The following is a 55,858-nucleotide window of genomic DNA, read 5'->3' on the forward strand; positions in this document are numbered from 1 at the left end:
CCCCGATCACCTCACCGGTCTCCGCGCCGTCACCGGTCGCCTCGGTTCACGCTGCGCGCCCGGTGACCCGGTGCGCTCGGTGATTCCGTCGGCGACCCGCTAGCGTGGACAGTCGATCGGTGCACATAGGAGGCGCGGTGGCCCACGTCGAACTTTCGCTCTCGGAAGCGTTCGTGCCGGCGGCGCGGGCCTCGACAGAGCCGGAGTCCGACAACGTCGGCCAATGGTCGTCGACAGTCTCCCGGGCCGATGAGCCGTGTCTGCTGATCGACGCCGACACCCGGGTGGTGGCGATCTCCGCGGCCGGCTGTGAGCTGCTCTGCCTCGGCGAGCCGGCCGGGCTGATCGGACGACCGTTGCTCGATGGCGGGCTTCGCCTGCTCGACTTCACCGCCAACCGGGGCGAGCTGACCGAAGCCGAGATCGACAAGATCCCGCCCCTGCTGGCGCTCTCCTCCGGCCGACTCGCGCGTGGGCTACTCCGGGTGCAGGCCGCCTCGGCGAACAGCTCCGACGCGACTGTTGACGCGATCTCCACCCCGGTGCTCACCGACGGCACCGTCGCCGGCTCACTCACCTTCTTCTCCGAGGTCTGACCTGCGGCGCAGTGTGTCCTTCGCCGCACGCGGCGTTGCCGGGGCAGGCCCGCACGAAGGCCGTAGGGTGCCCTCATGCTCGATATCGCTCTGCTGCCGGGGGAATACGCTGTGTGCCGGCTGGCCGCCGGCACCACAGTGCCGTACGCGCTGTCGAGTGGGTTGCGCGGCGCGGACGTGGTGACGGTGAGCTGGACCTCTGACGGGATCTCCGTGATCTGCCCGACCGACCGGGCGCCGGCACAGGCCGTGGTGGAGACGACCTGGCGCTGCCTACGGGTCAGCGCCCCGGTGGCGCCGGCCGGCACCGGCAGCCTGGCCGCGCTGGTCGACCCGCTCGCCGAGGCACGGGTCAGCGCCGTCACGTTCTCCACGTTCGACACCGACTACCTGCTGGTGCCGACCGTCCGGCTGGCCGAGGGCACTGCCGCGCTCCAGCGCGCCGGGCACCGCGTCACCGGCTGACCTTCACCCGACCGGCCGCTCACCCTACGATGGGCTCGGCCACCCCGGCCGCGACGAATTCTCCGATGTCCCGAGGATCGGCCCGTGCCGTTCACCCCACCCCCGCCCGCGCCCCCCTCGCCGCGGTCGACGATGCACAGCTCGCCGGCGACTCCTGGCCGGGCAGCCGAGCGCGTTCCTGCGCGGAGCCTCGCCCGTGTCCTGCCGATGGCGCTCGCCGTCGCGGCGCTGGCCGGCTGTGGGGCCCCACCCGGGCTGGGGGAGCCGACAAGCGTGCCCACCCACACCGCGGCGCCGGCACCGTCCGGCCCGAGCACCGCACCGGCCACGCCGCCGACCACCGCGCCGTCTCTCGGTACTGTCACGCCCACCCCGGACGCCGGGTTGGTCGCGACGGCCTGCCGCAACGGGCCGACCGGGCAGCGGGTGCTGCAACTGTTGCGCGGCCGGGCCGGAGTGCTGCCGGCGAACGTCCGGGTCCAGGTCCGCACCGGGCCCCTCTGCGCCGGCGACTGGCAGTTCACAGTGTTGACGGTGACCGGGCACGAGGAACTACAGGTGATCACCCGGGGCGAGCCCGGTTCCCCGGTGCTGGTCACCGCGGGCACTGACGTCTGCACCATCGAGGTACGCGCCACCAGCCCGGCCGGGATCCGCGCCCTCGCCTGCGACGCCGGCCCGGCCAACGGGCCGGGTGCGTAGGCTGATCGCCATGCCGGGAACACCGCCGACACGTTTCGTCTTCCTCGGGCCGGAGGGCACCTTCGCCGAGCAGGCCCTGCGCTCCATACCCGCCGCCGAGCGCGGCACCCGTACGCCCGCCCGCAGCGTCGGAGAGGCACTGGACAGCGTCCGCGCCGGCGACGCCGACGCCGCGCTGGTGCCCTTGGAGAACTCGATCGGCGGCGCGGTGGGCGTCACGCTGGACGAGATGGCCGAGGGCGAGCCGCTGGTGATCACCCGCGAGGTGATCCTGTCGGTGGAGTTCGTGCTCGCCGCGCGGCCCGACACCCCGCTGACCTCGATCCACACCGTAGCGGCCCACCCACAGGCGTCCACCCAGTGCCGGGGCTGGTTGCGCGACCACCTGCCCGACGCCGTGGTGGTCGACGTGCTCTCCAACGGCGCGGCCGCCGCCGGCGCCGGCACTGGTGAGTACGACGCGGCGATCTGCGCACCGATCGGAGCCTCCCGGCACCGACTCACCACACTCGCCGACAAGATCGCCGACCACCCCGACGCGGTGACCCGGTTCGCACTGGTGTCCCGCCCCGGCCCGCCACCGCCGCCGACCGGTGACGACCTCACCTCGCTCGCGGTCTACATCGCCCACGACCGGGTCGGCGCGCTGCTGTCCGTGCTGATGGAGCTGGCCGTCCGCGGGGTCAACCTGACCCGGATCGAATCCCGTCCGACCGGCGAGGCGCTGGGCCGCTACGTCTTCTTCCTGGACTGCACCGGGCACGTGGCCGACGTACGCCTGGGCGAGGCGTTGCAAGGGCTCCGAAGGGTCTGTGCCGACGTCCGCTTCCTGGGCTCCTATCCCCGGCACCGGTGGGCCGAGGCGGGCGAACGCCCGGTGCCCGCGCCAGCGGGCCTCTCCGACGTCGACTACGCCGACGCGGCGGCCTGGCTGACCCGCCTGCGTACCGGTGAGTTGACCTGACCGGCGCGGAGCGCCCCCAGGAGAACGGGGGCGTCCGCGCCGCTGCGGTCAGCTCGACAGATCAGGTGCGCCCAGCGCCACTCCCGATCAGCTCAGCAGACCGCCGAGCAGACCGCCCTCCTGCTGTTGCTGACCACTGCCCAGGACCGGCGGCTCCTCGGACGGTTGCACGACCACGAAGCCCTGACCGGCGAAGCTCATGGTGAACGACTCACCGGTGCGGCGCCCGAGCAGTGTGCCGAGGCCGAGCTGCTCGGCCCGGTGGTAGCCGGTCTGGAGGTTCGCCGACCAGCAGACCGCGGCCTGCGGGTCGACGTACGTCGGGGCGTCCACGTTGAGCACGACAGGGGTGCCCTTGGTGGTGATGGCGATCCGCCCGTAGCCGCTGAACACACAGTTGAAGAGGCCGGACGAGGACGCCATCCCGGCGCCGCCGACCATCCTGATGTCGTACTGGAGGGTGGACTCGAAGGCGAGCACGCTGGAGCCGTTGATGGAGAGGGCGTCGCCCGGCTCCAGGTCGATGATGTGCACGTCCTTGGCCAGCTCGGCGAGGAAGACGTCACCCTGGCCGGAGACCTTCATCAGCGGGACGCCCTCGCCGGTGAGCTTCTGCTTGAGGAACTTGCCGAGCCCGCCTGAACCCAACGCCTGGAACTGCACATTGCCCTGGTAGGCGACCATCGACCCGACCCGGGCCATCGCCTCACCGTTGAGCTCGATCTTCAACATCTTGGAGTTCTGCAACCGCATGCCGGGCTGCGCGGACTCCTTCTCCAGATTTTCCGCGGAGAACAGCTCGCTGCGCATTAAAGGGCCTCCTGAATAGGGTCGAGTTCGCTGCACCGACGGTAGGCGACCTCGGCAAGCACCAGCCATCGGCCGGGCGGCGCGGCGCGGCGCGGCCGTGTGGCGCGGGTGGGCGTCGAGCGGCGGGGCTCAGCCCCAGCCGAGCGCGTGCAACCGTGCGTCGTCGATGCCGAAGTGGTGGGCGATCTCGTGCACCACTGTCACCGCCACCTCGTCGATGACGTCCTCGTCGTTGTCGCAGATCCGCAGGATCGGACGGCGATAGATGAAGATCCGGTCGGGCAGCACGCCGGAGTAGTCCCAACCGCGCTCGGTGAGCGCATGCCCCTCGTAGAGGCCGAGCAGGTCGACCTCTCCCGGTGGCGGGTCGTCCTCGACCAGGATCACCACGTTGTTCATCAGGCCGAGTAGTTCTTCGGGCACCTCGTCGAGGGCTTCGCCGACCAACTCCTCGAAGCGCTCACGGCTCATCTCCACCGGCACCTCGCCCATTGTGCCCGACGCGCGGGCACACGGCCCGGTCCTGCTGGACGACCGTGGCCGTCATCGGCACATGCACGGAAGAAGCGACCACCCGGGACCGGGCGGAGGCTCCTTCCGTGGACGTGCGGTGTGGGCCGGCTGGCTCAGGCAGCCAGGCGGGCGTTGAGGGTGATCTCGGCACCCGGCGAGAGCAGGCGGGAGATCGGGCAGTTGGCCTTGGCGGCCTCGGCGAGCTTCTGGAACTCCGCCTCGTCGATCCCCGGGACCTGACCGACCGTCTCCAGGTCGATCCGGGTCACGGTCATGCCGGCGTCGGTCTTGTCCAGGTGCACCTTGGCGGTGGTCTCGACCGAGGTGGCCGTCGAGCCCGCGTCGGCAAGCGCCTTGGAGAACGCCATCGAGAAGCAGCCGGCGTGCGCGGCGGCGATCAGCTCCTCGGGGTTGGTGCCCTCACCCTCCTCGAAGCGGGACTTGAAGGAGTAGTTGCCGGACAGGCCGCCCTTACCGGTGCGGATGGTGCCCGCGCCCTCGGGGAGATTGCCCTGCCATTGTGCTGAAGCGGTACGGATAGGCATGGGGCAAACGCTAGCGGAAAGGCGACCGCCGAGCGACAGACCGGCGCGCTCGCCAGCCCTGCGATCCCTGTCACCACCAGCTTGCTGTGCCATGATGCGAGCCAGGTCCGTGACCGGCGGAAGGGTGGCCGATGTCCGAGGAGCTTCCAATCCCGCGGCAGGGCGACCGATCCGAGGCCCCGGCGGTGATCGAGTGGGGTGCCGACGAGCCGGCCCAGCGACGCCGCTTCGCCTGGTCCCTGGCCGATCTCGCGCAGGATCCTCGTCTGCCCCTCCTGCTCGCCGGTCTGGGCGCGGTGGCCGCGATCGCCTCGCTCGTCGGTGAGTGGCTCGTGATGAGCGTGCCGAACGGCGGGCCCGAAGGAAACACGACCATCAAGGTGCCCGCCGGGGTGTCCGATGTCGGTGGCTTCGGGGTCGGCTACCTGTTCGGGCTCCTCGTTCTCGTCTGCATCGTGGCGCTGTCGTTGCGCGGCACGGCGGCCGTGCGGCCGAACGCCCGGCTGGCCGGCCTCACCCTGGCCGGTGCCCTGCTGGCGCTGCTGGTGGCCGCCACGGCCAGCCTCGACAACCCCGGTCAGCGAAACCTCTTCTACTCGCCCGAGGACGGCTTCCAGGTCGAGTACGGCCGTGGTCTGGTGATGGCATTCGCCGCCTGTGTGCTGTTCGCGGCCGCCCTGCGGCAGGCGCCCGCCGCACCCCCCAGCGCGTTCGGGCCGCCGGACGAGGACCGGCCCGCCGACCCGCCAGCACCACGCTCCTGGCGCCGCCGCCGAGACCCCGACCCGATCGAGGACGGCCTCCCCGCCCCAGCCGACCTCACGGTCACCCCCGCCGCCCCCTTCGCCCGCTCCGACCCCCAGCCCTAACCACCCCACGCAGCGCCGCGCTACCCCACCCCGCGCCGATCTTGCAGTTGCTGTCCCGGCATAGGGCGCATAAACACGCAGAACGGCAACCGAATGTGCAAGATCGCGCCGGGAGGGGAGGGCGGCGCGCGGGGGACACCTTGGGTTGGCGTCCGATTCGCCTGGAAGCCATGGTTGGGGCCCGTTTCGCGAGGTACGGTTGCTGCCCGCCGTCACGCCGGGAGTCGATTTCCGTGACCCTGGCGGTGCGACGGCGGCGGGCGAAGGAGGAACGATGACCCGCCCGGGACTGCCCAAGTTGATCGCGACCGACCTCGACGGGACGCTGGTCCGCAGCGATGACACCGTCTCCGCGTACACCCATGGGGTGCTCGACCGGGTGCGCGCCGCCGGAATTCCGGTGGTCGGCGCGACCGGACGCGGCCCTCGGTTGACCGAGTTGACCCGCAACGACATCCGGGCCGCCGACTTCCTGGTGATGGCCGGTGGCGGACGGGTGGTCGACCAGAGCGACCCGACCGGCCCGGTGGTGCTCCGCGACGAGCGGCTGCCCGCCGAGGTGTTGGCCCGGCTCCTCGCCGACCTGGAGGCGGAGGTCGGCCCACTGACCGTGATGGTCGAGGCGTCCGACGAGCACGACGCGCCGCTGTGGGGCGACTACTACGAGAGCTGGCCCTACCAGGACCGCTTCGAGGCGCGTACTCGCGACGAGTGCCTCGCCTGCGACGTGATCAAGGCGTTCGCCCGGACCGCCGACCACCACGTGGACGAGCTGCTGGCGGTGGCCCGTCGGATCGTTCCGCCGCAGGTCGCCACGCTCACCCAGGCCGGGCTCGGCTTCATCGAGATCTGCCCGCCCGGCGTCGACAAGGCGACCGGGCTGACAGTGGTGGCGCAGACCCTCGGGGTCGACCCGGCCGATGTGCTGGTCTTCGGTGACATGCCCAACGACCTGCCGATGTTCGAGTGGGCCGGCTGGTCGCGGGTGGCCGTGGCCAACGCGCACCCCGCGCTGCGCGCCGTCGCCGACGAGGTGACCTTGCGCAACGACGACGACGGGGTGGCGGTGTATCTGGACCGGCTACTGTCCCGGTAATGGGAGACACGCCCCGCCTCATCGCCACCGACATCGACGGCACGCTGATCCGCGACGACCACACCGTCAGCCCACGCACCGCCGACCTGCTCGCGCGGATCTCCGCGCGAGGCACGCCGGTCGTCCTGGTCACCGGCCGTCCGGTCCGCTGGCTCAAGATGGTGTACGACCAGCTCGCCCGACCGCTGCCGGCGGTGTGCGCCAACGGCGCCGTGGTCTACGACCCGTTCGAGGACGAGGTGGTGCGGGCTGACCCGCTCGCCCCGCATCACCTGGCCGAGGTGGCCCGGAGACTACGGGCCGAGGTGCCCGGGATCAGCTTCGCCGTGGAGATCCTGGACAGCCGGGAGATGCGGCACGAGGCGCACTACCCGCTGCGTTGGGACGCCGACGCCAACGGCATCCGGCCGATCGAGACGCCGGAGGAGCTGCTGTCGGTCCCGGCGGTGAAGCTCCTCGCCCGAGCCGGCGAGCAGGACCCGGATGCCTTCGCCGAGCTGATCGCCACGGCGGTGGCAGGGTTGGCCGAGGCCACGCACTCGTCGTCCTCGGGGCTGGTGGAGATCTCCGCGGCCGGGGTGACCAAGGCGGCGGGCCTCGCCTGGTACTGCGACCAGCTCGGGGTGGCCGCTGCGGACGTGCTGGCCTTCGGTGACATGCCCAACGACGTGCCGATGCTGACCTGGGCCGGGCGTGGCGTAGCGGTGGCCAACGCGCACCGTGCCGTCCTGGCGGTCGCCGATGATGTGACGACGGCGAACACCGAGGACGGCGTGGCGGCGTACCTGGAGAAGATCTTCGGGGTGGACTGAGGTCAGAGGTACTGACCGGTGTTGTGACCCTCGCCGGCGCCCGGCTGGCCGATGCCCGGCATCCCGGGGACGACCCCACCGGGACCGCTGGGCAGCGCCTGCCGGCCGCCGCGCATCTGCTCCAGCTGCACCCGGGCGGCCATCTGCTGGGCCACCAGGGCCGCCTGGATGCCGTGGAACAGGCCCTCCAGCCAGCCGACGAGCTGGGCGTGCGCGATCCGCAGCTCGCCCTCGCTGGGGGCCTTGTCCTCGGCGAAGGGCAGCGAGATGCGCTCCAGCTCGTCGCGCAGCTCGGGGGCGAGGCCCTCCTTGAGCTCGACGATCGACCGCTCGTGGATCTCCCGCATCCGGTTGCGGCTGGCGTCGTCGAGAGGTGCGGCCTTCACCTCCTCCAGCAACTGCTTGATCATGCTGCCGATCCGCATCACCTTGGCCGGCTGTTCGACCAGGCGGGTCGGGTCCTCGCCCTGGCCCTCGTCGGTCTGCATCGTGCCGATCGGCCGGCCGTCCGGGCCAACCACCACCACGGTGCCGGAGTGGCCGGAGTCGTCGGGGCCGGGCTCGTCGTTCTGTCCAGCGGAGCGCGCTTCGGTCATGGGGTCCATCTTTACCCAGCGGGCGCGGGTCATGCCGGCCGGGACCGACTACCGGGGCCGAACCACCCGGGCGGGGCGCGCTACCGTCGCGCCATGCCTGTCGACCCGCGCGCCGTGTTGACCCGGCCCGCACCGGAGCCCGACCGGACGGTGGCGTACGGGGACCACCCCGATCAGGTGGCCGATCTGCGCCTCCCGGCCGGAACCGGGCAGGCCCGGCCGCTGGTCGTCGTCCTGCACGGCGGCTTCTGGCGGGCCGAGTACGACCGACGGCACACCGGCCCGCTGGCCGCAGCCCTCGCCGCTGACGGCTACCCGGTGGCGCAGCTGGAGTACCGCCGCACCGGGCAGCCCGGAGGTGGGTGGCCGGGCACCCTGACCGACGTACTGACCGGGGTGGCCGAGCTGCCGGCGCTGGCGGCCGAGGCGCTGCCCGGCCGGGTGAGCCTGGCGGCGCCGATCCTGGTCGGGCACTCCGCTGGCGGCCACCTGGCGCTGTACGTGGCGGCCACCGCCCCGGCGACGGTGGGCGGGGTGCTCGCCCTGGCCCCGGTGGCCGATCTGGGCGAGGCGTACCGGCGAGATCTGGACTCGGGCGCGGTCGCCGCGCTCCTCGGCGGCGGCCCGGCGCAGTTCCCGGACCGGTACGCGAGCACGGATCCACGCATGTTGGTACCGATACGGACACGGACAGTAGTTATCCATGGCTCCGACGATCATCAGGTTCCGGTGGAGATGAGCCGGGATTTCGTCGCGGAAGCGCGTGCCACAGGTTCCGATATTTCCCTTGTTGAACTGCCCGGATGCGAGCATTTCGGGCTGATCGACCCGGAGGCCATCGCCTGGCCTCAGGTCCTTGCCGTGTTGCGGTCCTTGCACGATGATCACTAGCCATTGACGCAGCGTCGCGGACCAGGTAGAACGCCGGTGGGGCGGTGTTCGGCCCTGTAACGCTTCCTTGGAAGGAACTCGGTGTCGCAGATGAATCGCAGGCGGGCGCTCCAACTCTTGGCCGCGCTCGGTACCACCGGGTTCGTCGCCGCGTGTGGCTCAGACGGTGACGCCGAGCCGACCGCCGACCGGGGCCCGATCAAGATCGGTTTGATCACGCCGCAGGCTGGTGGTTTCAAGAGCATCGGCGACGACATCACCAATGGCTTCCAGCTCTTCCTCGACCTGCACGACCAGCGGCTGGGCGGCCACCCGGTGGAGCTTTTGACCGCCGACGAGGGCGACACCGCGAAGACCGGCAAGGCTGCCGTCGAGGGCCTGCTCAAGCAGGGCGTGCTGGCGCTCACGGGCGTCGTCAACTCGGCGGTGATGGTCGGCATCCGCGACACCGTGGAGCAGGCCCGGGTCCCGCTGATCGGCTCCAACGCCTCACCGAGCAGCCTGCAGAGCGTCTTCTACATCTGGCGGACCTCGTACGTGCTCGACGAGGCCGGCAAGGCGCTGGGCCGCTACCTGCGCGACCAACTGCCGGCGAACGGCCGCGTCGCGATCATAATGCCGGAGAACGTCGGCAGCCCGGACGTGGTCCGCGGCTTCCGGCAGTATTTCGGCACCACCGATCCGCGGATCGCCGACCCGGTGACCTACACCAGCGCCACCTCCAACCCCGGCAAGACGACGTACGCCTCGGACATCACCAAGGCGCTGGCCAAGAAGCCCACGGCGGTCTTCTGCTTCTTCGCCGGAGCGGCCGCTGTGGAGTTCATCAAGCAGCTGCGCGAGAAGTTCGCCGGGCCGATCTACGCACCCGGCTTCCTCACCGAGGGCACCGTGCTGGAGAACCTGAAGGACAACGCGCTGGGCATCCAGACCGCGCTGAACTACTCGGCCGACCTGAACAACACGTCCAACCGGGTCTTCGCCTCGGCGTACCGCAAGAAGTACCAGGTCACCCCCACCACCTACGCGATGGCGTCGTACGACGCGGCGCAGGTGCTCGACCAGGCCATCCAGCTGACCGGCGGGAAGCCCACGCCGCAGCAGGTCAACCTGGCGCTGGGCAAGATCGGCCAGATCGACAGCCCGCGCGGCATCTGGCAGTTCAACCAGCCGCGTACCCCGCAGCAGAAGTGGTACCTGCGCGAGGTGCAGCGCGACGGTCAGGTCATGTCGAACGTGCTGATCAACGAGCTGGCCACGCTGGGCTGAACGCCCACCCGGAGCACGATTCGGGGCCGGTCTCCCAGTGGGAGGCCGGCCCCGAGGCGTTAGGCCGACTGAATTCCGTAGTCCGCCAGGAAGTTTGCCGCGGTGGCCGGCCGGGCTCCGGTCCGTCGGCGGCGTTCGCGGGTCAGTGCCGCAGCTCGGCGATGCAGCACTTCACGCTGCCGCCGCCCTTTTTCAGCTCGGCCAACTCGACCGGGACCGGGCTGTACCCGGCCGCCTTGAGCTTGCCGGCCAGGCGGGTGGCCTCGCTGTTGAGCACCACGTTCGCGCCGTCGCTGACCAGGTTGAGCCCGAAGGCCAACGCGTCCTCGTCGTCGGCGACCACCGCGTCCGGGAAGAGTTGGGTGAGGACCCGCTGACTGGCCGCGGAGAACGCGCCCGGGAAGTAGACGATGTTCGCGTCGTCGATGGCCGCGAGCGCCACGTCCAGGTGGTAGAAGCGGGGGTCGATCAGGCGCAGCGACACCACCGGACGACCCAGCGCCTCCTGCGCCTCCGCGTGCGCGGGGATCTCGGTGCGGAAGCCGTGACCGGCCAGGATGAGCCCGCCGTGCGCCTCCGGCACGTACGCGAAGTCACCCTCGCCCTCGTTGGTCTCGCTGGGTGCGATGAACCGCCAGCCCTGCGCCTCGTAGAAGGCGTGGTGGGCGGCGGCCTCGGCGGCCCGCTGCTCGTGCTTGAACCGGGCGCCGTAGACGCTGCCGTCCACCACGAAGCCGCCGTTGGCGGCGTAGACCATGTCGGGCAGGCCCTGCTCGGGGGTGAGCAGATGCACCTCGTGGCCGAGGCCGACAAGCGTCTCGCGCAGCCGGTCCCACTGTTTGACGGCCAGGTCCCGGTCGACCGGGGTGGTCACGTCCATCCACGGGTTGATCGCGTACTCGACCGCGAAGTGCTCCGGCGAGCACATGAGATATGTCCGCTTTCGCGGGAAACGCTGCTGGTTCACGGTCACCAAGAGTAGGTACCGTAGAACTTTGAAAACAGCCACAAGCGTTGCTTCCCAGAGGCGGAACGTTGCAGATAGACGCGGTAGACCAGCGGATCATTGCGTTACTCGTCGCGGACGCCCGCGCGTCCTACGCTGACATCGGCGCCCGGGTGTCACTCTCCGCCCCAGCGGTCAAGCGTCGCGTCGACCGACTGCGCGCCACCGGTGTGATCAGGGGATTCACGGCTGTCGTTGATCCGGCCGCAGTCGGCTGGACGACGGAGGCCTTCGTCGAGCTGTTCTGCGCCGGCCGGACCACCCCGGCGCAGATCGGAGTGGCCGCCCGCCGACACCCCGAGGTGGTCGGCGCGTACACCGTGTCCGGGGAGGCGGACGCGCTCGTGCACCTGCGCGCCGCCGACATCGCCCACCTGGAGGCAGCGCTGGAGCGGCTGCGTGCCGAGTCCTTCGTGACCTCCACCCGCAGCACCATCGTGCTCTCCCGGCTGGTCGAGTCCCCCGGCGTCGGCCCGTCCGCCGGCGCCTCTTGACCTCAACCCAGGTTGAGGAGATGGACTGGCCCCGAGTGGGCGAGGCAGCCCATCGGGGCCGAGGGGACTGTCATGCGGGCGATCTGGTTACATGAGTTCGGCGGGCCCGAGGTGCTGGTGCCCGGCCCCGCGCCCGACCCGGTCCCCGGCCCCGGCCAGGTGCTGATCGACGTCGCGCACGCGAACATCACCTTCATCGAGACGCAACTGCGCGCCGGTCACCCCGGCCCGTTCCGCCTCACCCCACCGCTGATCCCCGGCAACGGCGTCGGCGGGGTGATCACTGGTGTCGGGTCGGACGTCGACCCGGCGCTGACCGGGCAGCGGGTGGTCAGCGCCACCGGAGGTTCCGGCGGTTACGCCGAACGCGCGGCCGTGGACGCGTCGTCGACGATCGCGGTGCCGGCCGGGTTGGCGCTGGACGAGGCGGTGGCGCTGCTGGCCGACGGGCGGACCGCCACCATGCTGATCGAGGCGGTCGGCGTCCGCCCAGGTGACCGGGTGCTGGTGGAGGCCGCGGCGGGCGGCGTCGGCAGCCTGTTGGTGCAGCTCGCGGTCCGGGCGGGAGCCCGGGTGATCGGCGCGGCCGGTGGGCGACGCAAGGTGGACCTGCTACCCGGCCTGGGCGCTGAGCTGGCCGTCGACTACCTGCTGCCCGAGTGGGCCGAGCGGGTCCGCGCCGAGGTGGGCGGGGTCGACGTGGTGCTCGACGGGGTCGGTGGTCCGGTGGCCCGGGCCGCCTTCGACCTGCTCCCCCCGGGCGGCCGGATGGTCAGCTTCGGGTTGGCGAGCGGGCAGTGGTCCCCGGTGTCGGCGGAGGCCGCCACGGCACGGCAGGTCACAGTGGTCCGCCCGGACGTGCCGCCGGCCCGACTGCGGGCGTACACCGAACAGGCCCTGGCGGACGCGGCGGCCGGCCGCCTGCGACCGCTCATCGGCCAGCGTTTCCCACTGGAACGTGCCGCCGATGCGCACGCCGCCATCGAGGCGCGCGCGACGGTCGGCAAGACGCTGCTGGACGTGACCTGATCGGGCTCAGAGATACATGCCGGTGCGGTGCTCCGACTCGTCGCGCCGGACCGGCTTGTCACCCTCACCGAAGAACCGCTTGCCGCCGAACTCGCCGTGCAGACGGTCGTCCAACTCGTCGGCGAGGCCGGTCATCACCTGCACCGCCAGCATCAGGTGGGTCGCCTGGAAGTTGCGGCCGAACACCGGGATGGACGCCCAGACCGTGTCGTCGGCGCAGTAGAGACGGCCGATCGGCATTCGGTTCGTCAGCTCGGAGAGCTTGACGTAGAGCCGCTCGGTCGGCTCCACCTCGGTGAGCACCGGCGAGAAGACGTCCACCAGGGGCGGATTGTCCCGTACCCGCACGAAGACCATCGCCGAGCCGGCACGGATGGTGATGTCGCCGTCCGAATCGATCTGCAACCGGTCGGTGTCCGACTTCAACATTGTGGAGACCACGGTGCGGACCCGATCGGCCAGGTCGAGCACGTCGTCCCGCTCGACCTGCGCGGCGGCCGCCTCGGCCAACGCCTCCTCCAGGTCCCCCTCGACGTCGGCGTCCGGACCGAACTCGCTGCGGGCCGTGCCCAGCGGGTCCACGGCCAACGGCTCGCCCTCGGCGTCGTGCACCAGATAGACGAGGAACGCCGGGTGCGGAGCACCGTATACGTCCCGCAGCGTGCGGGAGAGCAGCGTGGCGACCTGCGTCGACTCGGCCGTCGTGGCGTTCAGCCCGAAGGAACCGCCGGAGCCGGCGACCACCCCGGGCGGGGACCAACCGAGAGCGACCATGTCCGCCACCGCGCCCCGGTCCAGTCGGTAGCCCGCCGGCAGGGCGGCGTTGCCGACCGCGCGGGCGGACAACACCCGGTCCGCGTCCATGTCGACGCTTATCGAATAGACGGCGTCCCCCGTGCCGGAGGCGGTGGGGTCCAGGGTCAGGTCGAGGTGCGCGCCGACGGGAAGTTCCCGCAGCCGCACGGCGAGCGCGCGGGCGAACTCCCGCCACGCCTCGGTCACCTTCGCCCGCAGGTCGGTGGTGCTGGGCTCGTCGAGCAGGATCGATTCCGCCGGCTCAGTCGAAGCGCCGGGCAGATCACCGTGCGGCGCCGAGGGGTGGTCAGCCGTCATGATCGCCTCCGTCCGTCACGATCACCCTACCCACGCCGCCTGTTGGTCGAATCAGCCCGGACCGGGATCGGACAGCGGCGGTCAGGGGGCCGTCGGGTCAGCGGGGTCGGCGCCCAGCTCCACCGGCCAGGCGCCCGCCAGCGCGCTGAGCCGGGCCGCAGCGTCCGCCGGGTCCGCGCCCCGGCCAACCGCCAATCCGAAGAGGTACGCGGTGACCGGCGCACCCGGACGCAGCACCTGGTGAGCGACGTCCCGGGCCAGATCCAGCACCGCCGGCACCGGCACCGCGGCCGGGTCCAGATCCAACTCGGCGCACACCGCCGTGACCCAGTCGTCCATCACCGTCATCGCGTCCACTCCTCCGCCCGGCGTACGTCCTCGTCAGTGTCGCAGTCGAACCACGGCGGCGGGCCCTCGCCGGACCAGGCCACCTCCCGTACGACGAGTCCCGCCAGCAAAGCCCGGACCGGGGCTCCGGACAGACTGCCGCCCCGCTCGAATGTCAGCCGGTCCACTGCCGCCCGCAGCGCGGCGACCCGCCAGACACCGCAGAGCGACTGCCGCCGCCCGTCCCCGTCCACGAAGCACGCCCCGTCCGGTGCCCGCTCGCCGTCGGGACCGCTGCGCCCCGGCGACGCCGGAGCTGAGCCGCCGCCCGGTGGTTCGGTGTCGGTGGTCTCCCGGTCGAGGTGCTCCAGCAGGTCACCGATCGCGGCCCCGGTGAGCAGCGGCAGGTCGGCGGCGAGCAACGCGACCAGGGTGATGTCGGCATCCAGCAGCGCCAGGCCGGCAGCCGCCGCGGCGGCCGGACCTCCGCCGGGCGGGTCCTCCCGGACGACCCGCACACCCGGCGGCACGGCGTCGGCAGCACCAACCAGCACCCGCGGCGTCGCGTCACTGACGGCGGCCAGCACCCGGTCACGCATCGGCCGGCCGCCGACCGGAAGCGCCGGCTTGTCGACCCCGCCCATCCGTCGGGCGGCCCCACCCGCGAGCACCACTGCGGCGTACGTCCCCACCCGGCCACCGTAGCCGTGCCAGCGCCCGATCGTGCCGGCGCTCGGTCAGGCCCAATCACGAGGCCCCCACCCGACCCCTCCGACCCTGCCGGCCCGACCCTGCCGGCCCGACCCCTCGCCCCGGTGATCATGAGGTTGTCGCTCGACACGCCGACGACACGCGCGGACAACTTCATGATCAACGCGCGGGTGTGGGGTGGGGTCGGGGTTGGGTGGAGGATGGCGGCATGGGACGGGCAACTGATCGACGCGGCGTACTCCGGATCGACCTGGACGCGGCCACCGACGGGCGCGGATCGGTCCGCCGACCGGACACGCTCGCCGTGGAGGAGCCGCTGGAGATCCGGGTCGGCGCGGCCGGTCCCGGCAAACGTCGGCCGCTCGCCGTCACCATGCGTACCCCGGGCGACGACCTGGACCTGGCCATCGGGTTCCTGCTGACGGAGGGGCTGATCCGGTCGACCGACGACGTGTTGACAGCGCAACTCTGCGCCGGCGCGGAAACGCCGAACACGTACAACGTGGTGGACGTGGTGCTCGCCCCCGGCGTACCGGAACCGACAACCGACCCGTCCCGGAACTTCTACACGACCAGCTCCTGCGGAGTCTGCGGCAAGGCCAGCATCGACGCGGTACGCACCCGGTCGCTTTTCCCGGTCGCGGCGGATCCGCTCAGCGTGCCGGCCACTCTGCTCGCCGAGCTGCCCGACAGGTTGCGCGCCGCCCAGCGCGGCTTCGATCGGACCGGTGGGCTGCATGCGGCAGGTTTGTTCACCCCCGACGGTGAGCTGGTGGTGCTCCGGGAGGACGTGGGCCGGCACAACGCCGTGGACAAGGTGATCGGCTGGGCCGTGCGGGAACGCCGGCTGCCGCTCGCCGGGCACCTGCTGCTGGTCTCCGGACGGGCCAGCTTCGAGCTGACCCAGAAGGCGTGGATGGCGGGGTTGCCGCTGCTGGCCGCGGTGTCCGCCCCGAGCACCCTCGCCGCCGAACTGGCTGACGAGGCGGGGATGACACTTGTCGGCTTCCTGCGCGGGCGGACCATGAACGTCTACACCGGGCCCCACCGGATCACAGTGGAGCAGCCAGCCTGACGTGAGCGGCCCGTCATTTACCGATCCGGTCGATCAGATCGAACAGGGCCAGCCGTGCGGCGGCATCACGGGCGATCAGGAAACCGGCGATGCCGAGGATCCAGCCCAACGCGCTGCCCGCCTTCGTGACGATCCAGGTGTTCAGGCGGGCCAGCACCGGCTCGACCAGTCGCGGGCGGGCCACCCTGGCACCCAGCAACAACACCGCCGGCAGCACCATGACCAGGCAGTACCCGGTGAGCAGCGCCACCACGCTCGTCGCCCCCACCCCCGAGGTGGCCAACAGACCCACCGCACCGAGGTACGGGAGCATGGTCGCCACCTCGGCAAGCGCCGCGAGCAGCGCGAGCCCGACCAACCAGCGGGCCGAGGAATCTCCGGCGGTGGCCCGGTCCCGCCAGCGCAACACGCCACCGGTACGGGGACGCCGCTTGCCGTCGTAGCGAAAGCTGAGCGCCAGCATTCCCACGCCCAGGACGAGTTGCGCCCAGAGGACGCCCCGGTTGTCCAGGGCGCCGCCCAGCGCATCGCCCAGCGCGCTGCCGCCCCAGACCAGCAGCAGCCCTACCGCGAGGTAGAACGCCGCGATGGTGGCGAGGTAGCCCAGGATCCGCCGGACGTTGACCGGCCCGGGGGCGAGCAGCAACCAGACCGGAATGAAGAGGGTGCCGATGCTGGTGCTGTCGATCAACGCCAGCCCGGCCAGCGACAGCAGCAACTCGGGGGTCATGTCGTACCAACGCGGAGAAGGGCCACGAGATCATTCTCCGGCGGCGGTGACCCCGCCGCGTCGGCCGTGGACAGGAGCAACGCGTACATCCTTCGACGGAGGGCGTCCCGTCACGCCAGGTCGAGGATGCTCCAGTTGGTGGGGAGCACCTTCGCTGCCACAGTGGGTTGCACCGTCGCGTAGTGCGCCTCGTGGGTGAGTGCCGCACGGGCGGCCTGGCCGGACGAGATGTCTCCGGCCGCGGCGCGGGCCAACTTGCCGGTGTCGCGCACGTCCTCGGCGTCGAGTGGCAGCAGTCGGATCATCGGGGCAGTCATCATCAGGGCCAGTAGCGCAGCATCGATCTCGTCGGCCACGTTCGCGAAGGCGACAGCCAGGCAGGTCGCGGGGATGGCCACCTGCCGACCCTCTTCGGCGACCTCCAGCATCAACTCCCCCACCGAGACGTTGCCCTCGATGTAAGCCGTCAACGCCGACGCGTCGAACACGACAGCGATCTGATCGCTCATCCGGCGCGTCCCAACATCCGACGCCCCTCGGCCAGAGCGTCCGCCGGAATGGGCGTGGCGAGGCGCTCCCGCCATCGCGCCCTACCCGCCTCGGTCACCTCGATGCCGGCTCGCCGCAGCACCTCGTCGAGGTGCACGCGGGCCATCTGCACCCGTACCGCCGCGGTGATGGCGGCCGAGACGTTGGGCTGCTGGTCGAGCCAGTCCGCGACGTCGTCGGGGAGGCTCACGGAGCGCTTCACTGTCACGTCCGCCAGCCTATCAACGTCGGTAGCACCGGCGGTATTACCGCGCTGATGGCGGGGCCGATCAGCGGCGGCCACGTCGGCTCCGTTTGCGGGGCGGGATGACGCCGGGCATCCCGACCGACGGCCAGCCGTCCAGCTCGGCCGGGGGCACGCCGCGCCGGAGCAGGTCGTCCAGCAGCAGGGCGAGCGAGTAGTCGGGGTGCAGGCTCAGCGTCCGTTCCAGCGCGACCGCCGCCAACGCGCCCTGTCCGGCGCGCCAGGCGGCGAATGCCAGCAGCGCACCCGGCGCGGCGGCCACCTCCGGCTCGGCGCGGCGCAGTACGTCGGTCCAGAGGGCGATGTCCCGGTCCCGGCCGTCGGTGCGTTCCCACGCGTGATCGCGAACCGGCAGGTGGGTCATCAGCAGGCTCAACCAGGCCACCTCGTCGTCGTCGAGCCGCTCACCACGCCGCTGCCGGCGCTGGGCCTCGCGGACCGCCGCCACCCCGGCGGCGCGCAGCGCCCGCGCCCCGAGCAGGTCGCTCTCGGGCGCCTGCTCGACCAGCTCGGCCAGTCTCAGCTCGGCGCGGGCGGTGGCCGCGCGGGCAGCGTCCCGGGCCGGGCCGTCCACCGGTGCCACCTGCGCCACCAGGGCGGCCCGGTCGGGGAGTGCGACCTGGCCGGCGAAGACCGCCGAGGCTGTCACCCGATTGGCGGTCGGGTCGTAGCGGCGACCCTCGGGCGGGCAGCAGTCGGGCTCGGTGCAGAGATAGGACCACCAGCGACCGTCGGTCACCCGCAGCGCGTCGAGCACGTGCAGCCCGAAGTCGTTCAGCGCGTCGCGCACCGCGTCCACGGCCGGGGTGACCCGCTCCGGTTGCCCGTAACCCACAACGGTGGCGGCCTCCGCGCCCTGCCGGCGGATCACACTAGCCAGGTGCCCGGCCAGCCCACCCAGCTCGGTCGGGTCGGGCAGGTCCGCGCGGGCGGCGAAGACGATCTGCCGGCCGACCAGCGCCACGGCGACCACGCTGTCGGTGGGATGAAAGCCGAGCAGGTACGGCACAGCGGCGATCAGGTCGGCGGGTGAGCGGACGGCGAGCTGAGGACGTTCGGTCGAGGTCATGTCGGAAGCCTGCGGCGGGCGTACCGGGCCCTGCCACCCCTGTGGACGACACGCGGCTTATCCACAGTTACTGAACGTGTTGTCCCTGCTCACGCCACATCCACGGGTGCGGAAAGAGCGCCGATGTCGTCGGGCGACACCTGGCTGTCGTAAGGAGCGGTTACCGTGCGCTGATGGACCTGGCGTACCTGCGCGCGCATCCGGCACACCTCCCGACCTTCCGGACCCATCAGCGGCTCCGGGAGACGCCGGTCGCCGGTGGAAACATCTGCGCCGCCGCCCGGCTCACCCTCGACGACGGCCACTCCGTCTTCGCCAAGTCCTGGCCTGAAGACGCCGACCGGCCGGCGCCGGAGGGCTTCTTCGCCGCCGAGGCTGCCGGCTTGCGCTGGCTGCGGGAGGCGGGCGCTGTCGGCGTACCCGAGGTGATCGTGGTGTTGCCGGAGCTGCTGGCGCTCGACTGGGTGGAGCCCGGCGAACCGACGCCGGAGGCCGCGGAGCGCTTCGGCCGGGAGCTGGCCGGGCTGCACCGGGCGGGCGCGACCACCTTCGGTGCCAGCTGGCCCGGGTTCGTCGGCTCGCTCCCACAGGACAACACCCCCACGGGCGGGCGTTGGTCGACCTGGTTCGCCGAGCGGCGCCTCGCCCCCTACCTGCGACGGTCGGTCGACGGTGGCGCACTGACCAGCGCCGACGCCGCTCTGGTCGAGCAGGTGATCGGCCGCCTCGACGGGCTCGGCGGCGACGAGCCGCCCGCGCGCATCCATGGCGACCTGTGGCCGGGCAATGTGCTGTGGGGGGCCGATGACCGGGCCTGGCTCGTCGACCCGGCAGCGCACGGTGGGCACCGGGAAACGGATCTCGCCCAGCTCGCCCTCTTCGGCGGCATCCCCCACCTGGATCGGGTGCTGGCCGCCTACCAGGAGAGTTGGCCACTACCGGGCGGCTGGCGTGACCGCGTACCCCTGCATCAGCTGCACCTGCTGCTCGTGCACACCGCGCTCTTCGGCGCCAGCTTCCGAGATGTGGTCGTCCAGACCGCCCGTGCCGTCCTGAGCACGGCCGAGCGCGCTACGGTCGACAGGTGAGCGTCGCCCCGGGGACCGCCGGCGTCCTCGTCGACCGGTTCGGCCGTGTCGCCCGGGACCTGCGCGTGTCCCTCACCGACAAGTGCAACCTGCGCTGCACCTACTGCATGCCGGCGGAAGGGCTCCCCTGGCTGGCCGGCCCCGAGTTGCTGACCGACGAGGAGATCGTCCGGCTGGTCCGGGTCGCTGTCGAACTGCTCGGCGTGACCGAGGTGCGGTTCACCGGCGGTGAGCCGCTGATCCGACCCGGTCTGGTCGACATCGTGACGGCGGTCGCCGCCCTCGAACCCCGCCCCCGGGTCTCACTGACCACCAACGGCATCGGCCTGGACCGGCTGGCCCCGGCGTTGCGGGCGGCCGGCCTGGACCGGGTGAACGTCTCACTGGACACCCTGGACCCGGACCGGTTCACCAAGCTCACCCGCCGCCCCCGCCTCGACGCAGTGCTGGCCGGGCTCGCCGGAGCCGCGGCCGCCGGGCTCAGCCCCGTGAAGATCAATTCAGTGCTGATGCGTGGTGTCAACGAGGACGAGGCGCCGGCGCTGCTCCGCTTCGCCCTCGATCACGACTACCAGTTGCGGATCATCGAGCAGATGCCGTTGGACGCCCAGCACGGTTGGGCCCGCGACACCATGGTCACCGCCGAGGAGATCCTGGCGTCGCTGCGTACCGTGTTCGATCTGAGCCCCGACCCGGCCGAGCGCGGCGCGGCACCGGCGGAGACCTGGCTGGTCGACGGGGGCCCCGCCCGGGTCGGCGTGATCGCCAGCGTCACCCGCCCCTTCTGCGGGGACTGCGACCGCACCCGGTTGACCGCCGACGGCCAGGTGCGCGCCTGCCTCTTCGCCACCGAAGAGTCGGACCTGCGCGCCGCACTGCGCACCGGCGCGGACGACGACGAGGTGGCCCGACGCTGGCGTACCGCGATGTGGGGCAAGCGCGCCGGGCACGGCATCGACGATCCCACCTTCCTTCAGCCGACCCGCCCGATGTCCGCGATCGGAGGCTGAGCATGGACGGGACTCCGCTGACCATTCGCTACTTCGCGGGCGCCCGCGCCGCTGCCGGCCGCGCCGAGGAGGCCATCCCCGCCGGGCGGTCACTCGACGACCTCAAGGCCGAGCTGACCCAGCGCCACGGCGACCGGCTCGCCGGGGTGCTGCGGGTGGCGAGTTTCCTCGTGGACGGCGTCACCTGTCATGATCGTCAGGCACCCCTGCCGGCCGGGGCCACGATCGATGTCCTGCCCCCGTTCGCGGGCGGCTGAGGGAGGCGCACACATGATGGCGGTTCTGGGGTTCGTGGCTGTCCTGGCGCTGGTCACCGGTCTCATCCACCTCTACCTGTGGAAGCGGCTCGTTCGGGACACCACCACGCCGGGCCGCTGGCGACGGATCGGCGGGATCGCCGCCCTGGTGCTGGCCCTGCTCGTGCCGGTCACCCTCGCCGGGACGCAGGCCGGGCTCTACTGGCTCGCGTGGCCGGGCTACCTGTGGCTCGCGCTGATGTTCTACCTGCTTGTCGTACTGGTAGTGCTGGAAGTTCCGATGCTCGTCGCCCGGCTGGTGCTGCGTCGCCGAGTGGTCGCCGCGGAGCCCACCACCGCCGCGCCCGAGCCGGTGCTGGTCGGCGCCGCCGGGCCGACCGAGCCGCCGGCCGCCGGCGCCGTGGCGGCACCGGACCACGACCCGTCCCGTCGGCTGCTGCTGGCCCGTTCGGCGGCCATCTTCGCCGGCCTCACCGCCACCGGCGTCACCGGGTACGGCATCCGCACGGCGCTCGGCCCGCCCCACCTCGACCGGGTGCGGATCCCGCTGGCCAAGCTCCCCCGCAGCATGGACGGTCTGCGCATCGCCACCGTCTCCGACATTCACCTCGGCCCACTGCGCGGGCGGGCACACACCGAGCGGATCGTCGCCGCGATCAACCGGCTCGACGCGGACATCGTCGCGGTCGTCGGTGACCTGGTCGACGGCTCCGTGGCCGAACTCGGCTCGGCCGCCGCGCCGCTGCGCGACCTGCGCTCCCGCTACGGCAGCTTCTTCGTCACCGGCAACCACGAGTACTACTCCGGCGTGGAGGAGTGGGTCCAGGAGGTCGACCGGCTCGGTCTGCGGGTGCTCCAGAACCGGCGGCAGGAGATCCAGGCCCGGGGCGGTGTGCTCGACCTGGCCGGCGTGAACGACCTCACCGCGGTGGGCACCGGCCTCGCCGCCGGGCCGGACTTCGCCGCTGCCCTCGGTGACCGCGACCCGAGCCGACCCGTTGTCCTGCTCGCGCACCAGCCGCTGGCCGCCAAGGAGGCGGCCCGGTACGGCGTCGACCTGCAACTGTCCGGGCACACCCACGGTGGTCAGATGGTGCCGTTCAACCTGGCCGTCAGGCTGGAACAGCCGGTGGTCAGCGGGCTCGGCGAGGTCGACGGCACCAAGGTCTACGTGACGAACGGCGCCGGTTTCTGGGGGCCGCCGGTCCGGGTCGGCGCGGAGCCGCAGATCAGTCTGGTCGAGCTGCGCTCGGCATAGCGGAGGTCACGTCCGCGCGTGGCGGCGGGAGGCCGGCGCGGCGGGCGTGACAGGATGCGGCGTGCCTCCGTTCAGCGCCGTACCCCCCGGTGGCCTACCGCCATTCGTCGCGGACCTGCACATCCACTCGAAGTACTCGCGCGCGTGCAGCCGTGACCTCACCCTCCCGAACCTCGCGTGGTGGGCCCGGCGCAAGGGCATCGGCCTGCTCGGCACCGGCGACTTCACCCACCCCGCCTGGTACGACCACCTGCGGGAGACGCTGCGCCCAGCCGAGCCGGGGCTCTACCGGCTCGACCCGGAGGCGGAACGGGACATCGCCCGTCGGCTGCCACCCCGTCTCGCGCAGACGGCGGAGGCGGACCCCGTCCGTTTCATGCTGAGCGTGGAGATCTCCACCATCTACAAGCGGGACGACCGGACCCGCAAGGTGCACCACCTGATCTACCTGCCGGATCTGGACGCGGTGGCCCGGTTCAACACCGCGCTCGGCCGGATCGGCAACCTCGGCTCCGACGGCCGACCGATCCTCGGACTGGACTCCCGCGACCTGCTGGAGATCACCCTGGAGGCCAGCCCGGACGGCTACCTGGTGCCGGCGCACATCTGGACTCCCTGGTTCTCCGCGCTGGGCTCGAAGTCCGGCTTCGACGCGATCGCGGACTGCTACGCGGACCTGGCCGAACACATCTTCGCCGTGGAGACCGGGCTCTCCTCCGACCCCGCCATGAACTGGCGGGTCGGCAGCCTGGACGGCTACCAACTGGTGTCCAACTCGGATGCGCACTCGCCGCCGGCGCTCGGCCGGGAGGCGACAGTGCTGACCGCCGAACGGGACTACTTCGCCGTTCGGGAGGCGCTGCGGACCGGTGACGGCCTGGCCGGCACCATCGAATTCTTCCCGGAGGAGGGCAAGTACCACGCGGACGGGCACCGGCTGTGTGGGGTCAACTGGTCTCCGGAGCGCACCCGGGCCGCCGACGGGCGCTGCCCCGAGTGCGGCAAGCCCCTCACAGTCGGCGTCCTCAGCCGGATCGAGGAGCTGGCAGACCGCCCGGACGGGCACCGGCCGGCGCACGCCCGGGACGTCACCCACCTGGTGCCGCTGGCCGAGATCCTCGGCGAGATCAACAAGGTGGGTGCCCGATCGAAGAAGGTCGAGGGGCGGCTCAACGAGCTACTGGCCGCGCTCGGCCCCGAGCTGGAGATCCTGACCACGACGCCGCTGACCGAGGTCGCGCAGGCCGGTGGTGAGCTGCTCGCGGAGGGCATCGGGCGGCTGCGGCGTGGCGACGTCCGCCGGGTGCCCGGTTACGACGGCGAGTACGGCGTGATCACGCTCTTCGACCCGGCCGAGCTGGGCGCGCAGGAGACGCTGTTCGACGTACCGGTGCCGGCGCAGCGGCGACCCGCGGAGCCGGCTCCCCGGGTCCCGGCCAAGCGCCCGGCGGCGGCGAAGGCGGAGCCGAAGCGGAAGACGGTCCCGGCGCCCGCGCCGCCGATCGCGTCGCCACCGTCTCCGCACGAGCCGTTCGAGCCCATGCTCTCCGGCATGGAGGAGGTCGGCACCGGCCTGCTGGACCGACTGGACGCCATGCAGCGGGTGGCCGCCTCCGCACCCGGCGGTCCGCTGCTCATCGTGGCCGGTCCCGGCACCGGCAAGACCAGGACGCTCACCCACCGGATCGCGTACCTCTGCGCGGAGCTGAACGTCTTTCCCGAGCACTGCCTCGCGATCACGTTCACCCGCCGGGCCGCCGAGGAGCTGCGGCACCGCCTCGACGGCCTGCTCGGCCCGGTCGCCGAGGACGTCACAGTGGGTACGTTCCACGCGTTGGGGTTGACCATCCTGCAGGAGAACGCCGAAGCGGCGGGTCTTCCGGCGGACTTCCGGATCGCCGACGACGCCGAGCGGGCGGCGGCGCGCGCCGAGGCCGGCGACGACAGCGCCGCGTACGTGTCTCTGCTGCGCAAGCAGGACCTGGTCGACCTGGACGAACTGGTGACCCTGCCGGTGGAGCTGCTGCGGGCCGACCGGAAGCTTGTCGAACGGTACCGGGACCGCTGGCGGTGGATCTTCGTCGACGAGTACCAGGACGTCGACGAGGTGCAGTACGAGCTGCTGCGGCTGCTCAGCCCCGCCGACGGCAACCTCTGTGCGATCGGCGATCCGGACCAGGCGATCTATTCGTTCCGAGGCGCGGACGTCGGCTACTTCCTGCGCTTCTCCGAGGACTTCACCGACGCCCGACTGGTCCGGCTCAACCGCAACTACCGCTCGTCGGCCCCGATCCTGGCCGCCGCCGTGCAGGCCATCGCCCCGTCCTCGCTGGTCCGGGGTCGACGACTGGACCCGGCCCGGCTCGACCCGGAGGCTCCGCTGGTCGGGCGCTACCCGGCGGCGTCAGTGGCCGAGGAGGCCGACTTCGTGGTGCGTACCGTCGACGATCTGGTCGGCGGGTTGTCGCACCGCTCGCTCGACTCGGGCCGCATCGACGGCCGGTCCACCTCGCTGTCGTTCTCCGACATCGCCGTGCTGTACCGCACCGACGCGCAGGCCGCCCCGATCGTGGACGCCCTGACCCGGGCCAACATCCCAGTGCAGAAGCGTTCCCACGATCGGCTGCGGGACCGGCTCGGGGTGGCGGCCATCGCCCGCGAGCTGCGGCACGCCGACGGTCTGGCCGGCTCACTTGCCGCCCGGGTGCGGCTGGCCGGTCAGGTGGTCGCCGAGCGGTTCGCCGTGCCCACCCTGGACGGCGCCGCCAGCGCGGTCCGTCCCGAGGACGTCCGCTCGGCCGTGGACCTGCTGACCCCGCTGGCCCGACGCTGCGGCGACGACCTGGAGGCCTTCCTGTCGCAGCTGGCCACCGGCGCGGAGGTGGACGCGCTCGACCCGCGCGCCGAGGCGGTCACGCTGCTCACCCTGCACGCCGCGAAGGGCCTGGAGTTTCCGGTGGTCTTCCTGGTCGGCGTCGAGGACGGGCTGTTGCCATTGCGCTGGCCGGGCTCGACGCCCGACGAGAACGCCGTCGCCGAGGAGCGCCGGCTGTTCTTCGTCGGCCTGACTCGGGCCCAGGACCGGCTGTACGTCAGTCACGCCGGCCGCCGCACCCGCCACGGCACCGAGCGCGACTGCGCCCCCTCGCCGTTCCTCAACACCATCGACCCCGGCCTGTTCGAACGCTTCGGCGAAGCCGAGCCCCGCCGCCCCAAGGACCGCCAACTCCGCCTGATCTGAGCCACGCCCCCGGGCCCCACGCCCCTGACCCCGTCGATCATGCACTTTCGGTCGCCGTTGTGCGTGGGATGCCCCTTATGTCGCCGCAGAAACTGCAAGATCGACGAAGCAGGGGCGGCGGGGCCAGGGCGCGGGTGGGTTAGGTGAGGAGGGTTGCGAGCCAGGCGCCCACCAGCAGGGCTGGGCCGAGGGGCAGCAGGGTGTTCCGGTGCACCTTTCGGGCGGCGAGCAGGCCGAGCACCAGACCGCCGTGCAGCACGTGCGGCAGGAGCAACCCGGTGAGCAGGGCATCGCGGCCCAGCCAGCCGAGCGGCAGGCCGAGGACGGCGGCGAGTTTCACGTCCCCGAAGCCCAGTCGTGAGCCGGGCAGCAGGGCCAGCAGCACGTGCGCCGCGCCCGCGACCGCCGCACCTCCCAGCGCGCCGAGCAACCGGCCGGGAGTGTCGGACAGCAGCGCCGCGGCGGTCAGCCCTCCGAGGGCCAGCAACCCGGCGACGAGGACCAGCGGGTCGGGCAGCCGCAGGCAGGCCAGGTCGACCCGCGCCAGCACCAGACCGACCGCCGCGACCGCGAGGAAGACCGGCAGCGCCGGGCTGTCACCCACGGCGACGGCAAGGCCGACGAAGACGCTGGCCGCCACCACCGGGTCGACCCAGGGCCGTCGGACCGGCTGCGGCAGCGGAAACGCCCATGGCCGGGCGTCCGCCGTGGCGAAGCGCCGGGACACCAGGGGTACGACGAGGCCGACCAGCGCGCCGAGCAGCGCGATCGACACCAGCGCGGCGGCCGACATGGGCCGGACGTTACTGGCGGTCGCGCACCGGCGTGTCCCCCGATCGTGATCCCGTGCCCGCCCGACGTGGCCGTTCGGTGGTCACCACCAGGGCGACCCCGGCGACGATGACAGCACCGCCGAGCAGCACCTGCGGGGTGATCGGCTCGGCCACCAGCAGGGCGCCGAGCGCCACAGCGACCGCCGGGTTCACGTAGGCGTACGTCGACACCAGCGAGATCGGCGCGTTGTGCAGCAGCCAGACGTACGCGGTGAAGGCCACCAGCGAGCCGGCCACCATGAGGTAGCCCAGCGCCAACCAGGACCGGGTGCTCACCGCCGCCGGGTGGAAGTCGGCCAGTTCGCCCCGACCGGCGGCGACGGCCAGCAGCACCAGCGCGCCGGCCACCATCTCGTACACCGTGGCCACGAACGGGTCGGCGGGCATCCGGATCCGTCCGGACAGGAACGACCCGACCGACCAGGAGGTGGCCGCCGCCACCACTGTCAACGCCCCGACCAGCGGTACCGCTGCCGAGCCACCGCCCGGCAGCACCAGCAGGATGAGGCCGACGAAGCCCACTGTGACCCCGGCGAACGTCCAGATCGGCGGACGATCGCCGGTGGCCGAGCGCAACAGCACCACCAGCAGCGGCACCGTGGCCACCAGCAACGCGGCGATCCCGGACGGCACCGCCACTCCCGGCGGTCCCGATTCGGCGAGCACCACCAGGCCGTTGCCGGCGGCGAGCAGGAGCACCCCGACCAACGCGGCCGAGCCGAGTTGCCGTCGGTCCACCCGCAGCGCGCCGGGGCCTCGACGCAGTCGCAGCACCACCGCCAGGACCAGGCCGGCCACGGCGAACCGGAGGGCGGCCGACAGCAGCGGCGGCATCGTCTCCACTGTGATCCGGATGGCCAGATAGGTCGACCCCCAGAGCAGGTAGACCACTATCAACGCGGTCCAGATCACTGTCGGCGTGGCGCTGGCACGACGGCCGGCGAGGGCCGTGGCGCTCGGTGAAGGTGAGCTCATCAGTGGACCACGCTACGGTGACCCCGGAGTCCGCGTCGCGCTTTGGTGGCCGGCCTCTCACCACTCGTGCAGGAGGGCGGCATGACGAACTACGGACAACCGGAGGGCGGCCACCCGGGGCCGTGGCGTGGGCAGAGACCCGACGAGACGTCCGGTCGACCGGCGCAGCAGCCCTACCCGCCCGCGCCGGAGCCCTACCCGCCGGCGGTCCCGTCGTACCCGCCCGCGACGCAGGGACGACCCGGGCCGTACGGCGGCGGACCCACCCCGCCCTACGGTGCAACTCCCGGCGCGCCCTACGGCGGCGGAACGGATACGCCCTACGGCCACGACCCCCGCACGCCCTACGGCGGCTCGTACCAGCCGACCCCGCCGACCCCGACGTACGGCGGGCAGCCGTACCGGCCCGACGGTCCGTACGGCGAGGATCCGGCACCGAGCCGGCGCGGTCGGGGGCCGCTGATCGCGGTACTGGCCGTCGTACTGCTGGTGGTGGCCGTCGCCGGCGTGTTCTGGTTCCGCCGTGGGCAGAGTGACCCGGCACCGGCAGCCGCGCCGAGCAGCTCGGCCGCTGCCGGTGAGCCCAGTGCGGATGCGGTCGAGCCCGCGCCGAGCGCGGCCGCGCCGGAGTCGTCGGCCGATCCTCGGTTCGCGAAGGTCGGCCAGTGTGTTCGCAACGACGGCACCGCCGGCGGCAAGCCGAAGCTGCTGATCAGCGGCTGTACCGCGAAGTCGTACGAGGTGCTGAGCCGGATCGACGGCCCGACCAGCGGCGAGCGGGACGCCGAGGCCAAGTGCGGCAAGGTCGAGGGCTACACCAACTGGTATTTCTTCGACAGTGAGCTGGACACTCTCGACTTCGTCCTCTGCCTCAAGCAACGCTGAGACCACCCACCCCGGGGATGACATGACGACCTACGGACCTGCGGGTTCCGATCAGCCGGACGATCCGTACCAGCGCCCGCCCAGCGGGCCTGACAGCTCACCGCCGGTCGACCCGACGGTGCCCCAGTGGAGCACCCCGCCGCCCTCGGACGACCCGACCCGGCAGCAGTGGGGTCCGCCGCCGACCGACGCGGAGCCACCGACGGCACCCATGTGGGCGCCGCCGCCCACCAACCCGGAGCCGCCGACCACGCCGATGTGGGCGCCGCCGCCCACCTCGGGCCCGGGTTACCCACCGCCCGGGCCGTACCCACCGGCCGGCCCGACTCCGCCGTCCGGGCCGTTCCCACCGGCCGGACCGTACCCGCCGACGGGCCCGATGCCCGGTCAGCCGGCCGGGCCGATACCGGGTCAGCCACCCGCCCCGTGGGGTCAGCAGCCTCTCGGCGGCTACGGGATGCCGCCCGCCGCGCCGGCGAAGAAGACCGGCCGCAACGTCGCTCTCATCATCACGGTGGTGGCGCTGCTCGTGCTCTGTCCGTGCCTCGGCCTGGCCGGTTGGGCGGTCTGGAAGGTGGCCGACGCCGGCAGTGACGCGGCGCCCACCCCGTCGACGAGTGCCCCGGCCGTTCCGCCCGCCCTGCCCAGCGACGCCCCGACGTCGGCCGCGCCGACTCCGGACGAGGAGTTCGCCAGGGGTGACTGCGTGGTGAACGACGGCAGTGAGGACGACGCGGAACTCCGCAAGGTGCCCTGCGGCCCGAACACCTACCAGGTGCTGCTGCGAATTCCGGCGACCACCGACGGCGACCGGTGCGAGACGCTCGCGCCGCAGGCGACCGCGAACTACGTGCACGACAACTCGGTCGACCTGTTCGACTACGTGCTCTGTCTGAAGAAGCGCTAGCCCGATCTGGCCGACCGGTGGTCCGATTGCCAAAACTAGGGCTGTCTAGCGTCCACGCTAGACAGCCCTAGTTTGTGGTCGACGGTCTCGACACGCCGGTAGTCCCATCTATCCATGTCTAGCCTCGCAGCTAGATGGCCCGATAATCTGCGATGCGTGGATCCGGTCCGCAACCCGTACGCGCCGGGCGCCGGCCAGCGTCCGCCCGAACTTGCCGGGCGGGGGCGAGAGCTGGACGTCTTCGACATCGTGCTCGAGCGCATCGCCCGAGGCCGCCCCGAGCGCAGCCTGATGCTCACCGGGCTGCGCGGTGTCGGCAAGACGGTCCTGCTCAACACGCTCCGGTCGCAGGCGATCAACCGGCTCTGGGGCAGCGGCAAGATCGAGGCTCGACCGGACCAGTCGTTGCGGAGACCGGTCGCCGCCGCGCTGCACATGGCGGTCCGGGAGCTCGCCCCCCGCCACCGCGCACCCGACCGCATCGACGCGTTCCTCGGCGTCCTCAAGGCGTTCGCCCAGCGGTCCAACCCGACCGGCCGGGCCGGTGCCGCCACCAAGCTGCGCGACCGGTGGCAGCCCGGCATCGACGTGCCGGCGGCCAGCGGTCGGGCCGACTCCGGCGACATCGAGATCGACCTGGTCGAGCTGTTCAGTGACGCCGCCGCCGTGGCCAGCGACGTCGGCACCGGCATCGCCATCTTCATCGACGAGATGCAGGATCTCGGCCCGGAGGACGTGTCGGCGCTCTGCGCCGCCTGCCACGAGCTGTCCCAGCTCGGCGCGCCGCTGATCGTCGTCGGCGCCGGCCTTCCGCACCTGCCGGCAGTGCTCAGCGCGGCCAAGTCGTACTCCGAACGGTTGTTCCGCTATCAACGCATCGACCGGCTCGACCGGATCGCCGCCGACCGGGCGCTCTGCGCGCCCGCCGAGCGCGAGGACGTCGAGTACGAGCAGAAGGCACTCGACCTGCTCTACGAGAAGTCCGGTGGCTATCCCTACTTCGTCCAGGCCTACGGCAAGGCGACCTGGGACCACGCGCCGCGCTCGCCGATCACCGCCGCCGATGTGCGGGTCGCCGCACCCGAGGCGGAGGCCGAGTTGGCGGTCGGGTTCTTCGGTTCCCGGTTCGAACGGGCCACTCCCGCCGAACGCGAGTACATGCGGGCGATGGCGATGATGTCCGCGGTCGAGGGCGAGCCCGGTGCTGTGGTCCGCGACGACATGGACGCCGCGGTGCCCACCGCGGAGATCGCCCGTGCCCTCGGCCGCAAGCCGGCCAGTCTGTCTCCGGCCCGGGACGCGCTGATCAAGAAGGGGCTGATCTACTCCGGTGAGCGGGGCACTGTCGCCTTCACCGTCCCGCACTTCGGCCGGTACCTGCGGACCCAGCCGGCCTGACCGCCAACCACCGCGTCGACCCGGTCAGACCTTCGACCAGGGCGCCGGAAAGAGCACCTCACCGCGAGGCGGTGGGCCCTCCTCGCTGGTGGACGGCGGCAGCACCAGCGCCTGCCAGGGCTCACCGAGGCCGGCCCACGGGCCGGTCAGGCCCAGTTCATTCGCCGGGCCGAACCCGAACCGGCGGTAGAACGCCGGGGCACCGAGGACAATCACGAGCCGCTCGCCCAACTCGGTGGAGGCGTCCAGGGCGGCCTGCACGACGGCCGTGCCGTGCCCGACACGCTGTCGGTGCGGTGCGACCGCCACCGGGCCGAGGGCCAGGACGGGAACGTCCGAGCCTCGCTCCGGCCGCAGCCGCGCCCGGGTGAGCAGCGCGTAGCCGACCACCTCGCCGCCGTACTCGGCGACCATTGCCAACTCCGGCAACCAGGCGGTGGTGTCGCGTAGCTCGTCGACCAGGCTGACCTCCGGCGGCGTCGCCACGTCCGGGCGGGCGAAGGCGGCGGCCAGTACGCGGCGGACCGGGCCGGCGTCGGCCGGGTCCTCGGGGCGTAGCCGCAGCGTGGTCACCCGCGCGACGTTACCCGCCAGCGCCCGTCCATCCGTGACTGTCGCTCGATTCGGCGTGGCGTACGTGTACGAACACCAATCCGATCCTGCGGTTGACGGGGTAGCAAACGTCGCGACGGGGTATGACTGATCCATGACGCCCGTACGTTCCCTCGCCCGCGCCATGCTGAGCGGCATCTTCGTGGTCAGCGGGTATCGCAACATGCGCGACCCCGGCCGACTCACGGTGGCCGCCAAACCGGTGACCGACAGGGTCGCTCCCATGCTGAAGAAGGCACACCCGAGCTTCCCCACCGAGCCCGAGACGTTGATCCGGCTCAACGCCGCCGTGCAGGTCGGCGCCGGGCTGATGCTGGCCACCGGCCGGTTCAGCCGACCCGCGGCGTTGGTTCTGGCTGGCACGCTGGTGCCGGTTACCATCGCCGGGCATCCCTTCTGGAACAACGACGACCCGATCGCCAAGAACAACAATCAGATTCACGTCCTGAAGAACCTCGGGCTCCTCGGCGGTCTGCTGCTCGCCGCGGCGGACACCGGTGGCAAGCCGGGTCTGCGGTGGCGGACGGGCCATCGCATCGGCCACTCTCGACGTTCCATGGAACGCGCCGTCCGAACCGCCCGACGTGAGGCCCGAATCGCCGTCCGCTCCGCGTCCACCGCACGTCGACTCCCCGGCTGACCTGCGTCGATCCGTCTCCGTCCCACCCCCACCCCTCGCTAAGGCCACGAATTACCTGAACCACCCGGTAGGCGTTAACGCGGTGGAAATGTCAAAAACATGTGTGGGATCGGACACGGTCGCATAACGCGGGAGGCACTGACGTGAGGCGCCGTTCTAGGCTCCGTGCAGGACCTGGACGGGTAGGACGACCTTGGTACGGGGGTGGCCACGCCATGCCGACGGATGTCGGTAGACGGGCGGACCGCCTCGCCCCAATCCAACGTGTGACACGCGGGATCGACCGTGTGACGCGCGGGATCGATCGCAGGAACGTCGTACGGGGCGCCATCGTGGCCGCCGTCGCCTACGCCGCATGGCTCGCCATCGGCACCTTCGGGCGGCCGTACAACTTCTTCGACATGAAGATCTACCACGGTGCCGTGGTGTGGTGGGCGAGCGGTCACGAGCTCTACGAGTTCATCGCGCCCGAAACCACACTCGGGTTCACCTACCCGCCCTTCGCTGGGCTGGTCATGCTGCCGATGGCGCAGCTGCCGATCGGCGTGGCCGGTCTGGTCAACGCCGCCGCCAGCATCGCCGCGTTGGCGCTGGTGCTGGCCGGGCTGCTCCGACCCATCGTGGACCGTCTGGGGTGGCCACTGTGGTTCACTGTGGCCCTGGCGGTGCCACTCGCGGTCGCCATCGAGCCAGCTCGGGAGACCCTCGGCTACGGCCAGGTCAACATCCTGCTGTTCGCCTTGATCATGGCTGACCTGATCGGCCTTCGCTGGCGGTCCCGCCGGGGCACCCACTACGCCGCCACCGACGGCCCGCTGCTGCGCTTCATCTACGGCGGGGCCTGGGCGGGAGCCGGTATAGGCCTCGCCACCGCGGTGAAGCTCACCCCGGCGCTGTTCATCGCGTACCTGCTCATCACCCGTCAGTGGCGGGTGGCGGCCACCGCCATCGGCACCACGATCGGCGTGACGGTGGGGACCTTCGCGATCGTCGGAGACGAGTCGCGCACCTACTTCGGCAGCGTGTTGTGGCAGACCGAACGGGTCGGCGCGGCGGACATGACGCCCAACCAGTCCCTCGCCGGCCTGCTCGCCCGACTGTACGACTCGATCGAGACTCCGGGGCTGCTGTGGCTCGCCTTCTCGGTGCTGATCCTGGCGCTGGGCCTGTCCCGGGCGGCCAGTTCCCGCGCCGACGGTGACGAGCTGACCGCCTTCACACTGGTCGGTCTCACCGCCAACGTGATCAGCCCGATCTCCTGGACGCACCACCTGGTCTGGGTGATCCCGGCGATCATCGTGCTGGCCGACGCCGCCGTGCGTCGCCGCGAGGCGAGCCGGGGGATGCCGCAGCGCACCGGCCAGGGGCAGGTCTTCGGCGGTCTACCCGGGGTCAACGGGCTCCGCCCGCCGATCTGGTACCCGACGCTGACCGGGCTCCGCCACGGCTTCGCCGCGATCGGGCTCTACCTGCTTTTCCTGATCTCTCCGATCTGGCCGTACGAACACCAACTGCCGGAGATGTCGCACTACCAGGACGGCCTGTTCGGGGCACTGATGGAGAACTCGCTCGCGCTCGCGCTGATCGTGCTGGTGGCCGCGCTGCCCTGGCGCCCAGGCGCGGAGCCGGCGTTCTACGGCGACCGGCTCGCCCGGGCCGTGGTGGTCAACGGCCGCCGCTGAGCGGTCAGGGGCAGTTGACCCATTCCTCGGTGCCGTCGGTGAAGACCTGCCGCTTCCAGATCGGCAGACGCGCCTTGACCTCGTCGACCAGCCGGGCGCAGGCCGCGAAGGCGGCCGCCCGGTGCGCGGTGCTCACCGCGGCGACCAGCGCCACGTCACCGATCGCCAGGGGGCCGACCCGGTGCGAGACCGCCACCGCGTAGACGTCGGGCTCCGCGGCGATCTCGGCGGCCACCTCGCGCAGCACCTGCGCGGCGCTCGGGTGCCCCTCGTACTCCAGGCTGGTGACCTGGCGGCCGTGGTCGTGGTCGCGGACCACGCCCTGAAAGGACACCACGGCGCCGGCCCGGCGGTCGGCGACCGCCGCCTCGTGCGTGGCGAGGTCGAGCGGCTGGTCGGTGACCTCGCCGAAGGTGATCGCTGGTGCGGTCACGACGCACGCTCCCCGGGAAACAACGGCAGTGGCACGAGCGGCACCCGGTCGCCGGGCTCACCGCTGGTGCCGGGACGGATGACCGCGAACCCGTCCGCGCCGGCCAGGCCCCGCAGCATCGCCGAGCCGACGTGGCGGACCGGGAACGCGACGCCTGCGGACCGGTCCAGTCGGACCAACGCCAGGTGGGTGTGGTCGCCGCGACCTGGCACCGCCTCGGCCAACGTGACCTGCGGCAGCACCGGCATCGACCGGCCCTGGAGGCCGGCGAGCAGCGGGGCGACAAGCGACACCAGCGCGACGATGGCGGACTGCGGGTTGCCCGGCAGCCCGGCCACGAACCGGGCTCGCCCGTCGGGGCCGGTCAGTCGGGCCAGCAGCATCGGGAAGCCCGGGCGGACCGCCACCGTGTTGACCACGTAGTCGGCGCCGAGCGCCTCCAGGGTCGGGTGCAGGTGGTCGACCGGGCCGTTCATGGTGCCGCCGGTGGTACAGACCAGATCGGCGGTGACCAGCGCCGAGCGCAGGGCCGCCACGTGCGCGGGCAGCGTGTCGGCCACCGGGCCGACCACGTCGGACGGGCGGACCTGGCAGCCGTAGCGCCGCAGCCAGGCCGGCACCGCGGGGCCCAGCGCGTCGCGGATGCGACCGGCCGCGGGCGGGCCCGCCGTCAGCAGCTCGTCGCCGAAGACCAGCAGCGCGGCGCGCGGCGCCCGCCGGACCCGCAGCGTGTCGTGCCCGCAGGCGGCGGCCAGGCCGATCACCGCCGGGTCGACCGGCGTGCCGGTCGGCAACAGCTCCTCATCGGCGTACGCCTCCTCGCCGGGTTTCCGCCACTCGGGCGTCTCCCGGGGAGTGCCGCTGATCAGGCCGGTGGTGGATGCGGCGGACTCCTCGACGCGGAGCACGGCGGTGGCGCCCTCGGGCACCATCGCGCCGGTCGCGATCTCGACGGTGGTGTCGTCCTCGGTGAGCGGCGCGGGGGTGCTGCCGGCCAGGACCCGGCCGACGACGCGCCACGGCCCACGGCCGCGCACCGCCCAGCCATCCACGCTGGACGTCGGGAACGCCGGCAGGTCGGTGCGGGTGGTCAACGGCTCGGCCAGGGTCGACCCGTCGGTGTCGACAAGTGGTCGGGCAGCGGCGGGCAGCGCGGCGGCCAGACCGACCGCGTAGACGCGCGAACGCGCTTCCTCCCACCCGGCTGGCGGGGGTGCGGTGACCCGATCCGCTGTGGGTGCGGTTTCCGTGCTCACCGACCGAGCCTATCGGCACGGACCGACACCCGTCCGGGCCTGGCGCGCACCGGTCGGTGGTCGCCACCGCGGAGCGGTCAGTGGTTGCCGCCGCGGAGCGGTCAGTGGTCCCCGCCGCGGAGCTGGTCGACGGTGTGCCCGAGGATCGGCCCGAGAACGGCCAGGCCATCCCGTGCACCGCCGGTCGAGCCGGGCAGATTGACCACCAGCATCCGACCGGCGACCCCGGCCAGGCCCCGGGACAGCACCGACGTCGGCACCCGGTCACGACTGTGCGCGCGGATCGTCTCGGCGATGCCGGGGATCTCGTAATCCAGCAGGCCCCGGGTCACGTCCGGGGTCCGATCCGTCGGGGTCACGCCGGTGCCACCGCTGGTCAGCACCACGTCGACACCGTCGGCGCGCGCGGCCCGCAAGGCGTCGCCGACCGGCTCACCGTCGGGCACCACCACCGGGTCGTCGACCTGGCAGCCCAGCTCGCGCAGGCCGGCGACGAGCAGCGGCCCGCTGGTGTCGGCGTAGACGCCGGCCGCGGCCCGATTGGAAGCGACGATCACCCGAGCCCGGATCACGGCCGGTCCTCCGGACGGACCCACTCGCCGGTCTTGCCGCCCTCTTTGCGCAGCACCCGGACCGCTTCCACCGACGCCGCCGGGTCGACCGCCTTGACCATGTCGACCAGGGCGAGACCGGCGACAGCAACCGCCGTCAGTGCCTCCATCTCCACCCCCGTCCGGTCCGCCGTGCGGGCGGTGGCCGTGATCTCCACGGTGTCGGCGGTCAGCCGCAGGTCGACGGTGACGCCGTGCAGGGCGATCGGGTGGCAGAGCGGGATCAGATCAGGAGTGCGCTTGGCCCCCATGATCCCGGCCAGCCGCCCGACGGCCAACGCGTCACCCTTGGGCAGCCCGTCGCGATGCAGCAGGTCGATGACCTCGGGCGTGGTCCGCAACCGGCCGGCCGCGACGGCCAACCGACCCGTCACCGCCTTGGCGGAGACGTCGACCATGTGGGCCGCGCCGGCGCGATCGACGTGGCTGAGCTGCGCGGGTTCGGTCACGGTCGTGAGCCTATCGGTGCGGTACGAAGCTGTCGGAAGGAGCGGCGTCACGCTGGCGACGGCACAGGGTGCTGCCGGCGCAACGGCCCCGACGCCGCTCCTCCCTCACCAGCCCGCCGCCGAGGTCGCTGGGGGGACCCGGCAGCGGGGCGTGTCGACGACCCGGTTCTGCCCACTGGCAGAACCTCCCCCGTTCGCCGATACGGCCGGTAAGTTACCGGGCCTGCCGATAAGAAATCGATAAGCGCCGTTGAGGCTGGTCAGCGCTCTGCGACCACTGTCGCGTCGGTCAACTCGGCGAGGCGACCTTCGGCCTCGAAGCGCTCCGGCACGCCCATCCGTCGGAAGATCGCCAACGCCCGCTCCCAGTGCCGTCGGGCCTCCGCCGGGTCGACGCGGGCGAAGTGTTCGGCGAGCCCGGCCAAGGCACGTCCCTGCTCGTACGGGTGTGAGATCCGAGTGGCCAACCGCAGAGCGACCTGGTGCATCTCGGCCGCCTCGCCGCCCCGCCCTTGCGCCAGCAGAGTGCGACCAAGCTCGTTCAGCGCGGCCGCCTCGACGTGTCGTTCCCCCGAGCTGATCGACAACTGCCTGGCCACCTCGTGTTGCTGTTGGGCCTCGACCAGACGGCCCAGACCGCGATAGGCGATCCCGAGGTCGTTGCGCACCTCAGCCTCGGCAAACCGGTGGCCGGTGCGATCGCGCAAGGCCAACGAGGCCTTGAGGATCCGGATTGCCTGCGGAAAATGGCCCATTCTCACGCGCACCGCCCCAACATGACCGAAGGCGTTGAGCACATGGAAGTCCTCGGACTTCGTCCGGGCCCATGCCAGGTGCCGGCGGTGCAGTCGCAACGCCTCCTCGTAGCGCCCGAGCATCATCAGTGCCGTGCCAAGATTCGGCAGCACGACTGGCACCCCGACATTCCCGTATCCCTTGTAGTCGCGCAGGCTCTCCATACCGACTGTCACCGCCTCGGTCAGGTGCCCGCTCCACGCGTAGACAGCCGCGAGGTTGGCCCGGTACCGCGCGGTGTTCCGCACGTCCCGGGAGTTGCGAGAGAGGTCCACCGCCCGGGTCAGGTGGTCAAGCGCCAACTGGTTGTCACCGGTGCGTACGTAGGCGGAGGCCAGGTAGTTGTTCACCACCGCCATCGCGTCGACATCTCCCGTTGCCTCCGCCGCCGTCAGTGCGTGGCGGAAGGTCAGAATGATGTCCTCGAAGTATCCGCGGATGTAGAAAAATCGCCAGAGGGCGCGGGCCAGTTGCCAGGAGTGCTGGTAGAGCTTCGACTCGAGCGCTGACAACACTATTGCCACCAGTTCCGTTCGCTCCGCCTCCAACCAGTCGGTGCATGGTTCACCGATAGCCTCGAACAGCTCGGGACGTCCGGACGAGCGGTGGGTGACCTGGGATCTGATGACGCCGGGCTCCAGCAGATCGGCGACCCTCAGCGCCGCCTCCAGCGTGAAGTCGAACAGTTGAGCCAACCCGAGCTTTCGGTCGCTCGCGGATTCAGTGCGCGTGCACAACTCCGCGGCGTACTGGCGCATGAGGTCGTGTAGTCGATATCGCGTCGAGTCCAGGTCTTCCACCAGGTTCCGGTCGACGAGGTCGTCGAGCGCCCCGTGAGCTTCCGCCACTGTCAGGCCGGTCAGTGCGGCGACTGCCGCCGGTCTGAAGCGGTTACCGGGATACAGACCCAGGAACCGGAAGACACGCTTGGTCGAACCCGGGAGCGGCTCATAGGAGGCGGCGAAGGCGCCGGTGACGGTGCTCTGTTCTTGAGCCAGGTGATGCAGCACCAGAGGATCGCCAGCCATCTGTCCGGCCAGGTCCGCCAACCGCCGGCCGCGCCGATGGGCGAGTCTGGCACCGACCAGCCGAATTGCCAGGGGGAGATGCCCACACAGCCGGACCACCTCGGCCGCGGCATCCGGCTCCGCTTCGACCCGGGCCTTACCGACACTGATTGCGAGGAGGTCGAGACTCTCTTCAGGTGTCATCACCGGCAACGTCTGTGAAGGTGCCACGTCCGGGTGAGAGAGCCTCCGCCTTGATGTCACCAGCACGACGGCGGTCGGCTCGGTCGGCAGGAGAGGCAGAATCTGTTCGCTGCTCGCAGCGTTGTCGAGGACGAGCACCGACCTTCGACGGCCCAGTTCTCGTCGCCACAACTCCGCTCTGGCGTCGAACTCGACCGGAACGCGGTCGGCCGGCACCTCAAGCTGACGCAGCAGTGTGACCAGGGCACCCGCTGGCTCGACCCGGTTCTTATCGCCATGGCCACACAGGTCGATGAACAAGATGGCGTCCGGATAACGATCGGACAGTCGGCGGGCCAGGTGCACGGCGAGGGTCGTCTTGCCGCTGCCCGCCATGCCGTCGATCATGTGCACTGCCGGAACTCGTTCCTCGACTCGCTGAGTCTCCGTCAGCAGCCGTGACAGGACGTCTTCCCGCCCGACGAAATCCGCGACGGCCCGCGGAAGATGGTCCACCGGTTTGACCTGACCCGTTTGTTCGGCTGCCGCCTCTCCCGCCGGGCCGTGCACGAGCGCCACGGAAGATCCTGGTCGGGAGAGCACAGCGGGTAGTGGGCTCGCAGTGGCAATCTTGCGGTGCAATTCTTCGATGGTTGCCCGGGGGCCCACCCCCAACTCGGTGATCAGCCGCGTCCGGATCTCGTCGTACGCGATGAGCGCGCCCGCGTGATCGCCACCCTCGTTCAGAGCCCGCATCAGCAGGACATACGTCGGCTCCCGGAGCGGATGACGGGCGGTGACTTCCCGTAACAGCGGGATCGCCAGATCACCCCGCCCGGATCTCAGCTGTACGTCGGCAAGAAGGTCCACGGCGAGCAGACGCTCTTCCTCGGCGGCGAGCACGCGCGCGCTGAGCACGGGTCCCAGCGGGATGCCGGCGAGCATCGGGCCCTGCCACCGAGCGACGGCTCGGCTCAGCAACTCCCGAGCTTGCTCCAGGTGGCCGACCTCCAAGGCTTCCCGGCCCGCGCTCCGCTCCATCTGGAAGCATGAGACATCGATCAGCTCGGGCGGCACGTCGAGACGAAAGCCGTTCCGCTGCCGCACGACGACCCCTCGACCGGACGGGAAGGCCTCGAAAGTCCGGCGCAGATTGGCGGCATAGCTCAGCACATTCGCCACGGCCGATCGCGGTGGGCGATCGGCCCATAACTCATCGATGCAGTCGGCCACGGTAACCAGTCGACCTGGCTGAACGGCGAGCATCGCGAAGATCGCCTGCTGTTTGGGTGTTCCGAGGCGCAACGTGCGAGAAAGTAGTTGCACCGAAAGGCCGCCTAGAACCTGAATCTCCACTCGCCCCTGCTCCAGCCGTCGCGGGTATTCAGCCGATCACACAACGAAGCCTACGGTTCACCCCCCGGCAACTCACCGCTCGTGCGGCGTTGCGAAGGTCGCGCATCGGCCTGAGAACGTTGCGAGGCGCTGTCCCGACCGCTCCTACGACCTAGTCGTACCAATTTGCCCAATCCGCCACTACACCGAGCCAGACTCTGGGTGAGGCCGCAGACAGAGGGCCGCAGAGCAGGGGGATTAACACGTTCATAACCCGAGCAGATACCGTCCGCAGTTTCGAGCCCTCTGCGAAACCAACGCCGCCGCGACCTGACCGCACTCCGTTTAGCCGTGATGGACAGAACGTAATAAATCCACTCCAGCTTGGCTAATGTTGCGCATACCGACATATAATTCTTCTAAGCTGCCCTTCCACCTCTTAAGCTGCCTTTCGTTAGGAAGATCTCCCCTGGGGGCAGGTCATCGAATGACACGGCAGCAGAGAGAGGAGCATTGCGATGCGCGGCAGCGAATGGGACTGAAAATTTCGCACGGTACGTGCGCGACTCCCGCACGTTAGGCTACGAACAAGGCGGAGGCAGTCCTTTCGGGGGTGATGTGACCCATCCTCAGCGACGTGAGACTGAGACCGATCAGCGGCTACGGCTGCTCGTCGGTCTCGTCGTCGTTGTAGCGGCTGTCATCACGGCCACTTCACTGCCGGCCGCCGTGCGGTTTGCGATGACTGCCACGCCGAACGATGTCGCGGTCGTCGTCGTGCTCACCGTGACCATCGCTCTGGGAACGCTGGTCAAAGCGAGGGTGCGGATCCGATCCACCACCCACTCGATCAGCTGGACCGAGACGGCGATCATCATCGGTCTCGCCGTCGTTCCGGCCCCGATAGTGGTGCTCTCAACGGCGGTGGGCATCGCGTTCACCTGGCACCGCCAGCCGGCGATCAAGCTGGCCTTCAGCGTGGGAAAGAACGTCATCGTGGCCTGGGGTGCCGGCATCACGCTGGCGATGACAACCTGGACCTGGCCGCCCGAGGGCACCGTGGCCCTGCTCGTGCCGTTGGCGCTGGCTTACCTGGCTGCGGCCCTCCTGGACGACATTCTGGCCATACCGGTCATCGCGCTGGCGTCCAGGACCAAGATCTCAAAGCAGTTCCGAAGCAATCTCGACCTCCGGCTCGCCGGTTTCGCCCTACGGTTCGTCGTGGCGGCCTGCACGCTGCTGATCCTTGAGGCCAACCTCAAACTCCTGTTGGCCATACCGCCGCTCGTGCTCAGCCTGCACCTGGCCTACTCCACGAGAATCCGTTCCCGGACCGAACAGCAGGCGTGGCAGCGGCTCGCCCGCACCACCGACGCGCTCAACGTGGTCGACCTGGACAACGTCCTCACCACCGCCGTCACCCAGGCCGCCGAGTTGTTCTCCGCCGACGAGGTCGAGATCGAGCTGCGCGACGGCTGCCGCACCGTACGCGGCGGCACCGGCGGCATCACCTTCGACGGCCCGACCGGCACGCCCACCGACGTGGACGGCACGATCGTCCCCGCGCCGCTGGAAGGTCACGACCGGACTGTCGACGTCGGCATGCTTCGACTGCGCTTCCGCGGCCCGGTGCAACTCTCCGAGCGGGAGCAGTACACCCTGCGCACCTTCGCCTCCGCGCTCTGCACCGCCGTCCGCAACGCCCGGGCGTACGCCGAACTGGCCCGGGTCGCCGACGAGCACGCGTACGCGGCCTCGCACGACGCACTGACCGGCCTGGCCAACCGCCGGCACCTCCTCGACGAGGGCACCGAACAGTTGAGCACCCGCCACGCCGACGGGGTGACCGCGCTGGTGCTGATCGACCTCAACCATTTCAAGGAGGTCAACGACACGCTCGGGCATGCCGCCGGCGACCAGGTGCTGGTGCAGGTGGCCGACAGGTTGCGGGCTGCCGCCCAGGCGAGCGACCTGGTGGCCCGCCTCGGCGGCGACGAGTTCGCCGTACTCCTGCGGGGTCTGCCGGCCCCGGCGGTCGCCGCGCACCGGGCCGAGACGCTGCTCGCCGCCCTGCACGAGCCGTTCGAGCTGGACGGCATGCGCATCAGCGTCGAGGCCAGCGGCGGGATCTCCGGCGCCCCGTCCAACGGTGGCATGGCCGAACTGCTGCGCCGCGCCGACGTGGCCATGTACCAGGCGAAGCGGGCCGGGCAGCGGATCTCCACGTACGCCCCGACCCGCGACACCGCCGACCTCGGCCGCCTCACCCTCGGCGGTGACCTGCCGCGCGCTGTCGCCGACCACGAGTTCGTCGTCAACTTCCAACCGATCGTCGACCTGGGCACCGGTGAGGTGACCAGCGCGGAGGCGCTGGCCCGCTGGCACCACCCCACCCACGGCCTGATCGACCCGCTGCGGTTCCTGGAGGCGGTGGAACGCTCGGGCCTGCTACCGGCCTTCGCCGAAGCGATCCTCGACCAGGCGCTGATCGCGGCCGTGAGCTGGCGCGACGCCGGCTTCGACATACCGGTAGCGGTCAACGTGTCCCCGCGCAGCCTGCTCGACGCGCGGTTCCCGGGCTCGGTGCTGGCCCGCCTCCGCGCCCACGACCTACCACCGGACCGGCTGGTCCTGGAGCTGACCGAAACGCTGACCCTCAGCCAACTCGACGTGGTCGACCGGGTGCTCAGCCGACTCCGCGACGAAGGAGTCCGGTTGGCGTTGGACGACTTCGGCACCGGCTACTCCTCCCTCTCGCTGCTCTCCCGGATCCCCGTACACGAGCTGAAGATCGACCGGAGCTTCGTGACGACGATGGAGAGTTCTGCGGAGGCCGCCGCAGTCATCCGCTCCACCCTCGACCTCGGTCGCAGCCTCAACCTGGACGTGGTGGCCGAGGGCGTGGAGAGCGAGCCGCAGCGGCGGGCCCTCTGGGAGTTGGGCTGCGTCGCCGGCCAGGGGCATCTGTTCGCCCGGCCGATGCCGTCCGGCACCCTGCTCGCGGCGATGCAGCGCGGTTCGGGCGGCCGACCGGGCACCCTCGCCGCGCCGCTGCACGACGCCGGGGCGGTGATCCGGTTGAGCCAGAACCGCCGCCAAGCCGGCCGTTCCAGGCCCGACCGCCTGCCACACCTGCCCGCCTGAGCAGGCATCGCCCCGCTGCGCGGACAGCCTGGTCTGCCAGACTGTCGCGCGTGATCGTCGACGACCCGACCGCCCACCGCCGTCGCTGGCACTGGCGGACGCTCGACAACGCCGCCGGCGGACTCGCCCTCGACCTGGGCCTCTACGCCGTGTCGGCCACCTTCGCCGCGATCACCGCAGTCACGTCCACCCTGCTGCCGCACCGCGCCTGGGGCGCGGTCGCCGCCGTCGGCTACCTGCTCGCAACGCTGACGGTGATCGCCCAACTTCTACTGCGTCGACGCTCCCCAACCTCCCGGCTGACCGGTCTGTCAGCCCGCTGGGTGGTCACCGGTCTCGCCTGGGCGACCACCACACTGCTGCCACTGGCCTGGCAGGCCATCGACCGGGCCGGTGGGCGCACCGACCGGGCCCAGGAGGAGGTGCTGGTCGTGGAGCACGCCGGCAGCCGCCTCCTGGAACACGGCACGCCCTACCTCGGGCCCGACGCCATCGCCGCCCTGCCACCCGGCGAGCAACTGATGGGCTACACCCCGTACCAGCCCGGCATGGCGATGTTCGGCCTGCCCAGAGCACTGCTCGACACCTGGTGGACCGACTCCCGCGTCTGGTTCGCTGTGGGCACCGCGCTGGCGCTCGCCCTGGCCGTGGCAGCCCTGCGCAGAACACCGGCCACCGCCGGCCAGGCCACCACCGCCGCGACCCACCGACGGGACGCCGCCCTGCTGCGCGGCGTGCAGGCCGCCACCGTACTGCCGATCTGTGCCCTCACCCTCGCCACCGGCGGCGACGACCTACCCGTACTCGCGCTCTGCCTGCTGGCCCTCGCGTTCGCCGCCGCCGACCGACCCGGCCGGGCCGGCCTCGCCGTCGGGCTCGCCGGCGCGCTGAAGCTGTTCGCCTGGCCGGTCGCCCTGGTCCTGATCGTCTGGGGCCTGACCCGACGCGCCGGCACCCGAGTCGCCGTCGGCGCCATCGGCCTCCCCATCGCCGCACTACTGCCGGCGCTGCTGGTGGACCGCGACGCCCTCACCGAGAACGTGCTGCGCTTCCCCCTCGGCCACGGGCTGGTCACCAGCCCCGCCCAGTCCCCGTTCCCCGGCTACCTGATCGCCAGCGCGCTACCCGCAGGCCGGCTGATCGCCGCCGCGCTGCTGGTCGCCGCCGGAGTGGCCATCGCCGTCCGGCTCGCCCGCCGCCCGCCCCGCACCGCCGTCGCCACCGCGCTCATCTGCGGGTACGGGCTGCTCGCCGCCATCGCCCTGATGCCCTCGACCCGCTTCGGCTACCTGCTCTACCCGCTGGCCCTGCTGACCTGGGCCCCCGCCCTGGACCGCCCCGTCGACACACCGACCGCCGCAGTTGCCGATGAGCGGTCCGGTCGGACCACTTCGGCCTAACTGCCGAGCGAAACGGCGCGTCAGGGCGTAGACCTGAAGGCATGACCACGTACCGCGACCGGGCCGACGCCGGCCGGGTGCTCTCCGAACGCCTCACCGCGCTCATCGGCGACCCGGACGTCGTCGTCCTCGGCCTCGTCCGTGGTGGCGTGCCGGTCGCCCGGGTCGTCGCCGAACGGCTCGGCACACCACTGGACGTGCTGGTCGTCCGCAAGCTCGGCATGCCGTGGGCCCGCGAGGTCGCCTTCGGCGCACTCGGGCCGGGCGGTGTCCAGGTCCTCAACGACGCGGTGGCCAGCCGACTCAGCAGCGACGACATCGCCGAGGTCCGCCACCGGGAGCAGGCCGAACTGGAACGCCGGGAACGGCTCTACCGGGGCGACCGCCCACAGGTCGACCTCACCGGGCGGACGGCAGTGATCGTCGACGACGGCCTCGCCACCGGCGCAACCGCCCGCGTCGCCGTCGAGGTCGTCCGCCAACTCGGGGCACACCGGGTCGTGGTCGCGGTCCCGGTCGGCGCCCAGGAGGCGTACGAACTGCTCGCCGCCGAAGCCGACCAGGTCATCTGTGCCCAACGCCCGGCGGACTTCGGCGCCGTCAGCGTCTACTACGACGATTTTCATGAAGTGTCCGACGAAGAAGTCACCGAGGCGCTCACAGCAACTGCATAGAAACACCGGGTACCGTCGGGCGATGAGTAGCCTCACCTGTCCCAAGTGTCACGGAGAAATGCGCCAGTACGAGCGCAGCGGCGTCGTCATCGACCAGTGCGGGGAGTGCCGAGGCATCTTCCTGGACCGCGGCGAGCTGGAGAAGCTGTTCGAGGCGGAGGCCAACTGGAGCCGCCAACAGAGCGGCGGCGCGCCAGGGCAACCCGCGCAGCAGCCGGCCGGCTACCCGCCCCCGCCGCCCCAGCCCGGTTACGGCGCCGTCCCGCCGCCGCCCCCGCCCGCCCACGGCTACCCGCCGCAGCCGGCCTACGGCCACCAGCAGCAGCAACACCACGGCTACCACGGCCACTACCGGCAGAAGAAGCGCAAGGGCTTCCTCGACGACATGTTCGGCTGATCCCAGGCCGACCTCACGCCCGGGTCGATCACGCGTCGGCCCGGGCACACACCCGGGCCATTGATCGTTGGCGGGCGCGAAGCTTCATGCGAGGCTGAATCGCATGACCGCGATCCGACCGGACGAGGCGCTGGCCCAGGCGTACGACGGGATCACCGCAGTGGTCGATCGCCTGGACGACGCCGACCTGCAACGAGCCACCCGCTGCCGGGGCTGGCTCATCGCCGACCTGCTCCTGCACGTGCTCGGCGACGCCCAACGGGCACTCGTCACCCTGGCCAGCCCCGTCGACGGCCCCGCCGACGTCGACGACGTGAGCTACTGGCGCGACTTCCCCGGCAACGATGACGAGGCCGCCCGGCACGGCTGGTGGGTCCGCCGATCGGCAGCCGCCTTCGACCGCCCGACCGGGATTGTCGAGCTCTGGCGGGACACCGCGCCGGCGGCGGTCCGCGCCGCCACGTCCGCCGACCCCGACGGGTACGTGACCACCCAGGGACACGTGCTGCGCGTACCGGACTTCCTCGCCACCCTGACTACCGAGGCCGCCGTCCACCACCTGGACCTGACGCTGGAACTGCCCGACGCGCCGCCGCCCGGCCCGCTGGCGGTACGCGTCGCGGTAGCGACCATGGACGGCCTGCTCAGCGACGACACCGTTCGACCCACCGCGTGGGACGACCACGACTTCCTGCTGAAGGCCACCGGGCGCGTCCCGTTGACCGACCGGGACCGACTGGCACTGGGCGAGTCGGCGGGCTGGTTCCCACTGCTCGGCTGACCGACGACGGGTTGCCGCGTCGGTCAGCCGATGGCCATGTCGACGAAGCGGGACAGGTGCAGCTGGGCCGCGACGGTCACTGTGTCGGTGGGTCCATTCCGATGCTTGGCAATGATGAAATCCGCCTCCCCGGCCCGCGGTGACTCCTTGTCGTAGTAGTCGTCGCGGTGCAGAAGAATGACAACGTCGGCATCTTGCTCAATTGATCCAGATTCACGCAAATCGGACAGCTGAGGTCGCTTGTCGGTGCGCTGCTCGGGGCCACGGTTCAGCTGACTGACCGCGATCACCGGGCACTCGACCTCTTTGGCCAACAGCTTGAGACCACGGGACAGGTCCGCGACCTCCTGCTGACGACTCTCGGTGCGCTTCGGCGAGGTCATCAGCTGGAGATAGTCGACCACGATCATCTTGAGGTCGTGCCGCTGCTTGAGCCGCCGAGCCTTGGCCCGGATCTCCATCAGGTTCATGCTCGGCGTGTCGTCGACGAAGAGCGGTGCCTCGCTGATCTCGCCCATGCACCGGGCCAGCTTGGTCCAGTCATCATCGGAGAGCTGACCGCTGCGCAGTACGTGCAGCGGCACCCGTGCCTCAGCGGAGAGCAGCCGCATGACGATCTCGACCTTGCTCATTTCCAGCGAGAAGATGGCTGCCGCCTGATTGGCGCGAATAGCAGCATGTCGGGCAAAGTCCATGCTGGCCGTGCTGTTGTGGGTAGGGATCATCGACCGGCTGGCCAGGTACAGGTGTTCGTCGTTATCGACAGTCACACACCGCACCGGAACGCTGGAGACCGGCCGGACGTCGACGATGAACCGCGAGGTCGTTCGGACGTCGGAGGTGGTCCGGCGGCGTTCGGCGTGTGCGTCCTGCTTGCGCCTGAGCCGGAAGATGACATCCGGGGTGGAGAAGTTCAACGTGTACGCGATCGACGACTCGCGGGTGCGGCCGCGCACCGGCTTGGCGTTGACAGTGCAGCGGTAGCCGAGGCTGACGATGAGTTCGCGTACGTCATCAGCCAACCGCTTCGAGGTCGACGTGTACTGGAGGTTGCCGGCCGGGGCGACGGTCCCATCGGTGTCCATCAGCCCGGCCAGTAGCGCCCTACGCTGAGCCTCCGAGGCGCGCAGATAGACGCCCGGGATGTGCTTGTTTCCCGCTACCCCGATCTGACGCAACAGCCCGAGGAAGGAACCGTTCCGGTGACGACAGTCGGCACACTTCCTGGTCGCTGGATTCTCACGCAACGCCCTGGTGGAACCGCCACAGTCCACGCAGACACCGTTCCCCGCAGCAGTGGAGGTGGGCTGCAGCAGAATGGTGTAGACCATCGGCCCGCTCTGCCGCACGACGAAGCCATCCGCCTCGACGTGCGTAACCATCTCCGGATCTGCCGTGGTGAAGCGGCTGGCACCGCTGTGCCCGTCACCGAGCCACGTCCCCAAGGTGTAGGGCGGGACCAGCAGCTCACGGTCCGGGAGTTGGATGGGAGCGCAATTTCGTACGGCATGGTTGAGCCGCGGCTGGGCGGTATCGGTTCGCAGCGTGGCCGCGATGTCAGCAGTGGTGACGACACCGTCGTGGGCGGCCCGGCTGCCGGCGTTTGTGTTCCCATCGGCTCGTTCAAGAAGCACGGTCAGCAGAGGATCGGCCGGGTAGCCGGGCGCAGTCCAGTTCCGCGTCCTGCCGTTGCGGACGATGGGGCGACTGATCCGGCCAATCGACCCGACCTCGCGGGCGACCGTGTGCAGGACATGCCGGAACTCTGGCCCCACCTGCTCGATCGCGTCGAAGAGGGTGATCGGCTGGTTTCGCACGGCGCTGAGCGTCTTGTGAGCCGCCCGTACGTTGGCCAGCGACGATTCTGACCAGTGCCGCCTCTGCCGCGCTGGTTCCTGCCGCCGGCTCGCCCGCGTGGTCGTCTTCCACAGGTGCTCCGCGTCCGCCACGATGACTGCGCCGTCCGAGAACTCGACCTCGTAGCAGGGACGGTCGCGCATCACGTCGAAGGCGTGCGTGACGGTGGTCGGAGAGCCGTCCGCACCCAGTAGCTGATCGCCGGCCTTGACCTCGCCCATCGTGGTCCAGCCGTCCGGGGTCGGCAGTGGGGTGTCGAGCGCAAGCGCCTTACCCAGACCAGGCCGGCCCGCCACGATGATCAATTGCCCCGCGTGCAGGCCGTTGAGCAGTCGGTCCAGGTCGCTGAAGCCGGTCGGGACGCCGGTCATCATGCCGCCGGTCGCACCCACCGCCTCGATCTCGTCCAACGTCGGCTGCAACATGTCGGCCAGGACCGCGAAGTCCTCGCTGACCCGCCGCTCGGTGACGTCGTACACGGCCTGCTGGGCGAGGTCGACGACGTCGTCCACGTCGCGGCTGCCGCCGCTGGCGGTGCCGTAGCCCAGCTGCACGATCTTCGTGCCGGCCTCGACCAGCCGGCGCAGGACCGCCCGCTCACTGACGATCCGGGCGTAGTAGGCGGCGTTCGCGGCGGTGGGCACGCTGGCGATGAGTGTGTGCAGGTACGGCGCGCCACCGATGCGCACCAGATCTCCGGAGTCGGCGAGCGCCGCCGCGACCGTGATCGAGTCGGCCGGCTCACCCCGGCCGTAGATGTCGAGGATGATGTCGAAGATGGTGGCGTGCACCGGCCGGTAGAAGTCGTTGGTCTTGAGGATCTCGACGACGTCAGCGATGGCGTCCTTGGAGAGCAGCATGCCGCCGATGACGCACTGCTCGGCCGCGACGTCCTGGGGCGGGGTCTTGTCGAACTGGCCATCCCGCTGCTGCGCAGGTGGCTGGCCTCCGCCGGAGCGTGGCTCTGCCCGCATGTCGTCGGTGATCGACACGGGTCCCCCCTCCACTGCGCCGGATCCAACCCCAGCTCTACCGCTGGGGTACGACACTTCTCCTCCGACCGGGCCGGTCGATCGGGGGCCATCGCCGACGGTCGAGGGCCAACCATACGGACCCCGAGGTCAGAGACTCAACAACGCCGGTGGACGAGCCTCGGGACAACCTGTGGATCCCGGTGGACAGCATGTGCGCAGCGTGTGCACAGCCTGTGGATAACCATTGGGGAATTCTCGGCCATATGTCGCTGACCTGCGAATACATACTCCCCAGCCTGTGGAGGAGAATATTTCGGTCGGGCCTGTGACACGATCGTCCCGTACTATCTCCAGCGAACGGCTACACCTGGACAGCGGATTCCGCTTTCGGTTCAGAAGGGTCACACTCCGGCCGTGAATTACCGGGACTGGGGACGCGGCGATGGCAGCCCGCGCGAGCGCCAGCCAACCGCCTCGTGGGGTGAGCGCGCGGCGTCCGTTCCGGTTGATCCGTACGACGAGGACGGGCGCTACCGCACCTCCAGCCGTCGGCGTGCGTTGGACCGCGGCCAGGATGAGCCTGTCGACGCCTACCTGCCCCGGTGGGCGCTGGAGTCAGGGGTCCGGCACGCGGACGGCGGTGGTCGCCACGCGGCGCCGGACGACGACGAGGCTGAGGACGAGCCCGAGCGGCCGATCTCCGGTGCAGGCCGACGGTCCGCCGAGTCGTCGAGTGGTCGGCGGCGGGGCGGCGAGACGCGTCGGCGGGAGCAGGCAGCGATCGGTCCGGCGCCAGACTCGGACCACACCCGAGAGTGGACGCTCGACCGGCCGCAGGAGCAGGGGTACGCCGGCCGCCGTCGAGCCGCAGCCGGGGAGGACGAGCCGGTCTCGGGCGCTGTCTCGGACCGGCGTCCCCGCCGCGCACCCGTTGGCCGTCCCCAGGTGATCTGGTCGGGTGGGGAGTCGGAGTCCGCCCCGAGCGAGCAGGTGCCGGACCAGGAGCCGAGCCGTCCCAGCCGGCGTAGCCGACGTGCGGCGGAGGATTCCTGGTCCCGTCCGGCGGCCGACCCGTGGGCCCGCGGATCGAACCGCGCGGCGGAGCCCGAACCGTCGTACCCGCCTGCTGTGGACCCGTGGGACGCCTCGGGCGTGCACGCGTGGCCGCCGGCAGCCGGCGCGGACGGCGGGGACCTGAGCGGGCAGTGGTCGGCGGTGGAGAGCGTCGGTGGCTGGGAGCGGTCGGACCGCACCGGTCAGTGGGAGCGGTCCGCGATCGAGGACGACGAGTGGGACCGTACGCTGGCGCCGCGCTCCGATCGCTCGGTGGCGGCCGAGGGGTGGCCGAGCCGGGAAGACGGGTTCTGGTCCGGCACTCGGTTGGCCGATGACGACCCGCGTTGGATGGATCCGACGACGTCGGCGCCCCGGTCTCCGGTGGTGGGATACACGGCCCCACGGCCGCGCAGCGCGCCTGCGCCGCGCGAAGGTGCACCACGTGCGGGTGCGCCCGGGCGTCGGGCGGACCGGCCGGCGGTGGGAACGGCGTCGGTACGTCGGCGGGTCGAGTCGGCGGCTACTGGTGCCTGGGCACGGCGTCTGGAGGACGACCTGCTGGACCCGGATCCGGGTGGGTCCGTCCGGCCTCTGCTGTACACGGCGGCCTGTTACCTGGTGCCGGCGATGCTGATCTTCGTTTGGCTGTTGACCTTGGACAGCCAGGCGCCGGCTGGTTGTGTGACCGACATCAGCGGGGGCGGGTGTGAGTCCGCCCGGTCCCGCGCGCTGGAGTCACTGCTGGCTGGTTCGCCGCGCTTCGGTTTGGCGCTGGTAAGCAGCTTGGTGGTGGCGGCGCTGCTTCGGCGGGTGGGCACGACGTGGCGCTCGGCGACCATCGCGGTTGCCGCCGCGGTGGTGGGCGGCGGCCTCTCCACGGTGCTGATCAGCGCGGTGACGGGCCAGCCCATCGGCTGACCCGTCGGCGGGTCGGGGCCAGACCGGGCGGGCGTCGGGTCGGGGCCTCGCTAGCCGGAGGCAGGTCGGGGCCCCGCTGGGCGACGGGGCATGCCGGTGGCGACCATCTTGGCCCGGGCAGTGCCGGGTTGGACGACGTACGCACGAGGGCCCGCACCGATCGCTCGGTGCGGGCCCTCGTGGTGGTGTTGCGGACGTCAGCCCTGAACGACGTTCAGGTTGAACGACGCGGTCACCTCGGGGTGCAGCTTGATCTTCACCGGGTAGGCGCCGATCGACTTGATGTGACCGGGCACCTCCAGCCGGCGACGATCGAGGACCGGGCCGCTGGCGGCCTTGACGGCGTCGACGATCTCGGCCGGGGTGACCGAGCCGAAGAGCCGTCCGCCGTCGCCGGCGCGGACCTTCAGGTTGACCTTGAGACCCTCGAGCTGAGCCTTGACCTCGTTGGCGTGGTCGAGGTCGCGGATCTCGCGGGCCCCACGGGCCCGCTTGATGACCGTGACCTGCTTTTCCGCGCCCTTGGTCCAGACGATCGCGAAGCCCTGCGGCAGCAGGTAGTTACGGCCGTAGCCGTTCTTGACCTCGACGATGTCGCCCGGGGCACCGAGGCCGGACACTTCCTGAGTCAGGATGATCTTCATATCGGTGCCTCCTCTCAGCGGGTGGTGGCCGTGTACGGCAGGAGTGCCATCTCACGGGCGTTCTTGACCGCACGGGCGATCTGCCGCTGCTGCTGCGAGGTAACGCCGGTCACCCGACGAGCGCGGATCTTGCCGCGATCGGAGATGAACTTGCGCAGCAGTGCGGTGTCCTTGTAATCGATGTAGGCGATCCCGTCCTTGTCGAGCGGGTTCACCTTCTTCTTCGGCTTGCGCAGTGCCGCAGCCTTGGCCGTTGCACGTGCTCCTGGTTTGCGATCGCGAGCGCTAGGCGCCATTAGAACGGTGGCTCCTCGTCAAAATTGGCGCCCGAACCGGCACGCGCGGGAGAAGGAGCAGCCGAAGCCCAGGGGTCGTCGAAGTTGCCTCCGCCGCCACCCTGGTTGCCACCGCCACCGCCGCCACCGAAGCCGCCGCCGCCACCGCCGGAGCGGGACATCTTCTGCACCTTCGCCGTGGCGTAGCGCAGCGACGGGCCGATCTCGTCGACCTCAAGCTCGATGACAGTGCGCTTCTCACCCTCGCGGGTCTCGTACGACCGCTGACGCAGCCGGCCCGACACGATCACCCGAGCGCCACGCTGCAGCGACTCGGCGACGTGCTCGGCGGCCTGGCGCCACACGGTGCATGCGAGGAACAGCGGCTCGCCGTCCTTCCATTCGTTCGACGCCTTGTCCATGAAACGGGGCGTCGAAGCGACTCGGAACTTGGCGACCGCAGCCCCGGAGGGGGTGAACCGCAACTCGGGGTCATCGGTCAGATTGCCGATGACCGTGATGGTGGTGTCTCCTGCCATGACCATCTCCTCGCGCACTCAGCGTCTCGCCGTACAGGCTCGCAGAGCCGTACGACAGAGTCGCGGAGGCTGATCCGGACGAACCGGGGTTGGATGCTCTAGCGCATTTCCGGTCGGATGACCTTGGTGCGCAGCACGGACTCGTTGAGCCGGAGCTGACGGTCCAGCTCGGCCACCGCAGCAGGCGTGGCCTGCAGGTCGATGACGGCGTAGATGCCTTCGGCCTTTTTGTTGATCTCGTACGCGAGGCGCCGGCGGCCCCACACGTCGGTCTTCTCAACCGAGCCACCCGCGGTCCGAATCACGTTCAGGTACGTGTCGAGCGACGGTGCGACGGTGCGCTCCTCGAGGCTGGAGTCGAGGATGACCATTAGTTCGTAGTGACGCAAGACGTGCTCACCTCCTGTGGGCTAAGCGGCCACGGTCCTTCCGTGGCAGGAGGTCTTGTGTCGCTGCCCGCACGCGCCGAGGGAACCCGGCCGGACACGGACAACCTGACCAGGATACCCGGTCCCAACGATCATGCCCGGGGTGGTCGGGTCCGGACCCGGACGTACCGACGGGGGCCCACCGTCCGACCGTCAATCGGTCGATGGTGGGCCCCCGTCTACGAGGCCGCGGGGCGTCCGGTCCGCATTCCTTGGGTGGGACCTGGGGAGGAACGACCACACCGATGAGGTTGGACCGAAGACGCCCCGCGGAGCTTTATCGTGTTGTTATCTGACGATACAACAGCACTCGTACCTTGTCGGGGGGAAAAGCACAATTTTTGGAGATTCGTCGTCGCTCGGTAGCCGGTGTACGAGGGGGTCGCCCCCGCTGCGCCGGGCCGCGCCGCGGGGGTGACCTCGCTGTCGGCCGTCGACCGCCGGTCGCCGTGTGCGACGCTCGCGCCGCTGGGGCACCGGGAAGCTGGTCTCCGGTTCAAACCCATCAACGATCGTCGGTCCCTCCGGTGACGCGACACCGCCCCGGCCGTCGCCCCGCCGGTCGGGGTCGCGACGTAGGCTCGCTCGCATGCGTATCGGAGCCCACGTCGACTCGACCGACCCGCTGGCGGAGGCGGCCGCCCGGTCCGCCGACACCGTGCAGTTCTTCCTTGCCGACCCACAGGGTTGGAAGGCGCCCAAGCCTCGCGAGGATGCCGAGCGGCTGCGCGCTGCCGAGGTCGACCTTTACGTGCACGCGCCGTACGTCATCAACGTGGCCACGCTCAACAACCGCATCCGGATCCCGAGCCGCAAGCTGCTGCTCGGGCACGCCAACGCGGCCGCCGCCATCGGCGCCAAGGGCCTGATCGTCCACGGTGGGCACGTCAACGCCGGCGACGACCTGGCCGTCGGCTTCGACAACTGGCGCAAGACCTTCGCGTACGCGGCGGACTCCGGCGGCTTCGGCGTACCGGTCCTGATCGAGAACACCGCCGGCGGCGACAACGCCTGTGCCCGACGGCTGGACGCGATCGCCCGACTCTGGGACGCGATCGGTGACTACGAGGTCGGCTTCTGCCTGGACACCTGCCACGCGTACGCGGGCGGCGAGGAGCTGCTCGGCCTGGTCGACCGGGTCAAGGCGATCACCGGGCGGATCGACCTGGTGCACGCCAACAACTCCAAGGGCGCGTTCGACTCCGGCCAGGACCGACATGACAACCTGGGCGGCGGGACGATCGACCCGGAGTTGGTGGTGGCGGTCATCCGGGCGGCCGGCGCGCCGGTGGTCGTCGAGACACCGGGCGGTGTGACCGGCCAGGCCGCCGACATCGACTTTCTGCGTGAGCAGCTCGGAGCGGAGAGCCCGGCGGCATGACGAGCGGACAGCCCGGGACCGGCAACGCCCGGCCCACCCCCACCGGCGCGGACACCGAGAGTCAACCCGCCACCACGGCCGGCGCTCCCACCCAGCCGGCTCGCACCTCCGACAAGCCCGCCGCCGAGACCACCGCGGACCAGCCGCCATCTGGCGACGGTGGAGCGACCGGAACAGCCTCGAACGGCGACTCCAAGGCCGACCCCGCGACAAGCGGTGCCGTCAAGGACGCGGCCCGGCGCGACAAGCAGGGCGACACGGCCAAGCAGGACGCCGCCGGGGGCGGCACCGCCGCCAGTGACAGCACCGCCAAGGGCACCGACGCAGCCAAGGACAGCGAACCGACCAAGGATGGCGGCGCGACCAAGGACGGCGGCGCGACCAAGGGCGCGAAGGCGGACGCCGCCGACGCTACGGACAAGGCCGACAGCGAGGCGAAGCCGGTCGGCCCCGAGCGTTGGCAGGCGTTCGCCTCCGCACCGGAGCCACGGCCCTCGATCTTCAGTCGGGCGGGCCGGCGGGTCGGCCGGTTCCTGATCCACGAGTGGACCCTGGCCGCCCTCGGCGCGTTGGCGCTGGCCGCGATGATGACCTGGCCGACGTTGCGCTATCCGCGCTACACCCTCCCGCAGGACTACTGGGACCCGAGCCTGCAAGCCTGGCAGATGGCCTGGTCCGGGCACATCCTGCTGGCCGACCCGGCGCGGCTGTGGCAGTCCAACACGTTCTTCCCCGAGCTGTGGAGCTTCGCGTTCTCCGACACGCTGCTCGGGTATGCCCCGGCCGGGATGCTCGGCAGCGGTCCCGAGGACGCCGTGCTGCGCTACAACATCATGTTCGTGCTGGCGCACGCGCTCGCCACGTTCGGGGCGTACGCGCTGGCCCGACAGCTCGGGGCCGGCCGGATCGGTGCTGCCGTCGCGGGGGTGAGCTACACGTACGCGCCGTGGCTGCTGGCCCAGGCCGGGCACCTGCACGTGCTTTCCAACGGGGGCATTCCGCTGGCGCTGGCGATGTTGGCGCGCGGGCACGGGTGGTCCCTCCGACACGGTTACCGGCCGGAGCGCCGGCATGACGGTTGGGTCTACGCCGGTTGGCTGGTGGCTGCCTGGCAACTCAGCCTCGGCTTCGGCATCGGTCTGCCATTCGCGTACTTCCTGGCCGGCGTGGTGCTGGTCGCTGCCGTCCTGTTCCTCGCGCGGCGGCTGCGCACCGGGCAGACAGTTCCGTTCGGTCGCCGGTTGTTCGCCGCCGACGTGCTCGGCGGTGTGTTGTTCGCCGGTGTCGGTCTGCTGATGGCGTTCCCGTTTTTCAAGGTGACCGAGCTGCACCCGTACGCCGAGCGCACCATCGGCGACATCAGCCTCTTCTCGCCGCCGGCGTCGGGCTTCGTGACGGCACCCGGGGAGTCGCGGATCTGGGGTGGCCTGCACGAGGGTGCCCGGGCGGCACTGCCGTGGCACCCGGAGATGACCCTGCTGCCGGGCTTCGTGCTCTACGCGCTCGCCGCGGGCGGATTGTTCTTCTCGGTCTGGCGGCTGCGGCACCGACTGCTGCTGCTCGCCGGGGTGCTGCTGACGATGGCGTTCGCCATGGGTACCCGTTTCTTCGACGGCACCTTCACCTACGTGCCGCTCTTCGAGCACCTGCCAGGCTGGAGTGGGCTGCGTACCCCCGGGCGGTTGATGCTCTGGACCACGTTGTTGCTCGGCCTGCTCGCGGCGGGCGCGGTCACCGCGCTCACCGACCGGGTCCGCGAGTTGACCGCGCAACGGATTCCGTCGTGGCCGGGGCCGTGGCTGCGGATGGCAACCCTGCTGCCGTTGCTGCTGGTCACCGTCGAAGGCCTGAACACCACCCCACACCCCGTGGTGCCGACCCAACCGGCGGCGATGCGTTCGGCGGAGGGTCCGCTGCTGGTGCTGCCCAGCAATCAGAGCCTGGACCAGCACGTGATGCTCTGGTCGACCAGCGGGTTCCCCGACGTGGTCAACGGCGGTAGCGGCTTCACGCCGCGCCAGCTCGACGACGTCCGTCGGGTGAGCCAGTCGTTCCCGGAC

Annotated in this window: 54 protein-coding genes and 1 pseudogene (1 of these 55 running past the window's edge); 30 read left to right on the forward strand and 25 right to left on the reverse strand. The window is 71.1% G+C overall.

Features of this window, described 5'->3' with window-relative positions; translation table 11 throughout:
- The first annotated feature begins 137 nt into the window (after positions 1-137).
- The 4 genes from ACLJOK_RS15475 (at position 138) to pheA (ending at position 2,727) form a co-directional block, all read left to right on the forward strand.
- Entirely contained in the window at positions 138-596 is a 459-nt protein-coding gene (locus tag ACLJOK_RS15475; protein ID WP_238681601.1) for a hypothetical protein, read from the forward strand.
- Between the two features lie 75 nt (positions 597-671).
- Positions 672-1,061: an ACT domain-containing protein gene (locus ACLJOK_RS15480; protein WP_410819530.1), complete on the forward strand. Its 390-nt coding sequence runs from the start codon at positions 672-674 to the stop codon at positions 1,059-1,061.
- 207 nt (positions 1,062-1,268) lie between these two features.
- Entirely contained in the window at positions 1,269-1,763 is a 495-nt protein-coding gene (locus ACLJOK_RS15485; protein ID WP_410819532.1) for a hypothetical protein, read from the forward strand.
- A gap of 10 nt (positions 1,764-1,773) precedes the next feature.
- On the forward strand, positions 1,774-2,727 hold the full coding sequence (gene pheA, locus ACLJOK_RS15490) for a prephenate dehydratase (protein WP_410819533.1): 954 nt from the start codon (positions 1,774-1,776) through the stop codon (positions 2,725-2,727).
- Positions 2,728-2,814: 87 nt separating this feature from the next.
- Here the strand turns inward: pheA and ACLJOK_RS15495 are convergent, their stop codons facing one another.
- The 3 genes from ACLJOK_RS15495 to ACLJOK_RS15505 form a co-directional block, all read right to left on the reverse strand.
- A complete protein-coding gene (locus ACLJOK_RS15495; RefSeq protein WP_410819535.1) occupies positions 2,815-3,537 on the reverse strand; it encodes an AIM24 family protein in 723 nt (240 codons plus the stop codon).
- A gap of 129 nt (positions 3,538-3,666) precedes the next feature.
- Positions 3,667-4,014, reverse strand: a complete 348-nt coding sequence (locus tag ACLJOK_RS15500) for a metallopeptidase family protein (RefSeq protein WP_196924705.1) — start codon at positions 4,012-4,014, stop codon at positions 3,667-3,669.
- Between the two features lie 149 nt (positions 4,015-4,163).
- Positions 4,164-4,595 (reverse strand): OsmC family protein, encoded by a 432-nt coding sequence (locus tag ACLJOK_RS15505; RefSeq protein ID WP_410819537.1) that lies wholly within the window; start codon positions 4,593-4,595, stop codon positions 4,164-4,166.
- A gap of 131 nt (positions 4,596-4,726) precedes the next feature.
- Between ACLJOK_RS15505 and ACLJOK_RS15510 the strand changes: the two genes are divergently transcribed.
- From ACLJOK_RS15510 to ACLJOK_RS15520, 3 genes are all read left to right on the forward strand, one after another.
- The gene (locus ACLJOK_RS15510) at positions 4,727-5,464 is read left to right on the forward strand and encodes a hypothetical protein (protein ID WP_410819539.1); all 738 of its coding nucleotides are present in this window, start codon (positions 4,727-4,729) and stop codon (positions 5,462-5,464) included.
- A 274-nt stretch (positions 5,465-5,738) separates the two neighbouring features.
- Positions 5,739-6,560 carry an HAD family hydrolase gene (locus tag ACLJOK_RS15515; protein WP_410819541.1) on the forward strand — a complete coding sequence of 274 codons (822 nt, stop codon included), beginning with the start codon at positions 5,739-5,741 and terminating at the stop codon, positions 6,558-6,560.
- Positions 6,560-7,372 (forward strand): HAD family hydrolase, encoded by an 813-nt coding sequence (locus ACLJOK_RS15520; protein WP_210787440.1) that lies wholly within the window; start codon positions 6,560-6,562, stop codon positions 7,370-7,372. Before ACLJOK_RS15515 ends, ACLJOK_RS15520 begins: the two co-directional genes overlap by 1 nt.
- Positions 7,373-7,374: 2 nt before the next feature.
- Here ACLJOK_RS15520 and ACLJOK_RS15525 read toward each other — a convergent pair whose 3' ends face one another.
- On the reverse strand, positions 7,375-7,977 hold the full coding sequence (locus ACLJOK_RS15525) for a bacterial proteasome activator family protein (protein WP_238661813.1): 603 nt from the start codon (positions 7,975-7,977) through the stop codon (positions 7,375-7,377).
- An 84-nt stretch (positions 7,978-8,061) separates the two neighbouring features.
- On the opposite strand from ACLJOK_RS15525, the gene ACLJOK_RS15530 reads away from it, so the two are divergent.
- Entirely contained in the window at positions 8,062-8,859 is a 798-nt protein-coding gene (locus ACLJOK_RS15530) for an alpha/beta hydrolase family protein (protein WP_410819542.1), read from the forward strand.
- 81 nt (positions 8,860-8,940) lie between these two features.
- The gene (locus ACLJOK_RS15535; RefSeq protein ID WP_410819544.1) at positions 8,941-10,128 is read left to right on the forward strand and encodes an ABC transporter substrate-binding protein; all 1,188 of its coding nucleotides are present in this window, start codon (positions 8,941-8,943) and stop codon (positions 10,126-10,128) included.
- Positions 10,129-10,270: 142 nt separating this feature from the next.
- Here the strand turns inward: ACLJOK_RS15535 and ddaH are convergent, their stop codons facing one another.
- Complete coding sequence (gene ddaH, locus ACLJOK_RS15540; protein ID WP_410819546.1) at positions 10,271-11,104, reverse strand: dimethylargininase; 834 nt, start codon at positions 11,102-11,104, stop codon at positions 10,271-10,273.
- 59 nt (positions 11,105-11,163) lie between these two features.
- Between ddaH and ACLJOK_RS15545 the strand changes: the two genes are divergently transcribed.
- The gene (locus ACLJOK_RS15545) at positions 11,164-11,628 is read left to right on the forward strand and encodes an Lrp/AsnC family transcriptional regulator (protein ID WP_210787437.1); all 465 of its coding nucleotides are present in this window, start codon (positions 11,164-11,166) and stop codon (positions 11,626-11,628) included.
- Between the two features lie 72 nt (positions 11,629-11,700).
- Positions 11,701-12,657 carry a zinc-binding dehydrogenase gene (locus ACLJOK_RS15550; RefSeq protein ID WP_410819548.1) on the forward strand — a complete coding sequence of 319 codons (957 nt, stop codon included), beginning with the start codon at positions 11,701-11,703 and terminating at the stop codon, positions 12,655-12,657.
- A gap of 6 nt (positions 12,658-12,663) precedes the next feature.
- Here ACLJOK_RS15550 and ACLJOK_RS15555 read toward each other — a convergent pair whose 3' ends face one another.
- The 3 genes from ACLJOK_RS15555 to ACLJOK_RS15565 form a co-directional block, all read right to left on the reverse strand.
- Complete coding sequence (locus tag ACLJOK_RS15555) at positions 12,664-13,770, reverse strand: T3SS (YopN, CesT) and YbjN peptide-binding chaperone 1 (RefSeq protein WP_410819550.1); 1,107 nt, start codon at positions 13,768-13,770, stop codon at positions 12,664-12,666.
- Between the two features lie 81 nt (positions 13,771-13,851).
- Positions 13,852-14,118 (reverse strand): DUF6457 domain-containing protein, encoded by a 267-nt coding sequence (locus ACLJOK_RS15560; RefSeq protein WP_112625373.1) that lies wholly within the window; start codon positions 14,116-14,118, stop codon positions 13,852-13,854.
- A complete protein-coding gene (locus ACLJOK_RS15565; protein ID WP_410819552.1) occupies positions 14,115-14,789 on the reverse strand; it encodes a molybdenum cofactor guanylyltransferase in 675 nt (224 codons plus the stop codon). The genes ACLJOK_RS15560 and ACLJOK_RS15565 overlap by 4 nt, the downstream gene beginning before the upstream one ends.
- Before the next feature lie 227 nt (positions 14,790-15,016).
- Between ACLJOK_RS15565 and fdhD the strand changes: the two genes are divergently transcribed.
- Positions 15,017-15,883 (forward strand): formate dehydrogenase accessory sulfurtransferase FdhD, encoded by an 867-nt coding sequence (gene fdhD / locus ACLJOK_RS15570; protein WP_410819554.1) that lies wholly within the window; start codon positions 15,017-15,019, stop codon positions 15,881-15,883.
- A 13-nt stretch (positions 15,884-15,896) separates the two neighbouring features.
- On the opposite strand, the gene ACLJOK_RS15575 is transcribed toward fdhD, so the two are convergent.
- The 4 genes from ACLJOK_RS15575 to ACLJOK_RS15590 all read right to left on the reverse strand — a co-directional run bounded on the left by ACLJOK_RS15575 (position 15,897) and on the right by ACLJOK_RS15590 (position 18,475).
- On the reverse strand, positions 15,897-16,613 hold the full coding sequence (locus tag ACLJOK_RS15575) for a GAP family protein (RefSeq protein ID WP_410819556.1): 717 nt from the start codon (positions 16,611-16,613) through the stop codon (positions 15,897-15,899).
- Positions 16,614-16,723: 110 nt separating this feature from the next.
- On the reverse strand, positions 16,724-17,122 hold the full coding sequence (locus tag ACLJOK_RS15580; RefSeq protein WP_410819558.1) for a hypothetical protein: 399 nt from the start codon (positions 17,120-17,122) through the stop codon (positions 16,724-16,726).
- On the reverse strand, positions 17,119-17,370 hold the full coding sequence (locus ACLJOK_RS15585) for a hypothetical protein (protein ID WP_357235635.1): 252 nt from the start codon (positions 17,368-17,370) through the stop codon (positions 17,119-17,121). The genes ACLJOK_RS15580 and ACLJOK_RS15585 overlap by 4 nt, the downstream gene beginning before the upstream one ends.
- A 61-nt stretch (positions 17,371-17,431) precedes the next feature.
- Positions 17,432-18,475, reverse strand: a complete 1,044-nt coding sequence (locus ACLJOK_RS15590; RefSeq protein WP_410819559.1) for a DUF4192 domain-containing protein — start codon at positions 18,473-18,475, stop codon at positions 17,432-17,434.
- Positions 18,476-18,648: 173 nt separating this feature from the next.
- Here ACLJOK_RS15590 and ACLJOK_RS15595 point away from each other — a divergent pair, with 173 nt between their 5' ends.
- The 5 genes from ACLJOK_RS15595 (at position 18,649) to ACLJOK_RS15615 (ending at position 25,329) form a co-directional block, all read left to right on the forward strand.
- Entirely contained in the window at positions 18,649-19,563 is a 915-nt protein-coding gene (locus ACLJOK_RS15595; RefSeq protein ID WP_410819561.1) for a fructosamine kinase family protein, read from the forward strand.
- Positions 19,560-20,573 carry a GTP 3',8-cyclase MoaA gene (gene moaA, locus ACLJOK_RS15600; protein ID WP_410819563.1) on the forward strand — a complete coding sequence of 338 codons (1,014 nt, stop codon included), beginning with the start codon at positions 19,560-19,562 and terminating at the stop codon, positions 20,571-20,573. The genes ACLJOK_RS15595 and moaA overlap by 4 nt, the downstream gene beginning before the upstream one ends.
- A 2-nt stretch (positions 20,574-20,575) precedes the next feature.
- Positions 20,576-20,830 carry a MoaD/ThiS family protein gene (locus tag ACLJOK_RS15605; protein WP_410819564.1) on the forward strand — a complete coding sequence of 85 codons (255 nt, stop codon included), beginning with the start codon at positions 20,576-20,578 and terminating at the stop codon, positions 20,828-20,830.
- Between the two features lie 13 nt (positions 20,831-20,843).
- Positions 20,844-22,088, forward strand: a complete 1,245-nt coding sequence (locus ACLJOK_RS15610; protein WP_410819565.1) for a metallophosphoesterase — start codon at positions 20,844-20,846, stop codon at positions 22,086-22,088.
- Between the two features lie 61 nt (positions 22,089-22,149).
- Positions 22,150-25,329, forward strand: coding sequence for a UvrD-helicase domain-containing protein (locus tag ACLJOK_RS15615; protein ID WP_410819567.1), 3,180 nt, complete (start codon positions 22,150-22,152; stop codon positions 25,327-25,329).
- A 139-nt stretch (positions 25,330-25,468) separates the two neighbouring features.
- Here ACLJOK_RS15615 and ACLJOK_RS15620 read toward each other — a convergent pair whose 3' ends face one another.
- Both ACLJOK_RS15620 and ACLJOK_RS15625 read right to left on the reverse strand, forming a co-directional pair.
- The gene (locus ACLJOK_RS15620; RefSeq protein WP_410819569.1) at positions 25,469-26,122 is read right to left on the reverse strand and encodes a prepilin peptidase; all 654 of its coding nucleotides are present in this window, start codon (positions 26,120-26,122) and stop codon (positions 25,469-25,471) included.
- A 10-nt stretch (positions 26,123-26,132) separates the two neighbouring features.
- Complete coding sequence (locus tag ACLJOK_RS15625; RefSeq protein ID WP_410819570.1) at positions 26,133-27,137, reverse strand: EamA family transporter; 1,005 nt, start codon at positions 27,135-27,137, stop codon at positions 26,133-26,135.
- 402 nt (positions 27,138-27,539) lie between these two features.
- Between ACLJOK_RS15625 and ACLJOK_RS15630 the strand changes: the two are divergent.
- The 3 genes and pseudogenes from ACLJOK_RS15630 to ACLJOK_RS15640 form a co-directional block, all read left to right on the forward strand.
- Positions 27,540-28,022: pseudogene (locus ACLJOK_RS15630) on the forward strand (hypothetical protein); the annotation flags it as partial.
- Between the two features lie 457 nt (positions 28,023-28,479).
- On the forward strand, positions 28,480-28,929 hold the full coding sequence (locus tag ACLJOK_RS15635) for a hypothetical protein (protein WP_410821505.1): 450 nt from the start codon (positions 28,480-28,482) through the stop codon (positions 28,927-28,929).
- 156 nt (positions 28,930-29,085) lie between these two features.
- On the forward strand, positions 29,086-30,327 hold the full coding sequence (locus ACLJOK_RS15640) for an AAA family ATPase (RefSeq protein WP_410819572.1): 1,242 nt from the start codon (positions 29,086-29,088) through the stop codon (positions 30,325-30,327).
- A 24-nt stretch (positions 30,328-30,351) separates the two neighbouring features.
- Here the strand turns inward: ACLJOK_RS15640 and ACLJOK_RS15645 are convergent, their stop codons facing one another.
- The gene (locus ACLJOK_RS15645; RefSeq protein WP_410819574.1) at positions 30,352-30,900 is read right to left on the reverse strand and encodes a GNAT family N-acetyltransferase; all 549 of its coding nucleotides are present in this window, start codon (positions 30,898-30,900) and stop codon (positions 30,352-30,354) included.
- A 133-nt stretch (positions 30,901-31,033) separates the two neighbouring features.
- On the opposite strand from ACLJOK_RS15645, the gene ACLJOK_RS15650 reads away from it, so the two are divergent.
- Together ACLJOK_RS15650 and ACLJOK_RS15655 are read left to right on the forward strand one after the other, a co-directional pair.
- Positions 31,034-31,579: a DoxX family protein gene (locus ACLJOK_RS15650; RefSeq protein ID WP_410819576.1), complete on the forward strand. Its 546-nt coding sequence runs from the start codon at positions 31,034-31,036 to the stop codon at positions 31,577-31,579.
- A 215-nt stretch (positions 31,580-31,794) separates the two neighbouring features.
- A complete protein-coding gene (locus ACLJOK_RS15655; RefSeq protein WP_410819578.1) occupies positions 31,795-33,261 on the forward strand; it encodes a glycosyltransferase 87 family protein in 1,467 nt (488 codons plus the stop codon).
- Positions 33,262-33,265: 4 nt separating this feature from the next.
- Here ACLJOK_RS15655 and ACLJOK_RS15660 read toward each other — a convergent pair whose 3' ends face one another.
- The 5 genes from ACLJOK_RS15660 to ACLJOK_RS15680 all read right to left on the reverse strand — a co-directional run bounded on the left by ACLJOK_RS15660 (position 33,266) and on the right by ACLJOK_RS15680 (position 39,351).
- The gene (locus tag ACLJOK_RS15660) at positions 33,266-33,694 is read right to left on the reverse strand and encodes a molybdenum cofactor biosynthesis protein MoaE (RefSeq protein ID WP_130405760.1); all 429 of its coding nucleotides are present in this window, start codon (positions 33,692-33,694) and stop codon (positions 33,266-33,268) included.
- Positions 33,691-34,950, reverse strand: coding sequence for a molybdopterin molybdotransferase MoeA (locus tag ACLJOK_RS15665; protein ID WP_410819580.1), 1,260 nt, complete (start codon positions 34,948-34,950; stop codon positions 33,691-33,693). The genes ACLJOK_RS15660 and ACLJOK_RS15665 overlap by 4 nt, the downstream gene beginning before the upstream one ends.
- 101 nt (positions 34,951-35,051) lie before the next feature.
- Entirely contained in the window at positions 35,052-35,522 is a 471-nt protein-coding gene (locus ACLJOK_RS15670; protein WP_410819582.1) for a molybdenum cofactor biosynthesis protein B, read from the reverse strand.
- Complete coding sequence (gene moaC, locus ACLJOK_RS15675) at positions 35,519-36,010, reverse strand: cyclic pyranopterin monophosphate synthase MoaC (RefSeq protein ID WP_410819583.1); 492 nt, start codon at positions 36,008-36,010, stop codon at positions 35,519-35,521. Before moaC ends, ACLJOK_RS15670 begins: the two co-directional genes overlap by 4 nt.
- Before the next feature lie 260 nt (positions 36,011-36,270).
- The gene (locus ACLJOK_RS15680; protein WP_410819585.1) at positions 36,271-39,351 is read right to left on the reverse strand and encodes an AfsR/SARP family transcriptional regulator; all 3,081 of its coding nucleotides are present in this window, start codon (positions 39,349-39,351) and stop codon (positions 36,271-36,273) included.
- A gap of 720 nt (positions 39,352-40,071) precedes the next feature.
- On the opposite strand from ACLJOK_RS15680, the gene ACLJOK_RS15685 reads away from it, so the two are divergent.
- The 5 genes from ACLJOK_RS15685 to ACLJOK_RS15705 all read left to right on the forward strand — a co-directional run bounded on the left by ACLJOK_RS15685 (position 40,072) and on the right by ACLJOK_RS15705 (position 45,726).
- A complete protein-coding gene (locus tag ACLJOK_RS15685; protein WP_410819587.1) occupies positions 40,072-42,474 on the forward strand; it encodes a putative bifunctional diguanylate cyclase/phosphodiesterase in 2,403 nt (800 codons plus the stop codon).
- A gap of 50 nt (positions 42,475-42,524) precedes the next feature.
- Positions 42,525-43,874 (forward strand): glycosyltransferase 87 family protein, encoded by a 1,350-nt coding sequence (locus ACLJOK_RS15690; RefSeq protein ID WP_410819588.1) that lies wholly within the window; start codon positions 42,525-42,527, stop codon positions 43,872-43,874.
- A gap of 41 nt (positions 43,875-43,915) precedes the next feature.
- On the forward strand, positions 43,916-44,548 hold the full coding sequence (locus ACLJOK_RS15695) for a phosphoribosyltransferase (protein ID WP_410819590.1): 633 nt from the start codon (positions 43,916-43,918) through the stop codon (positions 44,546-44,548).
- A gap of 22 nt (positions 44,549-44,570) precedes the next feature.
- The gene (locus tag ACLJOK_RS15700) at positions 44,571-44,945 is read left to right on the forward strand and encodes a zf-TFIIB domain-containing protein (RefSeq protein WP_410819592.1); all 375 of its coding nucleotides are present in this window, start codon (positions 44,571-44,573) and stop codon (positions 44,943-44,945) included.
- A gap of 103 nt (positions 44,946-45,048) precedes the next feature.
- Positions 45,049-45,726, forward strand: coding sequence for a maleylpyruvate isomerase N-terminal domain-containing protein (locus ACLJOK_RS15705; RefSeq protein ID WP_410819594.1), 678 nt, complete (start codon positions 45,049-45,051; stop codon positions 45,724-45,726).
- 23 nt (positions 45,727-45,749) lie between these two features.
- Here the strand turns inward: ACLJOK_RS15705 and dnaB are convergent, their stop codons facing one another.
- Positions 45,750-48,590: a replicative DNA helicase gene (dnaB, locus tag ACLJOK_RS15710; protein ID WP_410819596.1), complete on the reverse strand. Its 2,841-nt coding sequence runs from the start codon at positions 48,588-48,590 to the stop codon at positions 45,750-45,752.
- 381 nt (positions 48,591-48,971) lie between these two features.
- On the opposite strand from dnaB, the gene ACLJOK_RS15715 reads away from it, so the two are divergent.
- The gene (locus tag ACLJOK_RS15715) at positions 48,972-50,531 is read left to right on the forward strand and encodes a hypothetical protein (protein ID WP_410819598.1); all 1,560 of its coding nucleotides are present in this window, start codon (positions 48,972-48,974) and stop codon (positions 50,529-50,531) included.
- A 197-nt stretch (positions 50,532-50,728) separates the two neighbouring features.
- On the opposite strand, the gene rplI is transcribed toward ACLJOK_RS15715, so the two are convergent.
- The 4 genes from rplI to rpsF all read right to left on the reverse strand — a co-directional run bounded on the left by rplI (position 50,729) and on the right by rpsF (position 52,378).
- On the reverse strand, positions 50,729-51,175 hold the full coding sequence (rplI, locus tag ACLJOK_RS15720; protein WP_030487689.1) for a 50S ribosomal protein L9: 447 nt from the start codon (positions 51,173-51,175) through the stop codon (positions 50,729-50,731).
- A 14-nt stretch (positions 51,176-51,189) separates the two neighbouring features.
- Positions 51,190-51,471 (reverse strand): 30S ribosomal protein S18, encoded by a 282-nt coding sequence (gene rpsR / locus ACLJOK_RS15725; protein WP_051723758.1) that lies wholly within the window; start codon positions 51,469-51,471, stop codon positions 51,190-51,192.
- Positions 51,471-52,007: a single-stranded DNA-binding protein gene (locus tag ACLJOK_RS15730; protein WP_181518404.1), complete on the reverse strand. Its 537-nt coding sequence runs from the start codon at positions 52,005-52,007 to the stop codon at positions 51,471-51,473. The genes rpsR and ACLJOK_RS15730 overlap by 1 nt, the downstream gene beginning before the upstream one ends.
- A gap of 80 nt (positions 52,008-52,087) precedes the next feature.
- On the reverse strand, positions 52,088-52,378 hold the full coding sequence (gene rpsF / locus ACLJOK_RS15735) for a 30S ribosomal protein S6 (protein WP_036391391.1): 291 nt from the start codon (positions 52,376-52,378) through the stop codon (positions 52,088-52,090).
- Between the two features lie 628 nt (positions 52,379-53,006).
- Here rpsF and ACLJOK_RS15740 point away from each other — a divergent pair.
- Positions 53,007-53,798, forward strand: coding sequence for a deoxyribonuclease IV (locus tag ACLJOK_RS15740; RefSeq protein WP_410819601.1), 792 nt, complete (start codon positions 53,007-53,009; stop codon positions 53,796-53,798).
- A protein-coding gene (locus ACLJOK_RS15745) for a hypothetical protein (protein WP_410819602.1) crosses the window boundary here: on the forward strand, positions 53,795-55,858 show its 5' portion. The gene runs 162 nt beyond the window's last position; the window shows 2,064 of its 2,226 coding nt (coding positions 1-2,064); it begins with the start codon at positions 53,795-53,797; the stop codon falls past the right edge of the window. Before ACLJOK_RS15740 ends, ACLJOK_RS15745 begins: the two co-directional genes overlap by 4 nt.

Origin of the sequence: Micromonospora sp. 050-3 (assembly GCF_046549335.1) — a bacterium.
In the GTDB taxonomy this organism is placed as follows: Bacteria; Actinomycetota; Actinomycetes; order Mycobacteriales; family Micromonosporaceae; genus Micromonospora; species Micromonospora trifolii.

Excerpts from the sequence above, each read along its gene's own strand:
- ACLJOK_RS15480 (WP_410819530.1), top strand. The coding sequence starts at position 672 with ATGCTCGATATCGCTCTGCTGCCGGGGGAATACGCTGTGTGCCGGCTG.
- ACLJOK_RS15485 (WP_410819532.1), top strand. The coding sequence starts at position 1,269 with ATGGCGCTCGCCGTCGCGGCGCTGGCCGGCTGTGGGGCCCCACCCGGG.
- pheA (WP_410819533.1), top strand. The coding sequence starts at position 1,774 with ATGCCGGGAACACCGCCGACACGTTTCGTCTTCCTCGGGCCGGAGGGC.
- ACLJOK_RS15495 (WP_410819535.1), bottom strand. The coding sequence starts at position 3,537 with ATGCGCAGCGAGCTGTTCTCCGCGGAAAATCTGGAGAAGGAGTCCGCG.
- ACLJOK_RS15505 (WP_410819537.1), bottom strand. The coding sequence starts at position 4,595 with ATGCCTATCCGTACCGCTTCAGCACAATGGCAGGGCAATCTCCCCGAG.
- ACLJOK_RS15510 (WP_410819539.1), top strand. The coding sequence starts at position 4,727 with ATGTCCGAGGAGCTTCCAATCCCGCGGCAGGGCGACCGATCCGAGGCC.
- ACLJOK_RS15515 (WP_410819541.1), top strand. The coding sequence starts at position 5,739 with ATGACCCGCCCGGGACTGCCCAAGTTGATCGCGACCGACCTCGACGGG.
- ACLJOK_RS15520 (WP_210787440.1), top strand. The coding sequence starts at position 6,560 with ATGGGAGACACGCCCCGCCTCATCGCCACCGACATCGACGGCACGCTG.
- ACLJOK_RS15525 (WP_238661813.1), bottom strand. The coding sequence starts at position 7,977 with ATGGACCCCATGACCGAAGCGCGCTCCGCTGGACAGAACGACGAGCCC.
- ACLJOK_RS15530 (WP_410819542.1), top strand. The coding sequence starts at position 8,062 with ATGCCTGTCGACCCGCGCGCCGTGTTGACCCGGCCCGCACCGGAGCCC.
- ACLJOK_RS15550 (WP_410819548.1), top strand. The coding sequence starts at position 11,701 with ATGCGGGCGATCTGGTTACATGAGTTCGGCGGGCCCGAGGTGCTGGTG.
- ACLJOK_RS15555 (WP_410819550.1), bottom strand. The coding sequence starts at position 13,770 with ATGACGGCTGACCACCCCTCGGCGCCGCACGGTGATCTGCCCGGCGCT.
- ACLJOK_RS15560 (WP_112625373.1), bottom strand. The coding sequence starts at position 14,118 with ATGACGGTGATGGACGACTGGGTCACGGCGGTGTGCGCCGAGTTGGAT.
- fdhD (WP_410819554.1), top strand. The coding sequence starts at position 15,017 with ATGGGACGGGCAACTGATCGACGCGGCGTACTCCGGATCGACCTGGAC.
- ACLJOK_RS15575 (WP_410819556.1), bottom strand. The coding sequence starts at position 16,613 with ATGACCCCCGAGTTGCTGCTGTCGCTGGCCGGGCTGGCGTTGATCGAC.
- ACLJOK_RS15580 (WP_410819558.1), bottom strand. The coding sequence starts at position 17,122 with ATGAGCGATCAGATCGCTGTCGTGTTCGACGCGTCGGCGTTGACGGCT.
- ACLJOK_RS15590 (WP_410819559.1), bottom strand. The coding sequence starts at position 18,475 with ATGACCTCGACCGAACGTCCTCAGCTCGCCGTCCGCTCACCCGCCGAC.
- ACLJOK_RS15595 (WP_410819561.1), top strand. The coding sequence starts at position 18,649 with ATGGACCTGGCGTACCTGCGCGCGCATCCGGCACACCTCCCGACCTTC.
- ACLJOK_RS15605 (WP_410819564.1), top strand. The coding sequence starts at position 20,576 with ATGGACGGGACTCCGCTGACCATTCGCTACTTCGCGGGCGCCCGCGCC.
- ACLJOK_RS15610 (WP_410819565.1), top strand. The coding sequence starts at position 20,844 with ATGATGGCGGTTCTGGGGTTCGTGGCTGTCCTGGCGCTGGTCACCGGT.
- ACLJOK_RS15620 (WP_410819569.1), bottom strand. The coding sequence starts at position 26,122 with ATGTCGGCCGCCGCGCTGGTGTCGATCGCGCTGCTCGGCGCGCTGGTC.
- ACLJOK_RS15625 (WP_410819570.1), bottom strand. The coding sequence starts at position 27,137 with ATGAGCTCACCTTCACCGAGCGCCACGGCCCTCGCCGGCCGTCGTGCC.
- ACLJOK_RS15635 (WP_410821505.1), top strand. The coding sequence starts at position 28,480 with ATGCCGCCCGCCGCGCCGGCGAAGAAGACCGGCCGCAACGTCGCTCTC.
- ACLJOK_RS15650 (WP_410819576.1), top strand. The coding sequence starts at position 31,034 with ATGACGCCCGTACGTTCCCTCGCCCGCGCCATGCTGAGCGGCATCTTC.
- ACLJOK_RS15655 (WP_410819578.1), top strand. The coding sequence starts at position 31,795 with ATGCCGACGGATGTCGGTAGACGGGCGGACCGCCTCGCCCCAATCCAA.
- ACLJOK_RS15685 (WP_410819587.1), top strand. The coding sequence starts at position 40,072 with ATGACTGCCACGCCGAACGATGTCGCGGTCGTCGTCGTGCTCACCGTG.
- ACLJOK_RS15695 (WP_410819590.1), top strand. The coding sequence starts at position 43,916 with ATGACCACGTACCGCGACCGGGCCGACGCCGGCCGGGTGCTCTCCGAA.
- ACLJOK_RS15700 (WP_410819592.1), top strand. The coding sequence starts at position 44,571 with ATGAGTAGCCTCACCTGTCCCAAGTGTCACGGAGAAATGCGCCAGTAC.
- ACLJOK_RS15705 (WP_410819594.1), top strand. The coding sequence starts at position 45,049 with ATGACCGCGATCCGACCGGACGAGGCGCTGGCCCAGGCGTACGACGGG.
- rplI (WP_030487689.1), bottom strand. The coding sequence starts at position 51,175 with ATGAAGATCATCCTGACTCAGGAAGTGTCCGGCCTCGGTGCCCCGGGC.
- rpsR (WP_051723758.1), bottom strand. The coding sequence starts at position 51,471 with ATGGCGCCTAGCGCTCGCGATCGCAAACCAGGAGCACGTGCAACGGCC.
- ACLJOK_RS15740 (WP_410819601.1), top strand. The coding sequence starts at position 53,007 with ATGCGTATCGGAGCCCACGTCGACTCGACCGACCCGCTGGCGGAGGCG.